39 protein-coding genes, 5 tRNA genes and 1 pseudogene are annotated in these 44027 nt (G+C 71.6%); 32 read left to right on the plus strand and 13 right to left on the minus strand.

Translation table 11 applies throughout. The features are described 5' to 3' along the window. Positions 1-3185 (minus strand): nitrate- and nitrite sensing domain-containing protein (locus ACWDUZ_RS26745; protein ID WP_451634355.1); only part of this gene is annotated, 3185 nt, incomplete at its 3' end. 600 nt (positions 3186-3785) lie between these two features. Between ACWDUZ_RS26745 and ACWDUZ_RS26750 the strand changes: the two genes are divergently transcribed. The 9 genes from ACWDUZ_RS26750 to ACWDUZ_RS26790 all read left to right on the plus strand — a co-directional run bounded on the left by ACWDUZ_RS26750 (position 3786) and on the right by ACWDUZ_RS26790 (position 7988). Then, a complete protein-coding gene (locus tag ACWDUZ_RS26750; RefSeq protein ID WP_451634356.1) occupies positions 3786-3974 on the plus strand; it encodes a hypothetical protein in 189 nt (62 codons plus the stop codon). A 251-nt stretch (positions 3975-4225) separates the two neighbouring features. Then, complete coding sequence (locus ACWDUZ_RS26755; RefSeq protein WP_451634357.1) at positions 4226-5011, plus strand: fumarylacetoacetate hydrolase family protein; 786 nt, start codon at positions 4226-4228, stop codon at positions 5009-5011. Beyond that, positions 5004-6488: a glutamate--tRNA ligase gene (gene gltX / locus ACWDUZ_RS26760; RefSeq protein ID WP_451634358.1), complete on the plus strand. Its 1485-nt coding sequence runs from the start codon at positions 5004-5006 to the stop codon at positions 6486-6488. The genes ACWDUZ_RS26755 and gltX overlap by 8 nt, the downstream gene beginning before the upstream one ends. Before the next feature lie 125 nt (positions 6489-6613). Beyond that, a complete protein-coding gene (locus ACWDUZ_RS26765; RefSeq protein ID WP_451634359.1) occupies positions 6614-7375 on the plus strand; it encodes an HAD family hydrolase in 762 nt (253 codons plus the stop codon). 92 nt (positions 7376-7467) lie between these two features. Then, a tRNA-Gln gene (locus ACWDUZ_RS26770) sits at positions 7468-7539 on the plus strand. Positions 7540-7577: 38 nt separating this feature from the next. After that, positions 7578-7650 (plus strand) — tRNA-Glu (locus tag ACWDUZ_RS26775). 61 nt (positions 7651-7711) lie between these two features. After that, positions 7712-7784: transfer RNA gene (locus ACWDUZ_RS26780), tRNA-Glu, on the plus strand. Positions 7785-7818: 34 nt separating this feature from the next. Then, positions 7819-7890: transfer RNA gene (locus ACWDUZ_RS26785), tRNA-Gln, on the plus strand. A gap of 25 nt (positions 7891-7915) precedes the next feature. After that, positions 7916-7988: transfer RNA gene (locus tag ACWDUZ_RS26790), tRNA-Glu, on the plus strand. A gap of 109 nt (positions 7989-8097) precedes the next feature. Here the strand turns inward: ACWDUZ_RS26790 and ACWDUZ_RS26795 are convergent. After that, a complete protein-coding gene (locus ACWDUZ_RS26795; RefSeq protein ID WP_451634360.1) occupies positions 8098-8748 on the minus strand; it encodes a MerR family transcriptional regulator in 651 nt (216 codons plus the stop codon). A 157-nt stretch (positions 8749-8905) separates the two neighbouring features. Here ACWDUZ_RS26795 and ACWDUZ_RS26800 point away from each other — a divergent pair, with 157 nt between their 5' ends. Continuing rightward, positions 8906-9391: a DUF4188 domain-containing protein gene (locus tag ACWDUZ_RS26800; protein ID WP_451634361.1), complete on the plus strand. Its 486-nt coding sequence runs from the start codon at positions 8906-8908 to the stop codon at positions 9389-9391. A 200-nt stretch (positions 9392-9591) separates the two neighbouring features. On the opposite strand, the gene ndgR is transcribed toward ACWDUZ_RS26800, so the two are convergent. Further along, a complete protein-coding gene (gene ndgR / locus ACWDUZ_RS26805) occupies positions 9592-10308 on the minus strand; it encodes an IclR family transcriptional regulator NdgR (RefSeq protein WP_189900496.1) in 717 nt (238 codons plus the stop codon). A 197-nt stretch (positions 10309-10505) separates the two neighbouring features. Between ndgR and leuC the strand changes: the two genes are divergently transcribed. The 4 genes from leuC (at position 10506) to ACWDUZ_RS26825 (ending at position 13777) form a co-directional block, all read left to right on the plus strand. Continuing rightward, positions 10506-11936, plus strand: a complete 1431-nt coding sequence (gene leuC, locus ACWDUZ_RS26810) for a 3-isopropylmalate dehydratase large subunit (RefSeq protein WP_451634362.1) — start codon at positions 10506-10508, stop codon at positions 11934-11936. Positions 11937-11942: 6 nt separating this feature from the next. Further along, positions 11943-12536 carry a 3-isopropylmalate dehydratase small subunit gene (gene leuD, locus ACWDUZ_RS26815; RefSeq protein WP_451634363.1) on the plus strand — a complete coding sequence of 198 codons (594 nt, stop codon included), beginning with the start codon at positions 11943-11945 and terminating at the stop codon, positions 12534-12536. Between the two features lie 252 nt (positions 12537-12788). Next, positions 12789-13019, plus strand: coding sequence for an SCO5555 family protein (locus ACWDUZ_RS26820; protein WP_451634364.1), 231 nt, complete (start codon positions 12789-12791; stop codon positions 13017-13019). Positions 13020-13156: 137 nt separating this feature from the next. Next, positions 13157-13777: an HU family DNA-binding protein gene (locus ACWDUZ_RS26825; RefSeq protein ID WP_451634365.1), complete on the plus strand. Its 621-nt coding sequence runs from the start codon at positions 13157-13159 to the stop codon at positions 13775-13777. A gap of 67 nt (positions 13778-13844) precedes the next feature. Here ACWDUZ_RS26825 and ACWDUZ_RS26830 read toward each other — a convergent pair whose 3' ends face one another. Both ACWDUZ_RS26830 and cofC read right to left on the minus strand, forming a co-directional pair. Then, positions 13845-14048, minus strand: coding sequence for a hypothetical protein (locus ACWDUZ_RS26830; RefSeq protein ID WP_362038804.1), 204 nt, complete (start codon positions 14046-14048; stop codon positions 13845-13847). 284 nt (positions 14049-14332) lie between these two features. Then, a complete protein-coding gene (cofC, locus tag ACWDUZ_RS26835; RefSeq protein ID WP_451634366.1) occupies positions 14333-14971 on the minus strand; it encodes a 2-phospho-L-lactate guanylyltransferase in 639 nt (212 codons plus the stop codon). A gap of 198 nt (positions 14972-15169) precedes the next feature. Here cofC and ACWDUZ_RS26840 point away from each other — a divergent pair, with 198 nt between their 5' ends. From ACWDUZ_RS26840 to ACWDUZ_RS26850, 3 genes are read left to right on the plus strand one after another with little or no spacing between them, the layout of a single operon-like run. Continuing rightward, the gene (locus tag ACWDUZ_RS26840) at positions 15170-16033 is read left to right on the plus strand and encodes a lysophospholipid acyltransferase family protein (protein ID WP_451634367.1); all 864 of its coding nucleotides are present in this window, start codon (positions 15170-15172) and stop codon (positions 16031-16033) included. Then, complete coding sequence (locus ACWDUZ_RS26845; RefSeq protein ID WP_451634368.1) at positions 16030-17058, plus strand: NAD(P)H-dependent glycerol-3-phosphate dehydrogenase; 1029 nt, start codon at positions 16030-16032, stop codon at positions 17056-17058. The genes ACWDUZ_RS26840 and ACWDUZ_RS26845 overlap by 4 nt, the downstream gene beginning before the upstream one ends. 59 nt (positions 17059-17117) lie before the next feature. Then, positions 17118-18275 carry a D-alanine--D-alanine ligase family protein gene (locus ACWDUZ_RS26850; protein ID WP_451634369.1) on the plus strand — a complete coding sequence of 386 codons (1158 nt, stop codon included), beginning with the start codon at positions 17118-17120 and terminating at the stop codon, positions 18273-18275. A gap of 24 nt (positions 18276-18299) precedes the next feature. Here ACWDUZ_RS26850 and ACWDUZ_RS26855 read toward each other — a convergent pair whose 3' ends face one another. Both ACWDUZ_RS26855 and ACWDUZ_RS26860 read right to left on the minus strand, forming a co-directional pair. Then, on the minus strand, positions 18300-18782 hold the full coding sequence (locus ACWDUZ_RS26855) for a DUF3515 domain-containing protein (protein ID WP_451634370.1): 483 nt from the start codon (positions 18780-18782) through the stop codon (positions 18300-18302). Positions 18783-18803: 21 nt separating this feature from the next. Then, positions 18804-19037 (minus strand): Lrp/AsnC family transcriptional regulator, encoded by a 234-nt coding sequence (locus tag ACWDUZ_RS26860; RefSeq protein WP_086731387.1) that lies wholly within the window; start codon positions 19035-19037, stop codon positions 18804-18806. Between the two features lie 206 nt (positions 19038-19243). Between ACWDUZ_RS26860 and ACWDUZ_RS26865 the strand changes: the two genes are divergently transcribed. Both ACWDUZ_RS26865 and thiD read left to right on the plus strand, forming a co-directional pair. Then, positions 19244-20209, plus strand: coding sequence for a thiamine-phosphate kinase (locus ACWDUZ_RS26865; protein ID WP_451634371.1), 966 nt, complete (start codon positions 19244-19246; stop codon positions 20207-20209). Then, the gene (thiD, locus tag ACWDUZ_RS26870) at positions 20206-21051 is read left to right on the plus strand and encodes a bifunctional hydroxymethylpyrimidine kinase/phosphomethylpyrimidine kinase (protein ID WP_451634372.1); all 846 of its coding nucleotides are present in this window, start codon (positions 20206-20208) and stop codon (positions 21049-21051) included. Before ACWDUZ_RS26865 ends, thiD begins: the two co-directional genes overlap by 4 nt. A gap of 102 nt (positions 21052-21153) precedes the next feature. Here thiD and rpmB read toward each other — a convergent pair whose 3' ends face one another. Then, positions 21154-21339, minus strand: coding sequence for a 50S ribosomal protein L28 (gene rpmB / locus ACWDUZ_RS26875; protein WP_003993230.1), 186 nt, complete (start codon positions 21337-21339; stop codon positions 21154-21156). Between the two features lie 266 nt (positions 21340-21605). Here rpmB and ACWDUZ_RS26880 point away from each other — a divergent pair, with 266 nt between their 5' ends. Further along, positions 21606-23396 (plus strand): DAK2 domain-containing protein, encoded by a 1791-nt coding sequence (locus ACWDUZ_RS26880; RefSeq protein ID WP_451634373.1) that lies wholly within the window; start codon positions 21606-21608, stop codon positions 23394-23396. A gap of 165 nt (positions 23397-23561) precedes the next feature. Here the strand turns inward: ACWDUZ_RS26880 and ACWDUZ_RS26885 are convergent, their stop codons facing one another. Then, the gene (locus ACWDUZ_RS26885) at positions 23562-23849 is read right to left on the minus strand and encodes a hypothetical protein (protein WP_451634388.1); all 288 of its coding nucleotides are present in this window, start codon (positions 23847-23849) and stop codon (positions 23562-23564) included. A gap of 118 nt (positions 23850-23967) precedes the next feature. Then, positions 23968-25032, minus strand: a pseudogene (locus tag ACWDUZ_RS26890) (hypothetical protein); the annotation flags it as partial. 152 nt (positions 25033-25184) lie between these two features. Between ACWDUZ_RS26890 and recG the strand changes: the two are divergent. The 8 genes from recG to mutM all read left to right on the plus strand — a co-directional run bounded on the left by recG (position 25185) and on the right by mutM (position 32675). Beyond that, positions 25185-27404 (plus strand): ATP-dependent DNA helicase RecG, encoded by a 2220-nt coding sequence (gene recG, locus ACWDUZ_RS26895; protein ID WP_451634374.1) that lies wholly within the window; start codon positions 25185-25187, stop codon positions 27402-27404. 108 nt (positions 27405-27512) lie between these two features. Then, a complete protein-coding gene (gene rsmD, locus ACWDUZ_RS26900; protein ID WP_451634375.1) occupies positions 27513-28100 on the plus strand; it encodes a 16S rRNA (guanine(966)-N(2))-methyltransferase RsmD in 588 nt (195 codons plus the stop codon). 26 nt (positions 28101-28126) lie between these two features. Next, positions 28127-28606: a pantetheine-phosphate adenylyltransferase gene (coaD, locus tag ACWDUZ_RS26905; protein WP_451634376.1), complete on the plus strand. Its 480-nt coding sequence runs from the start codon at positions 28127-28129 to the stop codon at positions 28604-28606. Between the two features lie 99 nt (positions 28607-28705). Then, the gene (locus ACWDUZ_RS26910; protein ID WP_451634377.1) at positions 28706-29848 is read left to right on the plus strand and encodes an ATP synthase F0 subunit B; all 1143 of its coding nucleotides are present in this window, start codon (positions 28706-28708) and stop codon (positions 29846-29848) included. 163 nt (positions 29849-30011) lie between these two features. Then, on the plus strand, positions 30012-30656 hold the full coding sequence (locus ACWDUZ_RS26915) for a YceD family protein (RefSeq protein WP_451634378.1): 645 nt from the start codon (positions 30012-30014) through the stop codon (positions 30654-30656). A 2-nt stretch (positions 30657-30658) separates the two neighbouring features. Continuing rightward, positions 30659-30832 (plus strand): 50S ribosomal protein L32, encoded by a 174-nt coding sequence (gene rpmF, locus ACWDUZ_RS26920; RefSeq protein ID WP_003951102.1) that lies wholly within the window; start codon positions 30659-30661, stop codon positions 30830-30832. Between the two features lie 7 nt (positions 30833-30839). Beyond that, positions 30840-31691, plus strand: coding sequence for a ribonuclease III (gene rnc, locus ACWDUZ_RS26925; RefSeq protein WP_451634379.1), 852 nt, complete (start codon positions 30840-30842; stop codon positions 31689-31691). Positions 31692-31814: 123 nt separating this feature from the next. Then, positions 31815-32675: a bifunctional DNA-formamidopyrimidine glycosylase/DNA-(apurinic or apyrimidinic site) lyase gene (gene mutM / locus ACWDUZ_RS26930; RefSeq protein WP_451634380.1), complete on the plus strand. Its 861-nt coding sequence runs from the start codon at positions 31815-31817 to the stop codon at positions 32673-32675. Here mutM and ACWDUZ_RS26935 read toward each other — a convergent pair. The 3 genes from ACWDUZ_RS26935 to ACWDUZ_RS26945 all read right to left on the minus strand — a co-directional run bounded on the left by ACWDUZ_RS26935 (position 32648) and on the right by ACWDUZ_RS26945 (position 37357). Beyond that, entirely contained in the window at positions 32648-33049 is a 402-nt protein-coding gene (locus tag ACWDUZ_RS26935) for a winged helix-turn-helix transcriptional regulator (RefSeq protein WP_451634381.1), read from the minus strand. The two genes, mutM and ACWDUZ_RS26935, sit on opposite strands and share 28 nt — an antisense overlap. A gap of 74 nt (positions 33050-33123) precedes the next feature. Continuing rightward, on the minus strand, positions 33124-35760 hold the full coding sequence (locus ACWDUZ_RS26940; RefSeq protein WP_451634382.1) for an amino acid permease: 2637 nt from the start codon (positions 35758-35760) through the stop codon (positions 33124-33126). A gap of 289 nt (positions 35761-36049) precedes the next feature. After that, positions 36050-37357 carry a CAP domain-containing protein gene (locus ACWDUZ_RS26945; protein WP_451634383.1) on the minus strand — a complete coding sequence of 436 codons (1308 nt, stop codon included), beginning with the start codon at positions 37355-37357 and terminating at the stop codon, positions 36050-36052. Positions 37358-37526: 169 nt separating this feature from the next. On the opposite strand from ACWDUZ_RS26945, the gene ACWDUZ_RS26950 reads away from it, so the two are divergent. From ACWDUZ_RS26950 to ACWDUZ_RS26965, 4 genes are all read left to right on the plus strand, one after another. Next, positions 37527-37808 (plus strand): acylphosphatase, encoded by a 282-nt coding sequence (locus ACWDUZ_RS26950; protein ID WP_030168320.1) that lies wholly within the window; start codon positions 37527-37529, stop codon positions 37806-37808. Between the two features lie 378 nt (positions 37809-38186). Next, positions 38187-38390, plus strand: a complete 204-nt coding sequence (locus tag ACWDUZ_RS26955; RefSeq protein ID WP_018567931.1) for a hypothetical protein — start codon at positions 38187-38189, stop codon at positions 38388-38390. A 241-nt stretch (positions 38391-38631) separates the two neighbouring features. Beyond that, a complete protein-coding gene (gene smc, locus ACWDUZ_RS26960) occupies positions 38632-42189 on the plus strand; it encodes a chromosome segregation protein SMC (protein WP_451634384.1) in 3558 nt (1185 codons plus the stop codon). A 203-nt stretch (positions 42190-42392) separates the two neighbouring features. Beyond that, positions 42393-43811 (plus strand): sugar porter family MFS transporter, encoded by a 1419-nt coding sequence (locus ACWDUZ_RS26965; protein ID WP_451634385.1) that lies wholly within the window; start codon positions 42393-42395, stop codon positions 43809-43811. The last annotated feature ends 216 nt before the right edge of the window (positions 43812-44027 follow it).

The raw sequence follows: 44027 nt of genomic DNA on the forward strand, positions 1-44027 counted from the left end.
GTCGAGCCGTTGTCGTAGGCCTGCGGGGCCGCGAACTGGCCCGTGTCGGAGGGGTTGTTCCGCGGGGCGTTCGGCGCGGACGGACCGAAGATGTCCGAGCGCTGGAACGAGCCCGTGTTCTGCCCGGCGCCCACGCCGGGAGCGGGGAACTGGCCGGTGTTCTGGTTGCCGTTCGCACCCGCGGGCGGGGCGTCGAAGTTCGGGCGGGGGAACGACGAGGTGTCCGCCGGGCCGCTCGGCCCCTGCCGGTCGTCGAACGCGGGAACCACGGGTATCTGGGCCGTGGAGCCCGGACCCCGGTGGTCCTCGATGCGCGGCATGCGGGACGTGTGCGCCTGCTCGGCCTCGTCATGACCGCGCGGCGCGTCCGGCCCCGTCGCGGCTTCGTTGCCCCAACTCGGCGTCCGCTGCTGCGGGTTGCTGCCGGGCAGCTCGGCACGCGGACCACCGCGCGGGGGAAGCTGCGGCTGCCCGCCCTGCTCGGCACCGGCCGCGCGCCGCGGGGCCGCGCCACCGGGCGCGTTCCCGCCGAAGGCGTCCTGCCGGTTGTTGCCGAAGGCGTCCTGGCGGCCACCGCCGAAGGCGTCCTGGCGGCCTCCGTCGGCGTAGCCCGGACGGCCGTCCGCGGACCGGCCGTCATCGAAGCCCTGTGGGGCGCCCGTGGCCTGAAGACCCTGCGGCGTACGGCCGCCGAAGCCCCCGCCCGCCCCCGCCGGAGCGGGACGGCCCTGCTGGGGCTGCGTCGGACCCTGCGGTCCGCGGGGCGCGCCGGGGCCACCCGGTGCACCGGGCCCGCCCTGTCGGCCGCCCGTGCCGGGCAGCGCGGCCCGGGGGCCCTGACCGGCGCCGAGCTGACCGCTCGGAGCGGCTCCGGCACCGAGCCGGCCGGCCCCGCCGGCGCCCAGCGCACCGCCGCCCGCCTGACCGTTCTGGCGTCGTGCCGCGGCCGCGCCGGCGGCGGCAGCGGCGGCAGCCGGTCCGCCCGCGCCCGGGCCACCGGGCTTGCCGGAGCCCGGCTTCTTGCCGCCCTGGGCGACGTCCACCGGCAGCATGACGAGGGCGGTCGTACCGCCGGAGTCCGACGGACGCAGCTGGATGCGGATGCCGTGCCGCTGGGACAGCCGGCCGACCACGAACAGACCCATGCGGCGGGAGACGGAGACGTCCACGGTGGGCGGCGAGGCGAGCCGCTCGTTGATCGCGGCCAGGTCCTCGGGGGAGAGGCCGATACCGGTGTCGTGGATCTCGATGAGCACTCGGCCGTCGGGCAGCGCGTGACCGGTGACCTTGACCTTCGTCTGCGGCGAGGAGAACGAGGTCGCGTTCTCCAGCAGCTCGGCCAGCAGGTGCACGAGGTCGTTGACGACGCGGCCGGCGACCTCGGTGGTCGGCACGGCGGCCAGCTCGATGCGCTCGTACTGCTCCACCTCGGACGCGGCGGCGCGGAGCACGTCGACCAGCGGGACCGGGCGCGTCCAGCGCCGGCCGGGTTCCTCACCCGCGAGGACGAGGAGGTTCTCACCGTTACGGCGCATACGCGTGGCGAGGTGGTCGAGCTTGAACAGCGAGGACAGCTGGTCCGGGTCGGCCTCGCGGGACTCCAGTTCGGAGATCAGCGACAGCTGGCGCTGGATCAGACCCTGGGACCGGCGCGAGAGGTTGGTGAACATCGCGTTGACGTTGCCCCGCAGCAGGGCCTGCTCGGCGGCCAGACGGACCGCCTCGCGGTGCACCTCGTCGAAGGCCGAGGCCACCTGGCCGATCTCGTCCCGGGAGTGCACACCGACCGACTCCACGGACGTGTCCACGTCCTGCGGGTCGGACTCCGACAGCTGCTTGACCAGCTCGGGCAGGCGTTCCTGGGCGACCTTGGTGGCGGTCTCCTGGAGCCGGCGCAGCGAACGGATCATGGAGCGGGCCACGACGAAGGCGCCGACCAGCGACACACCGAGGACCAGGAGGATCAGCGCACCGGAGATGATGGCGTCCTGCTCGGTGGTGCTGCGCAGCTCGCGGGCCTTCTGGTCCATGTTCTCGAGCAGCGTGTGCTCGATGTTCTTCATCTGCTGGATCTTGGTCGAGCTGTCGTCGACCCAGTCGCGGTAGGAGCGCTTGTCCTGCTGCTGCAGACCGTTGTCGCTGTCCAGGGCGCGCTTGGCGTAGGTGTCCGCGGCCTTGATCGTCGGGTTGCCCTCTTCGATGGGCCGAAGGAGGTCGTCGACACCGCTGCCGTAGATGTTGCGGAAGCTGTTGAGCTCCGAGGTCTGGCCCTCCAGCGCCGACTCCGCGTACAGGCGGTCGTTCCTGGAGAGGTGCCCCTGGGTGGTGTTGTTCGCCGGCAGCGCGGCCGCGATGACGGCACGCTGGACGGAGGCGTACTCCTTGGCCGAGGAGAACGCGGCGAGCGCGCGGGTGCGCTGGATCATCTCCGGGTTGCTGGTCGCCTCGGCCATGTCCTGCGACAGGCCGAGCAGCTCGGTGATGAGCCGGTGGTAGGCCTCGACGGTGCGGGCCGAGTTGCCCTCGTCCTCGTAAGCGGTCTTGCGGATCTTGCCGAGGCCGTTGAGCTCGCTGGCGAGGCCGACGAGGGTGTCGCGGACGCCCTGGAGGTTGCCGTCCTTGCTGGCGGCGTCGATCTCCTCGGAGGCGTCGAGGAAGTTGGTCTTGGCCCGGTCGGTCTTGTCCCGGAAGCCCTTGACGGCGATCGCGGTCGCGCTGGACGGGTGGGACAGCGGGCCGGCCGACTGGTCGCGCTCGTCCTGGAGCGCCATCGCCAGCTCGGTGGCCTGCTGGGTCATGTCGGTCAGCAGCTTCATGTTGTCCAGCTGCTGGATGTCGTCCATGTTCTCGCTGATGCGCAGCGCACCCAGCGAGGTGGCCGCGACCACGGGCAGCGCCAGCAGCGAGACCAGGCGGGTGGAGATGCGCCAGTTGCGCATCGCGATCCGCGAGCCGGTGCTGACGTGGCCCGTACTGCCGGCCGCCCTCACCGTCGGCGCGGAACTCGCCGACGCCGCCGGGCGGGCCGCGGCGGCACGCCCCGGATGTTCGCCGCCGTCACCGGACGGGGCCGGGCCCGGGTTCTGGGCGTGCTGGGGCGAGGAGCTGCCCTTCATGGGGCCAGTTCCGTCGTGCGACTCCGGCTCCGCCGAAGCGCTGCCATCCCTCTTGAAACGTCCCTGCACTAGCGTCGCAACCTCTGGACCAGGCGCCCTTCCGCTCACGCGGAAGGGCGGTGTCGGCGTTGTGGGGAACGCCCTGAAAACATTCCCCGGGTGGTCGTGAGTGACCGGCGCTGGTTCCCCCTTCTCGCCGCCACTCGGCGCTGCGTTGCGCCCCCTGCGCGCCGGCTCGATCCCGCGGCGGTCCGTGGCATTCCAGCACAGTGCAGGATCTCCAACAAGGCATGTGGGTCAGGCTGTGACCTCCGTGACACCGCGTGAGTGACGCGTTACGCGAAGTGGAATGTGAGCTCCTGCATTCCGGACATATCCCTACGAGCCGACGAGCAGCCTCAGGTGTCCCAGTCGCCATGATCGGGAGCGGAATGATGGTTTCAGAGGCTCAATGTCCGTTTCGTCAAGTTGAGACGGAGCCAGAAATTGTCCGGATTGTGGACGAGGCAGTGACCAAACTCACACGGGAATCACGGGGTCTTCACGTCTGCGGCGGGAATTGCATGTTTAGCCTGACGCTTTACAGAGATGGCAAAACCGACAACGCGCCCACGCGGCGGGCTCGTACCGCCCTCCAGGCGCCCGCAGACGACAAGGTCTCTTACAGCCGTGAAGACGACGATGATGTTCCGCAACATAGCCAACCCCCGGCGCACGACCCTGGCGCACCTCGAGGACGCCGAGGCCCTGCGCACGCCGGACCTGCCGGAGCATTCCGTCTCCCTGCCCACCCAGACCGCCAACCCCCGGCGCACCGTGCTCATGGAGGTCCCGGTCACGGCCTCCGTCACGGAGTAGTACGCGCGCCGCGCGCGGCTTGCTCACCGCCGACGGCCGGGCCGCACGGAGAGCTGCGGGAAAGACCAGGGGCGCCTCACCACGCGGGGCGCCCCTGACGCGTGTCCGGGTCCGCGCCGGGCCGTCCGCGCCCGCACCGGCCGGACCCGCCACGGCAGTGCGCCAGGCGCTGGGGACCCCACGCGGCACCCCCTGCCGCGTTAGCCTGGAGCGTCAGACTCCTCCCAGCTCATCAAGGGGCCAAGCAACCCGTGCGCATCGCCAGGTTCTCCATCGACGGGAACGTCGCCTTCGGCGCGGTCGAGGGCGACCAGCCGGACGAGCTCGTCCTCGACATCATCAAGGGCATCCCGTTCGCGGACTTCGAACTCTCCGGCACCAAGGTGCCGCTGAGCAAGGTACGGCTGCTGCCGCCGGTGCTTCCCAACAAGGTCGTGGCCTTCGGCCGCAACTACGCCGAGCACGCACGCGAACTCGGCAACGAGGTGCCGGACGCCCCGTTCGCCTTCTTCAAGCCGTCCACCTCGGTGATCGGCCCCGGCGACCCCGTCCAGTACCCCTCCTTCTCCCAGGAACTGCACCACGAGGCCGAACTGGCCGTGGTGATCGGCCGCCTGTGCCGCGAGGTCCCGCGCGACCGCGTCCAGGACGTGATCTTCGGTTACACCTGTGCCAACGACATCACCGCCCGCGACGTCCAGCGGCGCGAGAAGCAGTGGGCGCGGGCCAAGGGCTTCGACACCTCCTGCCCACTGGGCCCCTGGGTGGAGACGGACATCGACCTGGCCGCCGCGTCCGACCTGACCATCCAGCTCACCGTCAACGGCGAGCAGCGGCAGCTGGGCCGCACCAGCGAGATGATCCACCCCATCGAGGATCTGATCGTCAACATCACCGAGGCCATGACGCTGCTCCCCGGCGACGTGATCCTCACGGGCACCCCGGCAGGGGTCGGCCCCCTGAACGTCGGCGACGAGGTCGCCGTCACCATCGAAGGCATCGGCACTCTCACCAACAAGGTTGTCAAGCGTGGCTAGCGCACCCGGCACTCCCGTACGCGTCCGTTTCTGCCCCTCGCCCACCGGTAACCCCCACGTGGGTCTGGTCCGCACCGCCCTGTTCAACTGGGCGTTCGCCCGGCACCACCAGGGCACCCTGGTCTTCCGCATCGAGGACACCGACGCGGCGCGCGACTCCGAGGAGTCGTACAACCAGCTGCTCGACGCGATGCGCTGGCTGGGCTTCGACTGGGACGAGGGCCCCGAGGTCGGCGGCCCGCACGCGCCGTACCGCCAGTCGCAGCGCATGGACATCTACAAGGACATCGCCCGGAAGCTGCTCGACGCCGGCCACGCCTACCACTGCTACTGCTCGCAGGAGGAGCTGGACAGCCGCCGCGAGGCCGCCCGCGCCGCGGGCAGGCCGTCCGGCTACGACGGCCACTGCCGCAACCTGAGTGCCGAGCAGGTCGAGGAGTACCGGGCGCAGGGCCGTACGCCCATCGTCCGCTTCCGCATGCCCGACGAGACCATCACCTTCACCGACCTGGTCCGCGGCGAGTTGACCTTCACCCCGGAGAACGTGCCGGACTACGGCATCGTCCGCGCGAACGGCGCCCCTCTCTACACGCTGGTCAACCCGGTCGACGACGCGCTGATGGAGATCACCCACGTCCTGCGCGGCGAGGACCTGCTCTCCTCCACACCGCGGCAGATCGCCCTGTACAAGGCGCTCATCGAGCTGGGCGTCGCGCGGCGGATCCCGGAGTTCGGCCACCTGCCGTACGTGATGGGCGAGGGCAACAAGAAGCTGTCCAAGCGCGACCCGCAGTCGTCGCTGAACCTCTACCGCGAGCGCGGCTTCCTGCCCGAGGGCCTGCTCAACTACCTGTCCCTGCTCGGCTGGTCGCTCTCGGCCGACCAGGACATCTTCTCCGTCGAGGAGATGATCGCGGCCTTCGAGATCTCGGACGTGAACCCCAACCCGGCGCGCTTCGACCTGAAGAAGTGCGAGGCGATCAACGCCGACCACATCCGCATGCTGGATGTGAAGGACTTCGCGGAGCGCTGCCGTCCCTGGCTCCAGGCGCCGTTCGCGCCCTGGGCGCCGGAGGACTTCGACGAGGGCAAGTGGCAGGCCGTCGCCCCGCACGCGCAGACCCGGGTGAAGGTGCTGTCGGAGATCACGGACAACGTCGACTTCCTGTTCCTGTCCGAGCCGGTCGAGGACGAGGCGAGCTGGACGAAGGCGATGAAGGAGGGCAGCGACGCTCTGCTGCGGACGGCCCGCGAGAAGCTGGAGTCGGCCGACTGGACCTCCCCCGACTCCTTGAAGGAGGCCGTCCTGGCCGCCGGCGAGGCCCACGGCCTCAAGCTCGGCAAGGCCCAGGCCCCGGTCCGCGTCGCCGTCACCGGCCGCACCGTGGGTCTGCCCCTCTTCGAGTCCCTGGAGGTCCTGGGCAAGGACAAGACCCTGGCCCGCATCGACACCGCCCTGGCGAAGCTCGCCGCGTAGCCGGTCCCGCGAGAGGGGCGGCAACCGGAACTCCGCTTGCCGCCCCTTTCGCGTGGTCGTCGGTCGTCCATGCTCCACGCTCCGCATCGGCTGTTCGCCGGCCCATCGGCGGTACGGTCGGTCCCATGAGCATCCGAGCCGTCCTGTGGGACGTGGACGACACGCTGTTCGACTACACCGCGGCGGACCGGGCCGGGATGCGGGCGCATCTGGTGGCCGAGCGGTTGCTCGACGGGTACGGGTCGGCGGAGGAGGCCCTGGCGCACTGGCGGCGGATCACCGACGCCCAGTGGGCGCGCTTCTCCGCCGGGGAGTCGTCCTTCGAGGGGCAGCGGCGGGACCGGGTGCGGGTCTTCCTCGGGCGGCCGGAGCTGACCGACGCCGACGCCGACGCGTGGTTCGAGCGCTACATGAGGCACTACGAGGCCGCCTGGGCCCTCTTCCCCGACGTACTGCCCGCCCTGGACGCCCTCGCCGGTGACTACCGGCACGCCGTGCTGTCCAACTCCAGCCTGCACGTCCAGGAGCGCAAGCTGCGCGTACTCGGCGTGCGCGACCGCTTCGAGGCGGTGCTGTGCGCCGCGGAGCTGGGGGTGTCGAAGCCCGCGGCCGGGGCGTTCCACGCGGCCTGCCAGGCGCTGTCGCTCGCCCCGCACCAGGTCGCCTACGTGGGCGACCATCCGGAGGTCGACGCGCGGGGCGCGGCCGCGGCCGGTCTGCTGTCCGTCTGGATCGACCGTGACGGAGGGCGCCACGGCGGACCCGATGATTCCGGTGGTCCCGGGGGTGCGGGGGACGCCGTCCCGCGCCGGATCGCCTCCCTCGCCGAACTTCCGGCGGTGCTCGGCGTCGATACCCGTTTTGGAGCCCCGTCCACCTTCGGGTAATGTTCTTCCTGCGCCGCGGGAGCGGGCCGGAAGGCCGCGAACCCGACGGCGCACCAGCTAGAACAAGAACCCCTCCGGGGCTTGCGTTCCAGTGGCCTATGGTGTAATTGGCAGCACGACTGATTCTGGTTCAGTTAGTCTTGGTTCGAGTCCAGGTAGGCCAGCTCGCAGAGCTCATCTGCACCGCGGATCTCATCCGCAAGCCCCCGTTGTGTAGCGGCCTAGCACGCTGCCCTCTCAAGGCAGTAGCGCCGGTTCGAATCCGGTCGGGGGTACAGATCCTTCCCGCGAGGACAGCCGGGTCGCTCCCGTTGTCCCCGATGCAGGATCGCCAGGGCCCCCGTTGTGTAGCGGCCTAGCACGCCGCCCTCTCAAGGCGGTAGCGCCGGTTCGAATCCGGTCGGGGGTACTGAAGGTGATGACCGCAATGGTCTAAACCACCTTGGTCTATGGTGTAATCGGCAGCACGACTGATTCTGGTTCAGTTAGTCTTGGTTCGAGTCCAGGTAGACCAGCTGATCTGCGGAAACGCAAGATCACGCCCCCGTTGTGTAGCGGCCTAGCACGCCGCCCTCTCAAGGCGGTAGCGCCGGTTCGAATCCGGTCGGGGGTACGCAGTCGGAAGGGCCCTCCCGCGGGAGGGTCTTTCGGCATGTCCGGGCAACCGCGCTCGGAGTCCGGGCGCGGCCCCGCCGGCACTCTTCCGGCGCAAGCCCCCCGACTCACTTTTCGCCGAACCGCCGCCACGACTCCTCGGCCTCCGCCAGCCGGCGCAGGCTGAGCAGTACCGGCTCGTACAGCACGGTCAGCGCTACGGCCGCCTCCACCTGCTCGTCCGGCGTCCCGTACCGCTCGACCAGGTCCAGGTCGGTGGTCGCGATCCGCTCCATCGCGCGGGCGTACGGCTCCAGGTCGGCGGTGGCGGACGGATAGCCGAGCCGGGCGAGCGTGGCGATCGCGGTGACCAGCATTCCGTACGCCGGCGCGGTCGGGGTCCCCTCGGACGGCCCGCCGTAGTGCCAGCCGAGCCGGTCCATGAGCTCGGCGGCGGTACGCCGGGCGGAGTCGGTGGCCGGGTCGTCCTCGTCGGGCGCCGGGCCGTGCGGCAGGGCCCATACGGCCGTGCCCAGCCGGCTGTTCCGGTCCAGACCCTCGTCCTGGAGGGCGGCGAGCACGTCACGCGCCGAGTTCACCGGAATCCGGCCCACCTGGATCAGTGCCCGCACCAGGCGCAGCCGCCGCAGATGCCCCTCGTCGTACTCGGCCTGGGTGGCCGTCACCCGGCGGCCGGGGTGCAGCAGTCCCTCGCGCAGGTAGTACTTGATCGTCGCCGTGGAGACCCCGCTGCGTGTGCTCAGCTCCGCCAGTCGCATCCCGGTGTCGTGCCCTTTCCCTCTCGCCCCGCTCGTGCTGCTCGAATGCTCTTGCGCCCGAGCTTGGGTAGTGCCACTATCCAAGCATGGATAGTGTAGCTATCCAATAACCGGTCGAGGCCGCCGACTCGGTTCGGCATGAGGGATGGGGGACGTCATGGGTGCGAAGCTGATCGAAGGACGGATGACTGCCGCGGGCGAGGGTGAGGTGGTGGTCTTCCTGATCGGCATGCGGATCAACCGCTTCGCGGCGCTACGGAGTTGGTGGCCGGTCGCCAGGGCGATGGGGCCGATGATCGCGGAGCTGGCCCGCGACAAGGACGGCGGACTGCTGGGCAGCAAGTTCCTGTTCGGCGGGGTGCGGGAGTTCTACCTGGTCCAGTACTGGGAGTCGAAGGAGAAGCTCCTCGCCTACGCCGCCGCCCCGGACCGCCACCACCGTCCGGCCTGGGCCGCCTTCAACAGGAGGCTGCGGGAGGGGAAGGGGAAGGTCGGCTTCTGGCACGAGACGTACGTCGTGGCGGCGGGTTCCCATGAGTCGATCTACATGAACATGCCCGAGTACGGCCTGGGCAGGGCCACCGGAGTCGTCCCGGTGGGCCACCGTGGGGACCGGGCGGCGGACCGTCTCCGGGCCTTCTGACGAGGGCGGAGGCCGGCCGGTCCGTTCGCCGGTCGGGTCCCTCGGCGGGTCTGCCCGGTCGGGGGCGCGTCGGCGCGCACCGCGATTTTCCGTTCGCCCGGCCGCGAGGCGGCTCACCGGGGGCGGTCGTGTACCGCTCGGCAGGGCCTGCCGCGGCGTTGAGGCCGGCCCTGTCCTGGCGGGTGTGAGTGGTGGGTGCGTCAGCCGGAGCGGCGCAGGGCCTCGGAGAGGCGGCCGGCGGCGTCTATGACCGCCTGGGCGTGCATGCGGCCCGGGTGGCGCGTGAGGCGTTCGATGGGACCGGACACGGACACCGCGGCCACCACCCGGTTCGACGGGCCGCGCACCGGCGCGGAGACGGACGCGACGCCCGGCTCGCGCTCGCCGATCGACTGCGCCCAGCCCCGGCGGCGTACGCCCGACAGGGCCGTCGCCGTGAAGCGGGCGCCCTGGAGGCCGCGGTGCAGCCGCTCCGGCTCCTCCCAGGCCATCAGCACCTGCGCCGAGGAACCCGCCTTCATCGTCAGCGTCGAACCGACCGGGACCGTGTCCCGAAGGCCGGACAGGCGCTCGGCCGCGGCGACGCAGATGCGCATGTCGCCCTGGCGGCGGTAGAGCTGCGCGCTCTCCCCGGTGACGTCCCGGAGATGGGTGAGCACCGGGCCCGCGGTGGCGAGGAGACGATCCTCACCCGCGGCCGCGGCCAGTTCCGCGAGGCGGGGGCCGAGAATGAATCGACCCTGCATGTCGCGCGCCACCATGCGGTGGTGTTCCAGGGCCACGGCCAGCCGGTGGGCCGTGGGTCGTGCCAGTCCCGTCGCCGCGACCAGACCCGCGAGGGTGGCCGGACCGGACTCCAGGGCGCTCAGGACAAGGGCTGCCTTGTCCAGGACGCCGACGCCGCTACTGTTGTCCATGCAACGATACTCGCGTCTCACTCTGTGAAACGCAAGTTCAATTTTCCGTGGAACACGCCACCCTTGATGTCACGAAGGCACAGCGGCCCGCGGATCAACGGGCCTGGTGGCGGTCGCCCGGACGCAGGGGCGCGGGCGACGCCTCCTCAAGATCTCTAGTTGGGTCGGTGGACACGTGCCGGCCGGAGGGAACAGCGATGGGTAGGACACTCGCGGAGAAGGTCTGGGACGACCACGTCGTCCGGCGCGCCGAGGGCGAGCCCGACCTCCTCTTCATCGATCTGCACCTGCTGCACGAGGTGACCAGCCCCCAGGCCTTCGACGGCCTGCGCAAGAGCGGGCGCGGTGTGCGCCGCCTCGACCTGACCATCGCCACCGAGGACCACAACACCCCGACCCTGGACATCGACAAGCCGATCGCGGACCCGGTCTCCCGCGCCCAGCTGGAGACGCTGCGCAAGAACTGCGCCGACTTCGGCGTCCGGCTGCACCCGCTGGGCGACGTGGAGCAGGGCGTGGTCCACGTGGTGGGACCGCAGCTGGGCCTCACTCAGCCCGGCACGACCGTCGTCTGCGGCGACTCGCACACCTCCACGCACGGCGCCTTCGGCGCGCTGGCGTTCGGCATCGGCACCTCCCAGGTCGAGCACGTGCTGGCCACCCAGACACTGCCGATGGCCCGCCCGAAGACCATGGCGATCACCGTCGACGGTGAACTGCCCGAGGGCGTCACGGCCAAGGACCTGATCCTGGCGATCATCGCCAGGATCGGCACCGGCGGCGGCCAGGGCTACATCCTGGAGTACCGCGGCTCCGCCATCGAGAAGCTGTCGATGGAGGCCCGCATGACCATCTGCAACATGTCGATCGAGGCCGGCGCCCGGGCGGGCATGATCGCCCCAGACGAGACCACGTTCGAGTACCTCAAGGGCCGCCCGCACGCCCCCGAGGGCGCCGACTGGGACGCCGCGGTCGCGTACTGGAAGACGCTGAGGTCCGACGACGACGCCGAGTTCGACGCCGAGGTCGTCATCGACGCCGCCGAACTGTCCCCGTTCGTCACCTGGGGCACCAACCCCGGCCAGGGTGCGCCGCTTTCGGCGTCCGTCCCCGACCCGGCTTCGTACGAAGACGCTTCGGAGCGCCTGGCCGCCGAAAAGGCCCTGGAGTACATGGCGTTGGAGGCCGGACAGCCGCTGCGCTCCGTCAAGGTGGACACCGTCTTCGTAGGCTCCTGCACCAACGGGCGCATCGAGGACCTGCGGGCCGCCGCCGCGGTCCTGAAGGACCGCAAAGTCGCCGACGGCGTACGGATGCTGGTCGTCCCCGGCTCCGCGCGCGTCGGCCTGCAGGCCGTCTCCGAGGGCCTGGACGTGGTCTTCAAGGAGGCCGGCGCCGAATGGCGGCACGCCGGCTGCTCGATGTGCCTGGGCATGAACCCCGACCAGCTGGCCCCGGGCGAGCGCTCCGCCTCCACCTCCAACCGCAACTTCGAGGGCCGGCAGGGCAAGGGCGGCCGTACGCACCTGGTGTCGCCGCAGGTCGCGGCCGCCACCGCCGTCCTGGGCCACCTGGCCTCCCCGGCCGACCTGTCCGACGCCGCAACCCGCACGCCCGCTGGAGTCTGATCAATCATGGAAGCCTTCACCACCCACACCGGCCGGGCCGTCCCGCTGCGCCGCTCCAACGTCGACACCGACCAGATCATCCCCGCCCACTGGCTCAAGAAGGTCACCCGCGACGGGTTCGAGGACGGGCTGTTCGAGGCCTGGCGCAAGGACCCCGAGTTCGTGCTCAACCGCGCCGAGCGAGAGGGCGCCACGGTCCTGGTCGCCGGCCCCGACTTCGGCACCGGCTCCTCCCGTGAGCACGCCGTCTGGGCGCTCCAGAACTACGGCTTCAAGGCCGTGATCTCCTCCCGCTTCGCCGACATCTTCCGCGGCAACTCGCTGAAGAACGGCCTGCTCACGGTGGTCCTGGAGCAGAAGATCGTGGACGCGCTGTGGGAGCTCACGGAGCGGGACCCGCAGGCCGAGATCACCGTCGACCTCGTCGAGCGCGAGGTACGCGCCGAGGGGATCACCGCCTCCTTCGAGCTGGACGAGAACTCCCGCTGGCGGCTGCTGAACGGCCTGGACGACATCTCGATCACCCTGCGCAACGAGGAGGACATCGCCGCCTACGAGGCGAAGCGCCCGTCCTTCAAGCCGCGCACGCTGCCGGTCTGATCAACGGCTGGTTTCGGCCACCGCGAAACGCCCCTGTACCCCCGATCGCCACGATCGGGGGTACAGCCGTTTTTCCGGTCCGCCCCCCCGGCGCGCCGCCGTGCGGCAGAGCAACTTCCCACGTTAGGACGGTTTTTGCCGGGGTACGCGACAGCCGGGGCCCCGGCCGCGGGGCGCGCCCGGAAGGCCGCCCGAGGCGACGAGTTGTGCCCTGCGCAGGCGACAACTCGCCCCAGATGGCACAATCTGTGCATGGACAACGACGGCCAACTCGAGCTCTATACGGCGGTCGCGGGCCAACTCAAGGAAGCGCACGCAAGAGTGCGCGCACTGCAAGTCCCGGAGGGCGTACGGATGGCGCTGACCCGGAAGCTGCTGGTCATTACGGCCGCGGCCAAGCACGATCTTGCCGCTGCGACAAGGCGACTGGAGCGGTTCACGGCGGACCTCGACGAGGGTCGAATCCCCGACGAGGAAGCCTGATCAACTTCGAGGCCGACCGAGTCCGCTGCGGCACAAGGGTGATTAGCCCGTTTCGTGTTTGATTTGCGGTATATATCTGCCTAACGTGCGAAAAGCTTGAACACTTTCGTTCTGGCAAGGTCTCCGAAGGGGAAGACGTGAACAAGGCGCAGCTCGTAGAAGCGATTGCCGACAAGATGGGCGGCCGGCAGCAGGCCGCCGACGCCGTCGACGCGGTGCTGGACGCCATCGTCCGCGCGGTCGTGGCGGGAGACCGGGTCTCGGTCACCGGCTTCGGGTCCTTCGAGAAGGTGGACCGTCCGGCGCGCTATGCCCGCAACCCGCAGACGGGTGAGCGGGTGCGGGTCAAGAAGACCTCCGTTCCCCGCTTCCGGGCCGGCCAGGGCTTCAAGGACCTGGTGAGCGGCTCGAAGAAGCTCCCGAAGCACGACATCGCGGTGAAGAAGGCGCCCAAGGGCAGCCTGACCGGGCCGACCGCCACCATCGCCAAGGCGGCCGGCAAGAAGGCCGCCGCGAAGAAGGCGACGGGTGCGGCCAAGAAGGCCGCCGCGAAGAAGGCGACGGCGAAGAAGGCCCCGGCGAAGAAGACGACCGCGGCGGCCAAGAAGACCACGGCGGCCAAGAAGACCACGGCCGCGGCGAAGAAGACCACGGCCAAGAAGGCCCCGGCGAAGAAGGCGACGGCGAAGAAGGCCCCGGCCAAGAAGTCGACCGCTCGCAAGACCACCGCCAAGAAGAGCACCGCCCGCACCAAGTAGGCGCGAGCAGGTATCCACGCGCCGGGCCGGACTCCCGAGGGAGCCCGGCCCGCGGCGTTTTCGGGTCTCAGAAGGTCTGGAGCGTCACCAGCGTGATCCGCAGGGCGGTCCCCTCGCCCTCCGTCTCGATCCGCACCCGCTGCCCCGGACGCAGCAGCCGCAGACCGCCCGCGTCGAACGCCGCCGCGTCGAAGGGCACCGGGGTGCCGTCGTCCAGAAGCACCTGCCCGCTGCGGCTGTCGGGGTCATACGTGTATGCGGTCGCCTGCATGACGGCCAGCGTAATGCCCGGCAACCACTGGCTGCGGCAGTCGTCCCCGTCGTCCGCGACCGGTGCCTGACGCCTCGGAGGCGCCCGCTCGCGCGATGGCGCCCCCCACCGGCGCCCGGTGGGACGCGGGGTTCGGTGCCCGGGGGCACCCCGCACGCCGTTCAGGCGGTGGGGGAGCGTCGCGAGGCGGAGGGGGCGTCACGGCGGGCCACGGAAACCGACGACGACACGGCGAGGCGCTGCACCAGGCACCCGCGAGCCCGCCGGGGACCGCGGGACAGCCCTCAGGACCCGGGAATCAGCAGCCCCGCCGACACAGCCGCCGTGTGCGGACCCACCCCGAGGGCCAGTGCCGCCCGCAGATCCGCGCCGGTGTCCACGTCCTGGCGTACGGAACCGACCCCGTCGAGCCTCAGTTCCACGGCGCCGGAGGCCCGGTGACGGGCGCGGGAATTCGTCCCGAAACGTGGCCGCAATTCATGCCCCGGGCCCGCCCCGAGAAAGGTTGTTCCGACCCCCGCCGCGTCCGCGAGAAATGCGCGTGGGAATTCTCCGGCCGCGTTCAGAACGCGGTCCAATTCCAGGGGCCGGAGCGCGGGAAGATCGGCGTTCAGTGCCGCGACGGGACTTTCGGGACGCGATGCCCGTACGGCCGCCGCCCCGTGTGCGAGGGCGGCGTTCAGACCGGCGCCCGGCGCGTCCGGGACGATCCGCGCGCCCAGTGCGGCCAGCTCCCGCCCGGCCACGGCGTCGTTCGTGACGACCGCCACATCCGCGACCGCCGGGCAGGCCAGCGCCGCGGCCACGGTGTCCTGCGCGAAGGCGAGGGCGAGGCCCGGGCGGACCCCGTCGTGAGCGGCGTCCGACAGCCTGCTTTTGGCCTGTGTCAAAGGCTTCAGGGGGATGACCAAGGTCCACGGCACGGGCGTTCGCCCCTCTCTCGTCCCCGACATTCTCCCCGGCCCGGCCGGCGCCCGCGGACCCGGCCCGGGACGCCGAACCCCCTGGAAGAGCGGGTGCGGGTGACGGTCGGGCGTACGGTGTTCTCGACAGACCGGCGGCATGGGGCGACACTTGTGCGGCCCCCGGCCCCGGGGGCAGTCCTGGAGGAAGGTGTTCGCGTGCCCCGCCGCAGAATCGGCTTCTGGTACCGCTTCGCAGCGGTGATCTGCAAACCACCACTGCTGGTTCTGATCAAGCGGGACTGGCGTGGAATCGAGAACATGCCGGCCGACGGCGGATTCATCACCGTGGTGAACCACAATTCCCACATCGACCCCTTCGCCTACGCCCACTTCCAGTACAACACCGGGCGGGTGCCCCGCTTCCTGGCGAAGAGCGGGCTTTTCAGGAAGGGACTCGTGGGCGCCGCGATGCGCGGCACCGGCCAGATCCCCGTCTACCGCGAGAGCACGGACGCGCTGAGCGCCTTCCGTGCCGCCATCGACGCCGTGGAGCGCGGCGAGTGCGTCGCCTTCTACCCCGAGGGCACCCTCACCCGCGACCCGAACGGCTGGCCGATGACCGGCAAGACGGGCGCGGCGCGGGTCGCCCTGCAGACCAAGTGCCCGGTGATTCCGGTCGCCCAGTGGGGCGCCAACGAACTCCTGCCGCCGTACGCCAAGAAGCCGAACCTGTGGCCGCGCAAGACCCACCACGTGCTCGCCGGCCCGCCCGTGGACCTGTCGCGCTTCTACGACAAGGAGATGACCCCGGAACTGCTCAAGGAGGTCACCGAGGTCCTCATGGCGGCCGTCACGCGCCAGCTGGAGCAGATCCGCGGCGAGAAGGCGCCCGCCGTGCCCTACGACCCGCGCCGGGAGCGGATCGAGCAGCGCCGCAGGACCCAGGAGCAGAGCCAAACGCAGACCCGGTCCCGGACGCAGGGCATGACCGCGACGGCCGGCCGGCCCGGGCCGGTGGACGGCGAGGCGGCACCGGGAGCGGCGCGGGAAGCCGTCCAGGATGAGGGGCAGGGCACGTGAGCGAGCCGGTCAATCCGGTCAAGCCGGTCAAGGCGGCCGTCTTCGGCACCGGATCGTGGGGCACCGCCTTCGGGACGGTCCTCGCCGACGCCGGCTGCGACGTCACCCTGTGGGCCCGCCGCGCCGAACTCGCCGAGGCGGTCAACTCCACCCGGACCAACCCGGACTACCTGCCCGGCATGGAACTCCCGGAGAACCTGCGGGCCACCGCGGACGCCGCCGAGGCCGCCCGCGACGCCGACTTCACCGTGCTCGCCGTGCCCTCGCAGACCCTGCGGGGCAACCTGGCCCAGTGGCGGCCGCTGCTCGCGCCGGACACGGTGCTGGTCTCGCTGATGAAGGGCGTCGAACTGGGTTCGGCGATGCGCATGAGCGAGGTGATCGAGGACGTCGCCAAGGTCCACGCCGACCGCATCGCCGTCGTCACCGGCCCCAACCTGGCCCGCGAGATCGCCGCCCGCATGCCGGCCGCCGCCGTGGTGGCGTGCACCGACGAGGCGGTCGCCCAGCGGCTCCAGGCCGCCTGCCACACCCCGTACTTCCGCCCGTACACCAACACCGACGTCGTCGGCTGCGAACTGGGCGGGGCCGTCAAGAACGTGATCGGGCTGGCCGTCGGCATCGCGGACGGCATGGGCCTCGGCGACAACGCCAAGGGCTCGCTCATCACCCGCGGACTGGCCGAGACCACCCGGCTGGGGACGGCCCTGGGCGCCGACCCGCTGACCTTCTCCGGACTCGCCGGCCTCGGCGACCTGGTGGCCACCTGCTCCTCGCCGCTGTCGCGCAACCACACCTTCGGCACCAACCTCGGCAAGGGCATGACCCTCCAGGAGACCATCGCGGTCACCAAACAGACCGCCGAGGGCGTCAAGTCGTGCCAGTCCGTGCTGGATCTGGCCCGGCGGCACGGCGTCGACATGCCCATCACCGAGACGGTCGTCGGCATCGTGCACGAGGGCAAGCCCCCGGTGGTCGCCCTCAAGGAGCTGATGTCGCGCAGCGCGAAGCCCGAGCGACGCTGAGCGACCCGGGGCCGCCAACGCTGCCCCGGGGCACTACCAACGGGTACTCTCATCGCGATATGAGCACCGAGAACCTCCCCCAGAGCCCTGAGCAGCCGTCCCGCAAGCCGCGCGTGGCCGTCGTGTTCGGCGGGCGCAGCTCCGAACACGGGATCTCCGTGGTCACCGCCGGCGCGGTGCTGCGCGCGATCGACCGCGCCAAGTACGAGGTCCTGCCGATCGGCATCACGACGGACGGCCGCTGGGCCCTGACCACGGACGAGCCGGAGCGCATGGCGATCACCGACCGCCGTACGCCCAGCGTCGACGAACTCGCCGAGTCCCATGAGGGCGGCGTGGTGCTCCCCGTCGACCCGGCCAACCGCGAAGTGGTCTACAGCGAGCCCGGTTCGGTGCCCAAGGCGCTCGGCGAGGTCGACGTGGTCTTCCCGGTGCTGCACGGCCCCTACGGTGAGGACGGCACCCTCCAGGGCCTGCTGGAGCTGTCCGGAGTGCCCTACGTGGGCTCGGGCGTGCTCGCCTCGGCCGTGGGCCAGGACAAGGAGTACATGAAGCGGGTGTTCACCTCCTTCGGGCTCAAGGTCGGCCCGTACGTGGTGATCCGGCCGCGCGAGTGGGCGGCCGACGCCTCCGCCGCCCGAAAGAAGGTCATCGACTTCGCCGGCGAGCACGGCTGGCCGCTGTTCGTGAAGCCCGCGCGCGCGGGCTCCTCCATCGGCATCACCAAGGTAGAGGACCTCTCGGGTCTGGACGAGGCGATCGAGGAGGCCCGGCGGCACGACCCGAAGGTGCTCGTGGAGGCCGCCGTGCGTGGCCGGGAGATCGAGTGCGGGGTGCTGGAGTTCGAGGACGGCCCGCGCGCCTCCGTACCGGCCGAGATCCCGCCGCCCGAGGCGCACGCGTACTACGACTTCGAGGCGAAGTACATCGACTCCACGCCCGGCATCGTGCCCGCCCCGCTGACCGAGGAGGAGACCGTCGAGGTGCGCCGGCTGGCGGTGGACGCCTTCGAGGCGGCCTCCTGCGAGGGCCTGGTCCGCGCGGACTTCTTCCTCACCGAGGACGGCGAGTTCGTGATCAACGAGATCAACACCATGCCCGGCTTCACGCCCATCTCGATGTACCCGCAGATGTGGCAGGCCACCGGCGTCTCCTACCCGGAGCTGGTGGACCGTCTGATCCGGGCGGCGCTGCGCCGCCCGACCGGACTTCGGTGAGCGCCGTAGGCCTTCTCGTACGCGTCAGTCGGCGATCCCTTCGGGGATCGCCTTCTTGACGGCGGGCGCCAGGCCGACCAGCGGGGCGACCCCGTTTCCGGTGCGACTGTGCGGAATGGTGACCTCCACATAGGCCCTGCGCAGCGTGGTCGTGAAGCGGAAGGATCCGTCGCCCTGCTTCTCCAGCAGCCAGCCGACTCCGTTCACCTCGGCGCCGTCGGCCTCCGGGTCGTTCATCCGGGCGGGTCGCGCGACACCGCAGCGCAGTATGATCGCCGGGCTTCCCCAGCCCGCGGTCAGCGCGGAGGCGGGCCGTGGATCCTCGCGGCTCAGTCCGTCCACCTTCCGCGGCAGCTCCTTGTCCAGGTTCCGGCACAGCTTGGTGACCGCCGTGTCCGGGCTGGGAACCGCCGCGGTGGCGCTGTCGTCTGCTGAGGAGCAGCCCGCGGCGGTGATCAGCACGGCGAGGGCGGGCAGGCCGAGAAGCCGGTGACGGAAGGAGTTCACCGGCCCAAGGGTAGACGGGGGCTACAGATGGACGACCGGGCAGGTCAGTGTGCGCGTGATGCCCTCCACCTGCTGGACCTTGGCGACCACCATGCGCCCGAGGTCGTCCACGGTGTCGGACTGGGCGCGCACGATGACGTCGTACGGTCCGGTCACGTCCTCGGCCTGGATCACACCAGGCAGTTTGCTGATCGTCTCGGCGACGGTCGACGCCTTGCCGACCTCCGTCTGGATCAGGATGTACGCCTGTACCACGGAACCTCCAGGGCGGCCACGAGGATCATGTGGGGAAAAGGAACGCCACCGTATCGCGTCGCCGTACGCCGCGGGGAGACCCACGGGGCACGTGGCCCGCGCGCCGGGGTGCAGGTAGGACAGAAGTTGACGGTCATCTCGACCGTAACGAGGACCGCGTGAACGCGCGACCGGGAACGGACAGGGACAGAAGGGGCGAAAGGGCTATGAAGGGCACTGTTGGTGAGCTCGGGGAGTTCGGGCTCATCAGGGAGCTCACCTCCCGTCTCACCACCACCCCGGCGGTCCGGGTCGGCCCCGGCGACGACGCCGCCGTGGTCGCCGCCCCGGACCGCCGGGTCGTGGCGAGCACCGACATACTCGTGGAGGGGCGGCACTTCCGCCGGGACTGGTCCACGGCGTACGACGTGGGCCGCAAGGCGGCCGCCCAGAACCTCGCGGACATCGCCGCCATGGGCGCCGTGCCGACCGCGCTGCTGCTCGGCCTGGTCGTCCCCGTCGAACTCCCGGTCACCTGGCCGACCGAGCTGATGGACGGGCTGCGCGACGAGTGCCAGGTCGCGGGCGCCTCCGTGGTCGGCGGCGACGTGGTCCGCGGCGACACGATCATGGTGTCGATCACCGCCCTCGGCGATCTGCGCAACCACGAGCCGGTGACCCGCGCGGGCGCCCAGCCCGGCGACCTCGTCGCCGTCACCGGCTGGCTGGGCTGGTCCGCGGCCGGGTACGCGGTGCTCTCCCGCGGCTTCCGCTCCCCGCGCGCCTTCGTCGAGGCGCACCGCCGGCCCGAGCCGCCGTACCACGCGGGTCCCGCCGCCGCCGGGCTCGGCGCGACCGCCATGTGCGACGTCAGCGACGGTCTGATCGCCGACCTCGGGCACATCGCGGAGGCCAGCAAGGTGCGCATCGACATCCGCTCCGGCGCCATCGACATCCCCTCTCAGATGAACGACATCGGGCAGGCCGTCGGTGTCGACCCGCTGCAGTGGGTGCTGACCGGCGGGGAGGACCACGCCATCGTGGCGACGTTCCCGCCGGACGTGAAGCTGCCGGCCCGCTGGAAGGTGATCGGCGAAGTGCTCAACCCCTCGGCTCTGCCCCAGGTCACGGTCGACGGCGCGCCGTGGACCCGGAAGGGCGGCTGGGACCACTTCGGGGACATCGAGGCATGAACACCGCGCCCCCTCGTGTCCTCACCGTCGCCGGCTCCGACTCCGGCGGCGGCGCCGGCGTCCAGGCCGACCTGAAGACGATGCTGGCTCTCGGCACGCACGGCATGAGCGTGATCACCGCCGTGACCGCGCAGAACTCCCTCGGGGTCCAGGGCGCCTGGGAACTGCCCGCGGAGGCGGTCCGGGTCCAGTACCGCAGCGTCGTCGACGACATCGGCGTCCAGGCCGTCAAGACCGGGATGCTGGCCTCGGCGGAACTGGTCGAGACGGTGGCCGAGTTGCTCGCCGGGACCGGCGTGCCCACGGTCGTCGACCCGGTCGGCGTCTCCAAGCACGGCGATCCGCTGCTGGCCGCCTCCGCCCTGGAGTCCGTACGGACCAAGCTGCTGCCGGCGGCGACCGTCGCCACGCCCAACCTGGACGAGGTCGCCCAGCTGACCGGCGTGCGCGTCACGTCCGAGGAGCAGCTGCGCGAGGCCGCGACGGCCGTTCTGGAGTACGGGCCGGCCTGGGTGCTGATCAAGGGCGGGCACCTGGCCGGGGACGCCGTGGACCTGCTCACGGACGGCACCGAGGAGCACTGGCTGCGCGCCCCGAGGCACGACAACCGGCACACGCACGGCACGGGCTGCACCCTCGCCTCCGCGATCGCCGCGCAGCTCGCCAAGGGCCGGCCCGTGCCGGAGGCGGTCAGAGCGGCCAAGGAGTACGTCACCGGCGCGATCGCGGCGGGGTTCGCCCTCGGCGCCGGCATCGGCCCCGTGGACCACGCCTGGACCTTCCGGGGCCCCGCGCGGCCGGGTAGCCGGGCGGTTCGATCGGGGTGGCCACCCGCTCCCTGAGGCCGGGCCGATCCCCGTGCACGGCAAAAAGCCGGCCCACCGAGGTGGACCGGCTTAGTGCAGCGAACCAGCAGTGGCCGCGCGCTTAGCTGTTGCTGTGCGTCAGCGCGAGACCTTGCCGGCCTTGATGCACGAGGTGCAGGCGTTCACGCGCTTCGGCGTCCCGCCGACCACGGTACGCACACGCTGGATGTTCGGGTTCCAGCGGCGGGACGTACGGCGGTGCGAGTGCGAGATGTTGTTGCCGAAGCCCGGCCCCTTGCCGCAGACGTCGCAGTTGGCAGCCACGGGTCACTCCAAAGACTTCAGATGCACTTACGGTTGATCCCGGCATGCCGGGATCCGGATCTCAGGCTCAAGGAGCACTCCGACATCCGAGTGGCGTTGCCAGGGGGAGAGCCCGATCAGGATCGGGCAACCGGAGCAGCATACAACGTCTGCTCCCGTGGCACGAAACTACCATGGCGGACCCGGGCCCCGCCCCGGCCCTCTTCCGGCGCGCACCACCTCTGGGTCTACGCTGCCGTCCAGACCAGCAGCTCAGGGAGGCGCAGGTGGCGCAGGTGCCGCAGACGTTCGACGCGCCGGCGGTGCGCACCTGGTGCGGTCTGGCGCTGCGGGCGCTGGGGCGGGCACGCGAGGAGATCGACGCGATCAACGTCTTTCCCGTGGCCGACGGCGACACCGGCACCAATCTGTACCTGACCGTGGAGTCCGCGGTCACGGCGGTGGAGGCCGTGTTCACGGCCCACGAGGCCGGCGCTCCCGGCGTCGAGGTCCTGCCGCTCCCCGGCCCCTCCCTCGCGGGGCCGTCCCTGGCCGAGGCCGCGCGGGCGATGGCGCACGGGGCGCTGATCGGCGCGCGCGGCAACTCCGGCACGATCCTGGCCCAGCTGCTGCGCGGCATGGCCCAGGTGCTCGCCGCCGACGACGAGAGCGCCCACAGCGACGGCCGCGGTCTGCGGCTCGCCCTGCGGCACGCCGCCGACTCGGCCCGGCAGGCGGTGGCGCATCCGGTCGAGGGCACGGTCCTGTCGGTCGCCTCCGCCGCCGCCGACGCGGCCACCGGGGCGGAGGGCGACTGCGGCACGGTCGCGCGCGCCGCCTACGAGGGCGCGTGCCGGGCACTGGCCGCCACCCCCGGCCAGCTGGCCGCCCTGGAGCGCGCCGGAGTGGTCGACGCCGGTGGACGGGGACTGGTCGCCGTGCTCGCGGCCCTGGTCGAGACGTTCACGGGCGAGACACCGGCGACGGAGAGCACACCACCGGGCGGGGCGGCACAGGCGGCCGGGGCCGACCTGCCGGGCGAGGACCAGCCCACCGTGCCGCACGCGCGCGTGCATGCCGCCGAGCCGGGCGCCTGCGAGCCTGCCGAGCCGGGCGCGTGCGTCCCGTCCACCGCTCCCGCGCCGTCCGCGGGCGGTCCCGCCTTCGAGGTGATCTACCTGCTGGAGGCCGACGACGCGGCCGTCGACCGGCTGCGGCAGCGGCTGGACGGGCTCGGGGACTGCCTGGTCGTCGTCGGCGGCGACGGACTGTGGAACGTGCACGTCCACGTCGACGACGCCGGTGCCGCCGTGGAGGCCGGTGTGGAGGCCGGGCGCCCGTACCGCATCCGGATCACCCACTTCGGCGCGGGCGACGCGCACACCACCCGCGCCGAGCGGCCGCCCCGGGAGCGCGCTCAGCGCGCCGTGGTGGCCGTCGTCCCCGGCGACGGCCTGGCCGGGCTGTACACCGAGGCCGGGGCGACCACGGTGCCGGCCCGCCCGGGGGAGCTGCCGGCGAGCGGCGAACTCGTGGAGGCCGTACGACGGGCCCACGCGCGCGAGGTGGTCCTGCTGCCCAACGACGCCGAGCTGCACGACACCGCCGCCGCGGCGGCCGAACAGGCCCGCGGGGAGGGTGTCCGCGTGGCCCTGATCCCGACCCGCTCGGCGGTCCAGGGCATCGCCGCCCTCGCGGTGCACGAACCGGAGCGCCGTTTCGACGAGGACGTGGTCGCCATGACGTCGGCGGCGGGCGCCGCCCGCCACGCCGAGGTCACCGTCGCCGAACGCCAGTCGTGGACCACGGCGGGCATCTGCCAGGCCGGTGACGTCCTCGGCCTCATCGAGGGCGACGTGGCCGTGATCGGCTCGGACGTCACGGCCACCGCCAAGACCGTCCTGGACCGTATGCTCTCGGCCGGCGGCGAACTGGTCACCCTCGTCCTCGGCGACGACGCCCCGGACACCGTCTCCGACCACCTTCAGATCCACGTCCGTGAGTCCCACCTCGCCGTGGACACGGTGGTCTATCGGGGCGGCCGGCAGGGCGCCCTGCTCCTGATCGGCGTGGAGTAGCGGCGCCGCCGCAGGCGCGGCGGCGGACCCCGGGGCGCGTCCGGCCTGTGGTGGCGCGGCGGCCTCCGGCCTCCGCCCGCGCGTGAACGGCCAGTTCACCGGCCGTCCAGGCGCGCCCCGCCGGCACCGGCCGCCTGCCCAGTCCCGGCTCCACCAGGCGGTCCGTCAGCAGCGCGAACCGCCGGCGAGGGCGCGTGCCGCGTTGCCGGTCAGCGTGCAGAGCTCCACATGTTCGGCGGGGGCGGTGCGCATGAACGAGCGCCTCCGCGTCCCGGCCGCGCTCGGCCTGCCGCCGGCCCTGCTCGTGCGGCTCGCCCGCCACGCCGCGTACGCCCGCCACGCCGCGTACGCCCGCTCGGCCCGCACCACGTCCCCGACGTGCGCGGCGACACTGAACTCGGCGCCGCGGACCGCTCGTTTGGAGTGCCCGGCGGGCCGGTGGCGGTGCTCCATCTCGCCGAGCCGCTTCTCGACGCACAGCCGGCGGGATGTGCGGCCGGCCCGGCATCCCGGCCGGCATCCACTTGAGGACCCGGTGCAAGCGAATGGGCCTCGTACTCGTCGAAGTCTCCTCGGTCGCCGTGCCGACCGGCTCCGCGTCGTCCAGGCAACTGATTCTGCGGATCGGCGGGTTGAGTTTGTTGCGCACCGGACGCGCGGGGACGCTGCCGCGCAGCGAGCCGAGGATGCCCGCCCACAGGTCGTCGGCCTGCGTCTCGGCCTCCGCGCGGGCCCGCACGTACCGGGCCGCCCGGTCGTCCAGGTGCGGCGCCGACACGGACAACGGGTGGACGGGGCGCAGCACCACGTCGTGGCCCAGCGGGGTCCAAGCTCGGCCCCGGCGGTCGCCAGGAACCCCGACAGGGCCGGCTCCTCGGCCGGGTCGACGGTGTCCTCGTCCAGATCGGCGACTTCGCTCCCCGGTCGCACCGACGGCAGCGCCTCGACCAGCTCGCCGTCGTAGGCGCAGCCGCCGTTGACGACGCCGACGCCCTGCACGGAGGCGATCGGCGCCACTCGCCGGTACTCCTCCACCGTCCGGGTGAAGTCCACCACCGCGTGCCGCTGCGCGAACTCCTCCAGCGACAGCCGCCCGTCGGCCGTCTCGAACCTCACACCGAGGAGGTGCACCGCCGGGAAGACGGCGGCCGCTCCGTGGCACCGCGGCCGGCTCGGTCAGCCACGACCGGATGCGCTCCCCGAGCGCCTCCCGTACGGCGGCCGGCGTCTCGTCCTCGTACAGCGACTCACGCGAGGCGATGGGCCGCAGGTTGTCCGTGCACAGCACGCAGCGCACGAAGAACGACCAGTCGGGCAGCGGCTGTTCGGTCCGCTCGGTCGGCAGCGTGCCCTTCGGATGTGCGCGACCCGGCGCGCGGCGGGGGCGCCACGAAGCAGGCCGGCAGGCCGATGCCGAACCGGCCGAGGAAGTCCGAGCGGGTTTCCTGAAGCCCTTCGGCGCGCTGGGAGCTGCGGCCGATGGCGGCCGGCAGTTCGCGCACGTCGGACTCGGTGAGCCCGACGCCCGCGTCCTCCGCCCGCAGGGTGCCGCCGCCGACGTACAGCCGCCCCCGGGCGGGGCGCCGGGCTCCTCGGTAGGCGGGGCGGTGACGGCGTCCACGGAGTTCTGGAGCAGCTCGCGCACACACCGGCGCGGGGCCGGGCGGTCCCGGGCGTGGGGCGGTGACCGCGTGGGGAGGCCGGAGCACGTCGTCCCAGGGCTGCGGCGGCCCGGCCGACCAGGGGTTTCCGGGCACGGCTACGGCATTGTCAGTGGCGTGGTGTGCAATGGATCTCGTGCCCGCACTGCAAGAACCACTGCGACAACCGCTGAAGTCGGTGCTCGGCCCCGCCACCGCGAAGGTGATGGCCGAGCACCTCGGCCTGCACTCCGTCGGCGACCTCCTGCACCACTACCCGCGCAGATACGAGGAGCGGGGCCAGCTCACCCACCTCGCCGACCTCCCCATGGACGAGCACGTCACCGTGGTCGCCCAGGTCGCCGACGCCCGTCTGCACACGTTCGCCTCCCCCCGGGCGCCGCGCGGCAAGGGCCAGCGCCTGGAGGTGACGATCACCGACGGCAGCGGCCGGCTCCAGCTGGTCTTCTTCGGCCACGGCGTGCACAAGCCCCACAAGGAGCTCCTGCCGGGCACCCGCGCGATGTTCGCCGGCAAGGTCTCCGTCTTCAACCGGCGGCTGCAACTGGCCCACCCGGCGTACGAACTGCTGCGGGGGGACGCCGAGGAGACCGTCGAGTCCTGGGCCGGCGCCCTCATTCCGCTCTACCCCGCGACCGCCAAACTGGAGTCCTGGAAGATCGCCAAGGCGGTCCAGACCGTCCTGCCCAGCGCCCAGGAGGCCGTCGACCCGCTGCCGGCCACGCTCCGCGAGGGCCGCGGACTCGTCACACTGCCCGAGGCGCTGCTCAAGATCCACCGCCCGCACACCAAGGCGGACATCGCCGACGCCCGGGCCCGGCTGAAGTGGGACGAGGCCTTCGTCCTCCAGGTCGCCCTCGCCCGCCGCCGTCACGCCGACGCCCAACTCCCCGCCGTCTCCCGCAAGCCGCTGCCCGACGGCCTGCTCACCGCCTTCGACGACCGTCTCCCCTTCACCCTCACGGAGGGCCAGCAGAAGGTCTCCCGCGAGATCTTCGACGACCTGGCGGCCGAACACCCCATGCACCGGCTGCTCCAGGGCGAGGTGGGCTCCGGCAAGACGATGGTGGCCCTGCGCGCCATGCTCGCCGTCGTCGACGCGGGCGGGCAGGCGGCCATGCTGGCGCCCACCGAGGTGCTCGCCCAGCAGCACCACCGGTCGGTCACCGAGATGATGGGCGATCTGGCGCAGGGCGGAATGCTGGGCGGGGCCGAGCACGCCACCAAGGTGGTGCTGCTCACCGGCTCCATGGGCGCGGCGGCCCGCCGCCAGGCGCTGCTCGACCTGGCCACCGGCGAGGCCGGCATCGTGATCGGCACTCACGCCCTGATCGAGGACAAGGTGCAGTTCCACGACCTCGGGCTGGTCGTGGTCGACGAGCAGCACCGCTTCGGCGTCGAGCAGCGCGACGCGCTGCGCGGCAAGGGCAAGCAGCCCCCGCACCTGCTGGTGATGACCGCCACCCCGATTCCGCGCACGGTGGCGATGACGGTCTTCGGCGACCTGGAGACCTCCGTCCTCGACCAGCTCCCGGCCGGGCGCTCGCCCATCGCCAGCCATGTCGTCCCGGCCGCCGACAAACCCCACTTCCTGGCCCGCGCCTGGGAGCGGGTGCGCGAGGAGGCCGGAAAGGGCCACCAGGCGTACGTCGTGTGTCCGCGCATCGGGGACGAGGAGGACGACCCGAAGAAGGGCGTCGGCAAGCAGTCCCCGGAGGACGAGGCGGAGAAGCGCCCGCCGCTCGCCGTCCTCGACGTGGCCGAGCAGCTCGCCCGCGGCCCGCTCCAGGGCCTCGGGGTGGAGGTGCTGCACGGCAGGATGCAGCCGGACGACAAGGACGCCGTCATGCGCCGCTTCGCCGCCGGCGAGGCGGACGTCCTGGTCGCCACGACCGTCATCGAGGTCGGCGTCAACGTCCCGAACGCCACCGTGATGGTGATCATGGACGCCGACCGCTTCGGCGTCTCCCAGCTCCACCAGCTGCGCGGCCGGGTCGGCCGGGGCTCGGCGCCCGGCCTGTGCCTGCTGGTCACCGAGATGCCCGAGGCGAGCGCCGCCCGTCAGCGGCTGAACGCGGTGGCCGCCACCCTGGACGGATTCGAACTCTCCCGCATCGACCTCGAACAGCGGCGCGAGGGCGACGTGCTCGGCCAGGCCCAGTCCGGCGCGCGCTCCTCCCTGCGGGTCCTCGAGGTCATCGAGGACGAGGAGATCATCGCCGAGGCCAGGCAGGAGGCGGCGGCGGTGGTGGCCGCCGATCCCGAGCTGGAACACCTGCCCGGCCTGCGCACGGCCCTTCAGGCCCTGCTGGACGACGAAAGGGAGCAGTACTTGGAGAAGGGCTGAGCGAGGCTGACAGACTGGAAGCAGTCACATCCCGCGTGCAGGGCACGCCCGCATGCAGCGGACCCCGCGTGCGGTGCCCCGCGTACAGAGCGACAAGGACCCAAGGACATGACCCGCGTGATCGCCGGCCGGGCCGGCGGACGCCGTCTCGCCGTACCCCCGGGCCACGGGACCCGCCCCACCTCGGACCGGGCCCGTGAGGGCCTGTTCTCCACCTGGCAGTCCCTCCTCGGCGGCCCGCTCGACGGCGAACGCGTCCTCGACCTGTACGCCGGCTCGGGCGCCGTGGGCCTGGAGGCGCTCTCCCGCGGCGCCGGACACACCCTGCTCGTCGACGCCGACGCCCGCGCGGTGCGCACCCTCCGGGAGAACGTGAAGTCCCTCCGCCTGCCCGGCGCGCAGGTACGGGCGGGCAAGGCACGCCAGGTCGTGCAGGCGCCGCCGCCGGGCGAGCCGTACGACATCGTCTTCCTCGACCCGCCCTACGCCGTCTCCGACGACGATCTTCGGGAGATTCTGCTCACACTCCGCTCGCAGGGGTGGCTGGCGGCGGAAGCCCTCGTCACCGTGGAGCGCAGCACCAGAGGCGGCGAATTCCGGTGGCCGCCGGGGTTCGACGCGCTCCGGGCCCGCCGCTACGGCGAGGGAACGTTTTGGTACGGTCGCGCCGCCTCTACGTGCGAAGACGCACGATGACCGGACCGGAGAGCGAGGGATCTCAAGTGCGCCGCGCCGTCTGCCCCGGGTCGTTCGACCCGATCACCAACGGACACCTCGACATCATTGCCCGGGCCTCCCGCCTGTACGACGAGGTCTACGTGGCGGTGATGATCAATCAGTCCAAGAAGGGCCTGTTCGAGATCGAGGAGCGCATCGACCTCATCCGCCAGGTCACCGCCGAGTACGGCAACGTCCGGGTCGAGTCCTTCCACGGCCTCCTCGTCGATTTCTGCAAGCAGCGCGACATCCCCGCCATCGTCAAGGGCCTGCGCGCGGTCAGCGACTTCGACTACGAACTGCAGATGGCCCAGATGAACAACGGCCTCACCGGTGTCGAAACGCTCTTCGTGCCCACCAACCCCGCCTACAGCTTCCTGTCGTCCTCCCTGGTCAAGGAGGTCGCGGCGTGGGGCGGCGACGTCTCCCACCTGGTGCCGCCGCAGGTCCTCGACGCCCTTACCCGGCGGCTGCGCAAGGACTGACCTCCTGACTGGTCGTCACCCGGTGTCCGCCGGCCGTCCCATGGTCGTACAGTCGTCCCGTCCGTCTCCAACACATCGGCAGGAAGTGGCGAGCACACCGTGGACGTGCAGAAGAAGCTCGACGAGATCGTGGCCACGGTCTCCGGCGCCCGGTCCATGCCCATGTCGGCGTCCTGCGTGGTCAACCGGGCCGAGCTGCTCGCGATGCTCGAAGAGGTGCGCCAGGCGCTGCCCGGCTCGCTCGCGCAGGCGCAGGAGCTGATCGGGGACCGGGAGCAGATGGTCGAGGAGGCCCGGCGCGAGGCCGAGCGGATCATCGAGTCCGCGCACGCCGAGCGCGGCTCGCTCGTCGCCGGCACCGAGGTGGCCCGCCGATCCCAGGCCGAGGCCGACCGGATCCTCACCGAGGCCCGCAAGGAGGCCGAGGAGGTCCGCGCCGAGGCCGACGACTACGTCGACTCCAAACTCGCCAACTTCGAGGTGGTCCTCACCAAGACCCTCGGCTCCGTCGGCCGCGGCCGCGAGAAGCTGCTGGGCACCGGCCCCGGCCTCGACGAGGAGGGCTACGAGGACGAGGACGCCCCCGAGCGCAGCCACGACCCGGAGACCCTGCGCCGCGACGCCGACGCCTATGTCGACACCAAGCTGGGCGCCTTCGAGGCGGTCCTGGCCAAGACCCTGGAGGCCGTCGGCCGCGGCCGGCAGAAGCTGCACGGCCGGATCGCCACCGACGACCTGGGCGCCCTCGCCGACGACACCACCACCGTCCAGCACTCCAGCGACGCGGACTACCTCGCCGACCTCGCGGCCCTCGCCGACGCCCCGGCGGCGGCCCCCGCCGCGCCCGCCGAACGGCCGGCCGAGCCCCAGCAGCCACCGCAGCCGGCGTACGAGCCGCAGCCGGCCTACGGCTACCAGCAGACCGACCCGTACGGCGAGGGCGCCCCTTACGGCGGCTATCAGCAGGGCTACGGCGGACAGCAGGACCCGTACGGCTACCAGCAGGCCGATCCGTATGCCGCCGCCTATCCTCCGGCGCCGGGTGCCTCATTCCAGGGCTACGACGACCAGGGCTACGACGCCGGGACGGGCGCCTACGACCCGAACCAGACCCAGCCCCAGCAGATGCAGCAGTCCCAGCAGCCGCAGCAGGGCTATGCCCTTGACGAGACCAGCCTCTTCGACACCAGCATGATCAGCGCCGAGCAGTTGAGGGCGTACGAGCAGGGACGCGGTCTGTAGGACGCGGCACGGGGGTACCGGATTGGGCCGAGAGCGAAAGGTCCAGTATCCTGGCCCTTCGGTCGTGCGTGCGCTTGCGCTGCCCACGTAGACGCCCGTGATCAGTGCTGCCCGGAAGACCACTCGGGCGGCCTCCCTCCGAGTTCGGAAACCGAAAGCAGGAATGGCTCACAACGCCCACCTCGACCACCGCAACCCTCTCGTGTTCGACACGCATGAGCTGGGTCGGCGTCCGGGTGCGCTGCAGCGCCTGACCCGTACGGTCCCTGCTCCCGCGGACCTCGGTCTCAAGGGAGTGATCGGCGTGCCGGAAGGCGCCCCGGTCGAGCTCGAACTCCGGCTCGAGTCGGTCATGGAAGGTGTGCTCGTCACAGGCACCGCCCGTGCACAGGCCGAGGGGGAGTGCGTAAGGTGTCTGGAGCCGGTCGAGCAGGAGCTCGAAGCGGACTTCCAGGAGATGTTCTCGTACCCTGACGCCGACGACCGGGGCCGCGTGATCGCGGAACCGGGCGACGACGCCGAGGACGACGAGGACAGGCTCTTTCTCGAGGACGGACTCTTCGACCTCGAACCTCTGCTGCGCGATGCGGTGGTGCTCGCACTGCCGATGCAGCCGGTGTGCCGGGAGGACTGCCCGGGTCTGTGCTCCGAGTGCGGAGCACGGCTCGCGGACGACCCGGACCACCACCACGACGCCGTCGACATCCGTTGGGCGGCATTGCAGGGACTCGCCGACACCATGTCGGGCGGCGAGAAGGACGAGATGAGCGGCGCCGAACCTGGCGTCGACGAGAAGCAGGAGAAGTAGCCGTGGCTGTTCCGAAGCGGAAGATGTCGCGCAGCAACACGCGCCACCGCCGGTCGCAGTGGAAGGCTGCGGTCCCCACCCTGGTTGCGTGCGAGCGCTGCCACGAGCCCAAGCAGCAGCACATCGCGTGCCCGTCTTGCGGCACCTACAACAAGCGCCAGGTCCTCGAGGTCTGAGCGGCTGGTGAGAGGCACCGTGTCCACTGCCAAGAAGGCGGAAGGCGTCGAAGCCACCACTCCCCGCCGACGCGGGAGTGCTCCGTCGGACAGCACGGCCTCGTCCCACACGCTTCTGGAAGGGCGGCTCGGGTACAAGCTCGAGTCCGCCCTTCTGGTGCGCGCGCTCACCCACCGTTCCTACGCGTACGAGAACGGCGGCCTGCCGACGAACGAGCGGCTGGAGTTCCTCGGTGACTCCGTCCTCGGTCTCGTCGTCACGGACACGCTGTACCGCACCCACCCCGACCTGCCCGAGGGCCAGCTGGCCAAGCTGCGGGCCGCGGTGGTCAACTCTCGTGCGCTGGCGGAAGTGGGGCGCGGACTCGACCTGGGCGCCTTCATCCGGCTCGGCCGCGGTGAAGAGGGCACGGGCGGCCGGGACAAGGCGTCCATCCTCGCCGACACCCTGGAAGCGGTGATCGGCGCGGTCTATCTCGACCAGGGCCTCGACGCGGCGTCCGAGCTGGTGCACCGGCTCTTCGACCCGCTGATCGAGAAGTCCTCCAACCTCGGAGCCGGCCTGGACTGGAAGACGTCCCTCCAGGAGCTCACCGCGACCGAGGGGCTCGGTGTCCCCGAGTACCTGGTCACGGAGACCGGCCCCGACCACGAGAAGACCTTCACTGCTGCCGCCCGCGTCGGAGGCGTCTCGTACGGCACCGGCACCGGCCGCAGCAAGAAGGAGGCGGAGCAGCAGGCCGCCGAGTCCGCGTGGCGGTCCATCCGGGCCGCGGCGGACGAGCGCGCCAAGGCGGCCCAGGCCGCCGGGACCGCGGAGGCCGCCGGGAACGCCGACGAGGCGTCGGCCTCCGCCTGATCCGCCGACTGCCGGGCCGGCGTCCACAGGGCGGCCGGCACCGCACACCGCGCGACCCGAGCGCCCGTCCCCGCCCGGGGCGGGCGCTCATCGCGCACGCGACAACGCGAGTACGGGGGAGTCATGCCCGAGTTGCCAGAGGTCGAGGTCGTACGGCGCGGCCTGGAGCGGTGGGTCGCCCACCGTGCCGTCGCCGACGTCGAGGTGCTGCACCCGCGCGCCGTACGGCGCCATGTAGCCGGCGCCGACGACTTCGCGCACGGCCTGAAGGGTCACCACCTGGGCACGCCCAGCCGCCGCGGCAAGTACCTGTGGCTGCCCCTGGAGGACACCCCGCGCGCGATCCTGGCCCACCTCGGCATGAGCGGCCAACTGCTGGTCCAGCCGCAGGAGGCGCCCGACGAGAAGCACCTGCGCATCCGGGTCCGCTTCTCCGACGGCCTGGGCAGCGAACTCCGCTTCGTCGACCAGCGCACCTTCGGCGGGCTGTCCCTGCACGACCTCACCCCCGACGGGCTGCCCGACGTCATCGCGCACATCGCCCGCGATCCCCTCGACCCCTTGTTCGACGACGAGGCCTTCCATCGGGCGCTGCGCCGCAAGCGGACCACCATCAAGCGCGCCCTGCTCGACCAGTCGCTGATCAGCGGCGTCGGCAACATCTACGCCGACGAGGCGCTGTGGCGGGCGCGCCTGCACTACGAGCGCCCCACCGCCGGCCTGACCCGCCCGCGTACGGCCGAGCTCCTGACCCACGTCAGGGACGTGATGAACGCGGCCCTCGCGGTCGGCGGCACCAGCTTCGACAGCCTCTACGTCAACGTCAACGGCGAGTCCGGCTACTTCGACCGCTCGCTCGACGCCTACGGCCGCGAGGGCCTGCCCTGCCGCCGCTGCGCCACCCCGATGCGCCGCCGGCCCTGGATGAACCGTTCCAGCTACTTCTGCCCGAAGTGTCAGCGGGCGCCGCGCGCCGCGTCGTAGCGCTCGCGGGCGGCCAGCACCTCGTCCATCCGGCCCTCCACGCAGTGGATGAGGGCCAGAAGGCGCTCGGCGACCTCATGGCCGAGGGGCGTCAGCTCGTAGTCCACGCGGGGCGGGTTCGTCGGCTGGGCCTCGCGGTGCACCAGGCCGTCCCGTTCCAGTGCCTGGAGTGTCTGGGACAGCATCTTCTCGCTCACCCCGTCCACCCGGCGGCGCAGCTCGTTGAAGCGCAGAGAGCCCTCGTGCAGGGCGCCGACGGTGAGCGCGCCCCAGCGTCCCGTGACATGCTCCAGCGTGCCGCGCGAGGGGCAGGCCTTGGCGAACACGTCGTACGGGAGATCCGGCTCCCCGGTGCGCTCCTGCGTGCTGCTCATGGCCGAAGCGTACGCGACCACAGCGCTCACCGTACGGTTGCGCTGACCGGTGGTGAGCTGCCTGTTCCGAGGGGTCATCGGCCGTTCGGCGGCGGCAGGGTCTGTTCGGTCCAGATGATCTTGCCGGTCGGTGTGTAGCGCGTGCCCCAGCGGTGGGTCATCTGGGCGATGATGAACAGACCCCGGCCCCCCTCGTCGTCGCTGGCCGCGTGGCGCAGATTGGGGCTGGTGTGGCCCCTGTCGCAGACCTCGCAGATCAGGGTCCGGTCGCGGATCAGCCGCACCTCGATGGGGCCGTCGACATAGCGGATGGCGTTGGTGACGAGCTCGCTGACGATGAGTTCGGTGGTGAACGCGAGGTCGTCCAGGCCCCAGTCGTCCAGTTGCTTGCTGGTGCCGGTACGCAGGGAGGCGACCGCCGCCGGGTCCGCGGGCAGCTCCCACCGGGCGAAGCGGGCGCGCTCCAGCATCCGGGTGCGGGCCAGGAGCAGGGTCGCGTCCTCGTCGACCGGGCCGGGCAGCAGCGCGGCCACCGCCTCGTCGCACAGGTCCTTCAGCGGCCGGCGGTGATCGGCGAGGAGCCGGCCGAGCCGGGCCGCCCCGGCGTCATGGTTGTCGGCCGTCTGGAGGAGGCCGTCGGTGAACAGGGCGATGAGACTGCCCGGCGCGAGCTGCAGGTCGGCGCTCTGGTGGGGCAGGCCGCCGACTCCCAGGGGCGGGCCGGGCGGCAGCGGGGGACAGTGGGCGGCGCCCGTGGCCGGATCCACGACGACCGGCAGCAGGTCGCCGGCCCGCGCCAGGCTGCAGTGTCCGGAGGCGGGGTCGTACACCGCGTACAGGCAGCTCACCTCCATGGCCCGCTCGCCGCGCGGTCGCTCGGGACCCCGGCCGTGAGCGGCCCCACTCTCGTGCGCGGTCTGTTCGGCCAGGTCGTCCAGGCGGGTGAGGACCTCGTCCGGGGCGAGGTCCAGCCGAGCCAGGACCCGCAGGCCCGTGCGCAGGCGTCCCATGGTCGCCGCGGCACGCATGCCGTGGCCGAGCACGTCCCCGACGACCAGACCGACCCGGGTACCCGACAGCGGGATGACGTCGAACCAGTCGCCGCCCACCCCGGACCCGTTGTCGGCGGGAAGGTAGCGGCTCGTCGCCTCGCACGCGGTCTGCGGTGGGAGGTGTCTCGGCAGCAGGCTCCGCTGGAGTTTGAGGGCCGTGGTGTGCCCGCGGGTGACCAGGGGCATCAGCACGACGCCGATCAGCAGGGAGCCCAGGCCGATGACGGTGACCCCGCCCGTCGGCCCGATCAACGGAAGATCGATGGCGGTCGTGCCGTACTCGGGGTTCGCGTAGACGACGAAGGCGCCGTAGAGGAACAGCGACAGCATGACCAGCCCGCCGAGCCCCGGCAGCACACCCTTGAAGACCAGGTCCCTGCGGCTGCGGGTGAGCACCCTGCGGTGGTACCAGAGGCAGGCGAAGCCGGTCAGTCCGTACTGGAACGCGATGGCGAGGCCCACGGAGTCGATGGAGTCGGTCAGGACGTTCCTGCTGAGCGACGTCATCAGGATCAGCAGGGCGATCGAGGCGGCGCCCATGCCGACGGTGCCCCAGGTGGGGGTGAGGAACCTCCGGTGGACCCGGGCGAACCGGGACGGGAGGGCCTTGTGGACCGCCATCGAGAGCACGGTCCTGGCCAGCGGCAGGATGGTGGTCTCCGCCGACGCCAGCGCCGAGGTCATCACCATCAGGATCAGCAGGCTCGACAGCAGCAGCCCCGTGTCGCTGTTGCCGAACACGGCCTCGCCCAGTCCGGAGAAGACGTCGTCGGAGTTGCCCGCGTTGGCGAGCCCGATGCCCGAGGTGCCGACCCCCGCGAACGCCTGCGCCGAGGTGGACACCAGCCCGTACGTGACCAGGAGCAGCACGGTGGACATGACCGCCGCACGCCCGGGAACGCGCCTGCTGTCGACGGTCTCCTCGTTGACCGAGAACGCGGTGTCCCAGCCCCAGTAGATGAAGACCCCCGCGAGGACGCCCGAGGTCAGGGCAGAGGCCGACGGCACCGCGAACGGGTTGAACCAGGAGGCGGACACGTGGAGCGCCGTCGGCGGAGGGTCGACGTAGACCCGGACCAGCGCGGCCACGGCGAACAGGAACAGCATCACCATTTCCAGGCACAGCAGCCAGCGCTGGACGGCCGCCGAGAACTCGATCCCCACGTAGCAGATCGCGGTCATCAGCGCGATCCAGGCGACGGCCGCCAAGGTGACCCACAGGCGGTCCTCCGCCAGGTCGTCCCGGCCCACCAACCGGAAGCCGTAGGCGGCGGCGATCTCGCCCAGGTTCACCATCACGACGACGTTGGCGACGATCAGCCCCCAGCCCCCCATCCAGCCGGTACGCGGTCCGAAGGCGCGAGTGGTCCAGGTGAAGGTGGTCCCGCAGTCGGCGTCACTCGCGTTGAGCTCCCGGAAGGCGTACGCGACCAGCAGCATCGGCACGAACGCCAGCATGGTGACGAGCGGGGCCTGCAGCCCGACGCCGATCACCAGGATGCCCAGCGTGGCGGCGAGGCTGTACGCCGGGCCCGTGGAGGCCAAACCCATGGCGATCGAGGAGAACAGGCCCAGGGCATCGCTCTTGAGTCCCTTCCGGCCGGCCCCGGTCTCAGGAGCGGGGCGGTCGGAGGACACGGCGCTGCCGAAAAGCCTCACATTCGATTCCAACGCCGAGCCCCGCCCGCCGCAATACAGGACGGGAGGCGGCCGGGAGACAGACGAATCCCGGACCCCGGGCCGTCACGCCACGACCGCGCCGACCGCGCGTGGGCCCGGTACGCGTCGAGTGCGGATCCGTGCGGTTACCGCGGCAAGGGACTGCGCACGGCCGAGCTCCCGGCAGAGGCGCTCGCTCGCACCGTGGCGAGAAACGCCCCTCCACGCACAGGCCAGGGCCCCCGGCGCGGTGCGCCGGGGGCCCTGGCCCGGGGCTGTGTCCGTCGTGTCAGTAGCCGAAGTCCTGTGTCCACCACGGCCCGCCGGCGGCGAAGTGCACGCCCACGCCCAGTGTCTTGAAGTCGCAGTTCAGTATGTTGGCCCGGTGGCCGGGGCTGTTCATCCAGGCGTCCATGACGGCCGCCGCGTCGGACTGGCCCCGGGCTATGTTCTCGCCGCCGAGGTTGGTGATGCCGACGCGGGCCGCCCGGTCCCACGGCGAGGCGCCGCTGGGATCGGTGTGGTCGAAGAAGTTCTGGTCGGCCATCGCCTTGCTGAAGTTCTCGGCCAGGGAGGTCAGGGCGCTGTTCGCCGTGACCGGGCTGCAGCCCACCTTGGCCCGCTCCTGGTTCACCAGGCTGAGCACCTCGGCCTCGACGGCGGCCTGATCGGAGGTGGCGGGCGGCTGGGACTTCGGCGGCGCGGGAGTGGTCTTGTGGCCGTGGTCGCCCTGTTGGCCGGGGTTGGTCTTCGGGTTCTTGGATTCGGCCGGTTTCGACGGCGCGGTCGTCGGCTTCGTCGCGGGGGACTTCGTGGCCGAGTCCGAGGGGTGTGCCGACGGCGAGGCGGAGGCGGAGGGCGGCGCGGACTGCGCCGGAGACGAGGACCGGTCCGCACCGCGGCTCGTGCCCGGGTCGCCGGTCCTGTCACCCAGCGCACCGCCGGAGGTGCCGCCCTGCTCCGACGCGCTGTTCGTCGGTGTGCCGGCCGCCTGCACGTTGTCGGAGCCGCCGCTCCCGCCGCCCAGCTTGTAGTTCTGGAGTCCGGGGACCGCTCCGGTGGCGACCGCGACCGTGCCGATGGCGACCGCGGCGGACACCCCGAGCAGCCCGGTACGGACCGGTGTCGCGGCCTTCTTGCGCCTGCGGTGGCCGGTCTCGCGTGGCGCGGCGGGCGGTGTCGTGAAGCCCTCGGGCGGGAAGGCCACGGTCTCGGCGGCGCGGGCGAAGTCGTACTCCTTGCCGAAGCCGTACGCCGTCTCGAACCCGTACGGCGTCTCGAAGTCGTACTCCGTCCCGGAGCCGTACCCCGCGCCGAAGCCGTACTGCGTCCCGGAGCCGTACCCCGTGCCGAACTCCGGCCGGGCGTCCCGCTCGACGTGCGGCGCGGCGGCGTCCGGCTCGAACCGGTACGGCGGGGTCTGTGCGTAGGAGTCCGCGTACCGCTCCGGGTTGAGGTAGGGCGCGATGCCCATGCGGTCGTCCGCGTGGGAGTGCCGGGTGCCCCGGTCCCTCCCGTACGAGCCGTGCGTGTCAGTGACCCCCGTGGCACGGTCTGTGGCGGCGCGGCCGGCGTCCGAACGTCGGTGGCGACCCATGTCGTGGCCTTCCTCGTCCCCTGCGGTCGACGCGCGCCCTGAGCCGTCGCGGTCAACCGGACTCACTCGATCGAGTGAGTTTCATATGAGATTCATTGGGTCGGGACGGTACCGCATGACGGGCGGGGCGGAAGTGCCTGGAGAGACATTGCCCGGTTAGGTTGCAGTCATGAGCGAGGATGTCCGGCTGGTCGCCTGGGTTCGCGGGCGTGTCCAGGGTGTTGGTTTCCGCTGGTTCACCCGGGCGCGGGCCTTGGAGATCGGCGGCCTGAGTGGTTTTGCTCTCAATCTGGACGACGGCCGTGTACAGGTCGTCGCGGAGGGCACCCGGGAGGCGTGTCAGAAGCTCCTCGACTGGCTCCAGGGTGGCGACACGCCCGGGCGCGTGGAGGGTGTGACCGAGATCTGGGACACACCCCGGGGGGGCTACGACGGTTTCGCGGTCCGCTGATCCGGCGACCTCCCGCCGCCGGACGAAGACGGCGAAATCTGCCACGGGCACCTGCCCCAGGGGAAAAGAAGCAGGTGATTGCCGAGAACGGCTTGTCCTCCCCGGCCCGGCAGGGCAGGATGATCGCCACGCCCCGAGGGGCCCGTAGGAGACGCAGCGCCACCGATTTCCGGCCGCGCGCCCCCGGGACGCTCATCGATACGGGGCGTGATCGTGTTGACCGTCAAACTTTTTGGTGAGACGCTGAAAGCCCGCGCACCTTAGCTGTTTGGCATGGATGAACGGCAGCACAACTCAACAGTGCCAAGCACCGCGGGTGCGAATCCCTCACGACCCACACCGCATCGGTCGGTCACTCAGTGTGGAGGACCATCCATCATGGCAAAGGCGCTTCTCGGTTACGTCGGTGGCTCCGACCCTCGACTCCTCGCCGAGATGCGACGGCTCCAGCAGCGCGTCCAGGACCTGGAATCCGAGCTCGTACGGATTCAGGCGGAGAACGACGCGCTGGCGGCTGCCGCTTCTCACGACAGGATCATGGAGCGCGTCGACGCACACCAGGCGGAGCCTGCGCTCACCTGATCACTGCATCGCACAACGACACAGTGGTTGGGCCGCCCGAATCAACCGCTCAGTTGTCAGAGTTGCAAGGGACGCTTCGGCGTCCCTTCTTTTCTTTCCCGGCCCTTCCCGGCCCTCAGTGCCCCCGCGCACCCTTTCAGGTCCTTCAACATCTGGTGTGCCCTGCATATTCAGCGGTGAAACCGCAGCGCTTGCGGGGGTTCGTGGAGTGCGCTAACGGCGCCCGGTAGAGTCCGACGGCGTGCACCTCAAGGCCCTGACCCTCCGCGGGTTCAAGTCGTTCGCCTCGGCGACCACGCTCCGGTTCGAACCGGGGATCACGTGTGTCGTCGGCCCGAACGGCTCGGGCAAGTCCAACGTGGTGGACGCGCTCAGTTGGGTCATGGGCGAACAGGGCGCCAAGTCGCTGCGCGGCGGCAAGATGGAGGACGTCATCTTCGCCGGCACCACCGGCCGTCCACCCCTCGGCCGCGCCGAGGTGTCCCTGACCATCGACAACTCCGACGGCGCCCTGCCCATCGAGTACGCCGAGGTCACCATCACGCGGATCATGTTCCGCAACGGCGGCAGCGAGTACCAGATCAACGGCGACACCTGCCGGCTGCTCGACATCCAGGAGCTGCTGTCCGACTCCGGCATCGGCCGCGAGATGCACGTCATCGTCGGCCAGGGCCAGCTCGACTCGGTGCTGCACGCCGACCCCATGGGCCGCCGCGCCTTCATCGAGGAGGCCGCCAGCGTCCTCAAGCACCGCAAGCGCAAGGAGAAGGCGCTCAGGAAACTGGACGCGATGCAGGCCAACCTCGCCCGCGTCCAGGACCTCACGGACGAACTGCGCCGCCAGCTCAAGCCGCTCGGCCGCCAGGCGGCCGTCGCCCGGCGGGCCGCCGTCATCCAGGCGGACCTCCGCGACGCCCGCCTGCGCCTCCTCGCCGACGACCTCGTACGCCTGCGCGGAGCCCTGGAGGCGGAGGTCGCCGACGAGGCCGCCCTGAAGGAGCGCAAGGAGGCCGCCGAACGGGAGCTGAAGAAGGCCCTCCGGCGCGAGGCGCTCCTGGAGGACGAGGTGCGCCGGCTGACCCCGCGCCTGAAGCACACCCAGGAGACCTGGTACGAGCTCTCCCAGCTGGCCGAACGCGTCCGCGGTACCGTGTCGCTCGCCGACGCCCGGGTCAAGAGCGCGACCTCCGCTCCCACCGAGGAACGACGCGGACGCGACCCCGAGGACCTGGAGCGCGAGGCGGCCCGCGTCCGCGAGCAGGAGGCCGAACTGGAAGCGGCCCTGGAAGCCGCCCAGCGGGCCCTCGACGACACCGTGGCCCACCGCGCCGACCTGGAGCGCGAACTCGCGGTGGAGGAACGCCGCCTGAAGGACGCCGCCCGCGCCATCGCCGACCGCCGCGAGGGTCTGGCCCGCCTGCGCGGCCAGGTGAACGCGGCCCGCTCCCGCGCCGCCTCCGCACAGTCCGAGATCGACCGCCTGGCCACCGCCAGGGACGAGGCGCGGGAGCGGGCCACGACCGCCCAGGAGGAGTACGAGGCACTCAAGGCCGAGGTCGACGGCCTGGACGCGGGCGACCACGAACTCGCCGAACGACACGAGGCGGCCAGGGCGGAGCTGGCCGAGGCCGAGGCCGCCCTCAGCACCGCCCGCGAGGCCGCCACCGCCACCGAACGCAAACGCGCCGCGACCCAGGCCCGGCACGACGCCCTCGCCCTCGGCCTGCGCCGGAAGGACGGAACCGGCGCACTGCTCGACGCCCGGGACCGCCTCACCGGCCTGCTGGGCCCGGCGGCCGAACTCCTGACCGTCGCCCCCGGCCACGAAACCGCCCTGGCCACCGCCTTCGGCACCGCGGCGGACGCCCTCGCGGTCACCTCGCCGTCGGCCGCGGCCGACGCCATCCGCCTGCTGCGCAAACAGGACGCGGGCCGAGCGGCCCTGCTGCTCAGCGGCGCGACCGAGGACGCCGTGGCGCCGCAGCAGCTCCCCGGGGGGCCACCCCTCGCGGCCGACCTCGTCACCGGACCCGGTGAGCTCATGCCCGCCGTACGGCGGCTGCTGCGCGGCATCGTCGTGGTCGGCACCCTGGAGGACGCCGAGGACCTCGTCGCCGCCCACCCCGATCTGACCGCCGTCACCGCGGAGGGCGACCTGCTCGGAGCCCACTTCGCGCAGGGCGGCTCCGCCGGCGCGCCCAGCCTGCTGGAGGTGCAGGCCTCCGTGGACGAGGCCGCCGCGGAGCTGGCGGAACTCGCCGTGCGCTGCGAGGAGCTGACCGAGGCCCAGCAGCGGGCCGGCGAGCGGCGCCGCGAGTGCGCCGCGCTCGTCGAGGAGCTGGGGGAGCGGCGCCGGGCCGCCGAGCGGGAGAAGTCGGCGGTCGCACAGCAGCTCGGGCGGCTCGCCGGGCAGGCGCGCGGCGCCGCCGGAGAGGCCGAGCGGTCCACGGCCGCCGCGGCCCGCGCCCAGGACGCCCTCGACGCGGCCCTGACGGAGGTCGAGGAACTCGCCGAACGGCTCGCCGTCGCCGAGGAGATGCCGATCGAGGAGGAGCCCGACACCTCTGTACGGGACCGGCTCGCCGCCGACGGTGCCAACGCCCGCCAGACCGAGATGGAGGCCCGCCTCCAGGTCCGTACGCACGAGGAACGCGTCAAGGGGCTGGCCGGCAGGGCCGACTCCCTGGACCGGGCCGCCCGCGCGGAACGGGAGGCACGCGCGCGTGCCGAGCAGCGGCGGGCCCGACTGCGCCACGAGGCGTCCGTCGCCGAGGCCGTCGCCTCCGGCGCCCGGCAGCTGCTGGCGCACATCGAGGTCTCCCTGGCCCGCGCCGAACGGGAACGGGTCGCCGCCGAGGCCGCCAAGGTCCGCCGGGAGCAGGAACTGGCCGCTGCCCGCACCGAGGGGCGCGAGCTGAAGAGCGAGCTGGACAAGCTGACCGACTCCGTCCACCGGGGCGAGGTCCTCGGAGCCGAGAAACGGCTGCGGATCGAGCAGCTGGAGACCAGGGCGCTGGAGGAGCTCGGCGTCGAGCCGGGCGCGCTGGTTGCGGAGTACGGACCGCACCAGCCGGTGCCGCCGTCCCCGCCGGCGGAGGGCGAGCAGCTGCCGGACGACCCCGAGCACCCCCGCAACCGGCCGCGACCGTATCACCGCGCCGAGCAGGAGAAGCGGCTCAAGGCCGCCGAGCGCGCCTACCAGCAGCTCGGCAAGGTCAATCCGCTGGCCCTGGAGGAGTTCGCGGCGCTGGAGGAGCGTCACCAGTTCCTCAGCGAGCAGCTGGCGGACCTGAAGAAGACCCGCGCCGACCTGCTCCAGGTCGTCAAGGAGGTCGACGAGCGGGTCGAGCAGGTCTTCACCGAGGCCTACCGGGACACCGCACGCGAGTTCGAGGGCGTCTTCAGCCGGCTGTTCCCCGGAGGTGAGGGACGTCTGGTCCTGACCGACCCGGAGAACATGCTCACCACGGGCGTCGACGTCGAGGCGCGCCCGCCGGGCAAGAAGGTCAAGCGCCTGTCCCTGCTCTCCGGCGGCGAGCGGTCGCTGACCGCCGTGGCGCTGCTGGTGTCGATCTTCAAGGCGCGCCCCAGCCCCTTCTACGTCATGGACGAGGTCGAGGCGGCCCTGGACGACACCAACCTCCAGCGGCTGATCCGCATCATGCAGGAGCTGCAGGAGGCCTCGCAGCTCATCGTGATCACGCATCAGAAGCGCACCATGGAGGTCGCCGACGCGCTGTACGGCGTCTCCATGCAGGGCGACGGCGTCTCGAAGGTCATCTCGCAGCGCCTGCGGTAGGCGGTTCCAGCAGAACGACTGATCTCGTGTTCAAGAAGTGAACGTGAGATATGCCTCGCGTGTGCCTGATTTCAGGAAACACTGAAGTATTGACTTCGAAACTTGAAGGCATAGTCTCTGCAACGTCACTTTTACCTTCAGGTCTCACCTGTAAGGGCCTCACCCCCCACGCGGTAGTGTTGCCGCGGCCCCAGGAGATACACGTGACCAGCGTTACGCAGGCACCTCAGACAGGAGTCAGGACGGCTCACCCCGATCATCTCGGGCACGTCATCTTCATCGCTGCGGCCGCCGCCATGGGCGGCTTCCTCTTCGGCTACGACAGCTCCGTGATCAACGGCGCCGTCGAGGCGATCCGCGACCGCTACGACATCGGCTCCGCCGCCCTCGCCCAGGTCATCGCGGTCGCTCTGATCGGCTGCGCCATCGGCGCCGCGACGGCCGGCCGCACAGCCGACCGGATCGGCCGGATCCGGTGCATGCAGATCGCCGCCGTCCTGTTCACGATCAGCGCCGTCGGCTCGGCGCTGCCCTTCGCGCTGTGGGACCTGGCCTTCTGGCGCATCGTCGGCGGTTTCGCCATCGGCATGGCCTCCGTGATCGGCCCCGCCTACATCGCCGAGGTCGCCCCGCCCGCCTACCGCGGCCGCCTGGGCTCCTTCCAGCAAGCCGCGATCGTCGTCGGCATCGCCGTCTCCCAGCTGGTCAACTGGGGCCTGCTCAACGCGGCGGGCGGCGACCAGCGCGGCACGCTGATGGGCCTGGAGGCCTGGCAGGTCATGCTCGGCGTCATGGTCGTCCCGGCCGTGCTGTACGGCATGCTGTCCTTCGCGATCCCCGAGTCGCCGCGCTTCCTGCTCTCCGCCGGCAGGCGCGAGCGCGCCCGTGAGATCCTCGCCGAGGTCGAGGGCAAGGACGTCGACCTCGACGCCCGTGTCGCCGAGATCGAGCACGCGATGTCCAGCGAGCACAAGTCCACGTTCAAGGACCTGCTCGGCGGCGGCTTCTTCTTCAAGCCGATCGTCTGGGTCGGTATCGGCCTGTCGGTCTTCCAGCAGTTCGTGGGCATCAACGTCGCGTTCTACTACTCCTCGACGCTGTGGCAGTCGGTCGGTGTCGACCCGACGGACTCTTTCTTCTACTCCTTCACGACGTCGATCATCAACATCGTCGGCACCGTGATCGCGATGATCTTCGTGGACCGCGTCGGCCGCAAGCCGCTCGCGCTGATCGGTTCGATCGGCATGGCCGTGGGCCTGGCGCTGGAGGCCTGGGCGTTCTCCGCCCACCTGGTGGACGGCAGGCTGCCCGCCACCCAGGGCTGGGTCGCCCTGGTCGCCGCCCATGTGTTCGTCCTGTTCTTCGCCCTGTCCTGGGGTGTGGTCGTCTGGGTCATGCTCGGTGAGATGTTCCCCAACAGGATCCGCGCCGCCGCGCTGGGCGTGGCCGCCGCCGCGCAGTGGATCGCCAACTGGGCCATCACCGCGAGCTTCCCCTCGCTGGCGGACTGGAACCTGTCCGGCACGTACGTGATCTACACGGTGTTCGCGGCCCTCTCCGTCCCGTTCGTGCTGAAGTTCGTCAAGGAGACGAAGGGCAAGTCGCTGGAGGAGATGGGGTAACCCTCTTCCTGAACAGCCCTCCACGCCCTCCACAGTCCCGAGGAGACGGGCCAAGTCCCCGCTGCCCCTCTCCTCGTACCCTCCGTCGCCCCCGGTCCGGCCACTGCCCGGACCGGGGGGGGACGCGGTTGGTGGGGGGGCGTAGCCGGGGGGGGTGGGGGGCCGCGGGGGGGTTGGCGGGGGGCCCGGCGCCGGGGGGGGGGCGGGGGGGGGGGG

The sequence above is a fragment of the Streptomyces sp. NPDC003393 genome, from assembly GCF_053589015.1.

What these genes read in the sequence shown, in the direction of transcription:
- ACWDUZ_RS26830 (WP_362038804.1), bottom strand. Translation starts at nt 14,048, where the DNA reads ATGCAGGCGACCGCATACACGTATGACCCCGACAGCCGCAGCGGGCAG.
- leuD (WP_451634363.1), top strand. Translation starts at nt 11,943, where the DNA reads ATGGAAGCCTTCACCACCCACACCGGCCGGGCCGTCCCGCTGCGCCGC.
- ACWDUZ_RS26885 (WP_451634388.1), bottom strand. Translation starts at nt 23,849, where the DNA reads ATGGAGCACCGCCACCGGCCCGCCGGGCACTCCAAACGAGCGGTCCGC.
- ACWDUZ_RS26850 (WP_451634369.1), top strand. Translation starts at nt 17,118, where the DNA reads ATGAGCACCGAGAACCTCCCCCAGAGCCCTGAGCAGCCGTCCCGCAAG.
- ndgR (WP_189900496.1), bottom strand. Translation starts at nt 10,308, where the DNA reads ATGGACAACAGTAGCGGCGTCGGCGTCCTGGACAAGGCAGCCCTTGTC.
- recG (WP_451634374.1), top strand. Translation starts at nt 25,185, where the DNA reads ATGGATCTCGTGCCCGCACTGCAAGAACCACTGCGACAACCGCTGAAG.
- ACWDUZ_RS26795 (WP_451634360.1), bottom strand. Translation starts at nt 8,748, where the DNA reads ATGCGACTGGCGGAGCTGAGCACACGCAGCGGGGTCTCCACGGCGACG.
- leuC (WP_451634362.1), top strand. Translation starts at nt 10,506, where the DNA reads ATGGGTAGGACACTCGCGGAGAAGGTCTGGGACGACCACGTCGTCCGG.
- ACWDUZ_RS26955 (WP_018567931.1), top strand. Translation starts at nt 38,187, where the DNA reads ATGGCAAAGGCGCTTCTCGGTTACGTCGGTGGCTCCGACCCTCGACTC.
- ACWDUZ_RS26945 (WP_451634383.1), bottom strand. Translation starts at nt 37,357, where the DNA reads ATGGGTCGCCACCGACGTTCGGACGCCGGCCGCGCCGCCACAGACCGT.
- ACWDUZ_RS26820 (WP_451634364.1), top strand. Translation starts at nt 12,789, where the DNA reads ATGGACAACGACGGCCAACTCGAGCTCTATACGGCGGTCGCGGGCCAA.
- ACWDUZ_RS26915 (WP_451634378.1), top strand. Translation starts at nt 30,012, where the DNA reads ATGGCTCACAACGCCCACCTCGACCACCGCAACCCTCTCGTGTTCGAC.
- ACWDUZ_RS26935 (WP_451634381.1), bottom strand. Translation starts at nt 33,049, where the DNA reads ATGAGCAGCACGCAGGAGCGCACCGGGGAGCCGGATCTCCCGTACGAC.
- thiD (WP_451634372.1), top strand. Translation starts at nt 20,206, where the DNA reads ATGAACACCGCGCCCCCTCGTGTCCTCACCGTCGCCGGCTCCGACTCC.
- ACWDUZ_RS26800 (WP_451634361.1), top strand. Translation starts at nt 8,906, where the DNA reads ATGGGTGCGAAGCTGATCGAAGGACGGATGACTGCCGCGGGCGAGGGT.
- ACWDUZ_RS26950 (WP_030168320.1), top strand. Translation starts at nt 37,527, where the DNA reads ATGAGCGAGGATGTCCGGCTGGTCGCCTGGGTTCGCGGGCGTGTCCAG.
- ACWDUZ_RS26765 (WP_451634359.1), top strand. Translation starts at nt 6,614, where the DNA reads ATGAGCATCCGAGCCGTCCTGTGGGACGTGGACGACACGCTGTTCGAC.
- rsmD (WP_451634375.1), top strand. Translation starts at nt 27,513, where the DNA reads ATGACCCGCGTGATCGCCGGCCGGGCCGGCGGACGCCGTCTCGCCGTA.
- mutM (WP_451634380.1), top strand. Translation starts at nt 31,815, where the DNA reads ATGCCCGAGTTGCCAGAGGTCGAGGTCGTACGGCGCGGCCTGGAGCGG.
- ACWDUZ_RS26865 (WP_451634371.1), top strand. Translation starts at nt 19,244, where the DNA reads ATGAAGGGCACTGTTGGTGAGCTCGGGGAGTTCGGGCTCATCAGGGAG.